56 protein-coding genes (2 of these 56 cut by a window edge) are annotated in these 56,131 nt (G+C 73.5%); 16 read left to right on the forward strand and 40 right to left on the reverse strand.

What is annotated here, in order from left to right; genetic code table 11:
• Positions 1 to 985: the 5' portion of an RNA ligase RtcB family protein gene (locus tag PVK37_RS24730; protein WP_423791110.1), read on the reverse strand. 218 nt of this gene lie to the left of the window's left edge; only the first 985 of its 1,203 coding nucleotides appear in the window; its start codon is at positions 983 to 985; its stop codon lies beyond the left edge, outside the window.
• A 189-nt stretch (positions 986 to 1,174) separates the two neighbouring features.
• A complete protein-coding gene (locus tag PVK37_RS24735; protein WP_275030201.1) occupies positions 1,175 to 1,708 on the reverse strand; it encodes a P-loop NTPase family protein in 534 nt (177 codons plus the stop codon).
• A gap of 394 nt (positions 1,709 to 2,102) precedes the next feature.
• Between PVK37_RS24735 and PVK37_RS24740 the strand changes: the two genes are divergently transcribed.
• The 7 genes from PVK37_RS24740 (at position 2,103) to PVK37_RS24770 (ending at position 5,574) form a co-directional block, all read left to right on the forward strand.
• A complete protein-coding gene (locus tag PVK37_RS24740) occupies positions 2,103 to 2,729 on the forward strand; it encodes an RICIN domain-containing protein (protein WP_275030202.1) in 627 nt (208 codons plus the stop codon).
• Positions 2,730 to 2,761: 32 nt separating this feature from the next.
• A complete protein-coding gene (locus tag PVK37_RS24745; protein WP_275030203.1) occupies positions 2,762 to 3,874 on the forward strand; it encodes a PLL family lectin in 1,113 nt (370 codons plus the stop codon).
• Positions 3,875 to 4,134: 260 nt separating this feature from the next.
• On the forward strand, positions 4,135 to 4,596 hold the full coding sequence (locus tag PVK37_RS24750; RefSeq protein WP_275030204.1) for a radical SAM protein: 462 nt from the start codon (positions 4,135 to 4,137) through the stop codon (positions 4,594 to 4,596).
• Positions 4,597 to 4,604: 8 nt separating this feature from the next.
• On the forward strand, positions 4,605 to 4,907 hold the full coding sequence (locus tag PVK37_RS24755; protein ID WP_275030205.1) for a hypothetical protein: 303 nt from the start codon (positions 4,605 to 4,607) through the stop codon (positions 4,905 to 4,907).
• Positions 4,908 to 4,952: 45 nt separating this feature from the next.
• Positions 4,953 to 5,090: a hypothetical protein gene (locus PVK37_RS24760; protein ID WP_423790837.1), complete on the forward strand. Its 138-nt coding sequence runs from the start codon at positions 4,953 to 4,955 to the stop codon at positions 5,088 to 5,090.
• A 109-nt stretch (positions 5,091 to 5,199) separates the two neighbouring features.
• On the forward strand, positions 5,200 to 5,343 hold the full coding sequence (locus PVK37_RS24765) for a hypothetical protein (protein WP_275030207.1): 144 nt from the start codon (positions 5,200 to 5,202) through the stop codon (positions 5,341 to 5,343).
• Positions 5,344 to 5,574: an SH3 domain-containing protein gene (locus PVK37_RS24770; protein WP_275030208.1), complete on the forward strand. Its 231-nt coding sequence runs from the start codon at positions 5,344 to 5,346 to the stop codon at positions 5,572 to 5,574.
• A gap of 48 nt (positions 5,575 to 5,622) precedes the next feature.
• Here the strand turns inward: PVK37_RS24770 and PVK37_RS24775 are convergent, their stop codons facing one another.
• Both PVK37_RS24775 and PVK37_RS24780 read right to left on the reverse strand, forming a co-directional pair.
• On the reverse strand, positions 5,623 to 8,277 hold the full coding sequence (locus PVK37_RS24775) for a polynucleotide kinase-phosphatase (protein WP_275030209.1): 2,655 nt from the start codon (positions 8,275 to 8,277) through the stop codon (positions 5,623 to 5,625).
• Entirely contained in the window at positions 8,274 to 9,704 is a 1,431-nt protein-coding gene (locus tag PVK37_RS24780) for a 3' terminal RNA ribose 2'-O-methyltransferase Hen1 (RefSeq protein WP_275030210.1), read from the reverse strand. Before PVK37_RS24780 ends, PVK37_RS24775 begins: the two co-directional genes overlap by 4 nt.
• A gap of 163 nt (positions 9,705 to 9,867) precedes the next feature.
• On the opposite strand from PVK37_RS24780, the gene PVK37_RS24785 reads away from it, so the two are divergent.
• Complete coding sequence (locus PVK37_RS24785; protein ID WP_275030211.1) at positions 9,868 to 10,659, forward strand: phosphotransferase family protein; 792 nt, start codon at positions 9,868 to 9,870, stop codon at positions 10,657 to 10,659.
• A gap of 65 nt (positions 10,660 to 10,724) precedes the next feature.
• On the opposite strand, the gene PVK37_RS24790 is transcribed toward PVK37_RS24785, so the two are convergent.
• Both PVK37_RS24790 and PVK37_RS24795 read right to left on the reverse strand, forming a co-directional pair.
• Positions 10,725 to 11,876 carry a CaiB/BaiF CoA transferase family protein gene (locus PVK37_RS24790; protein ID WP_275030212.1) on the reverse strand — a complete coding sequence of 384 codons (1,152 nt, stop codon included), beginning with the start codon at positions 11,874 to 11,876 and terminating at the stop codon, positions 10,725 to 10,727.
• Positions 11,877 to 11,955: 79 nt separating this feature from the next.
• A complete protein-coding gene (locus tag PVK37_RS24795) occupies positions 11,956 to 12,450 on the reverse strand; it encodes a GyrI-like domain-containing protein (RefSeq protein WP_275030213.1) in 495 nt (164 codons plus the stop codon).
• A 154-nt stretch (positions 12,451 to 12,604) separates the two neighbouring features.
• On the opposite strand from PVK37_RS24795, the gene PVK37_RS24800 reads away from it, so the two are divergent.
• From PVK37_RS24800 to PVK37_RS24810, 3 genes are all read left to right on the forward strand, one after another.
• The gene (locus tag PVK37_RS24800; protein WP_275030214.1) at positions 12,605 to 13,414 is read left to right on the forward strand and encodes a phytanoyl-CoA dioxygenase family protein; all 810 of its coding nucleotides are present in this window, start codon (positions 12,605 to 12,607) and stop codon (positions 13,412 to 13,414) included.
• Entirely contained in the window at positions 13,411 to 14,241 is an 831-nt protein-coding gene (locus PVK37_RS24805) for a TrmH family RNA methyltransferase (RefSeq protein ID WP_275030215.1), read from the forward strand. Before PVK37_RS24800 ends, PVK37_RS24805 begins: the two co-directional genes overlap by 4 nt.
• A gap of 114 nt (positions 14,242 to 14,355) precedes the next feature.
• Positions 14,356 to 15,747, forward strand: coding sequence for a cellulase family glycosylhydrolase (locus tag PVK37_RS24810; protein ID WP_423791111.1), 1,392 nt, complete (start codon positions 14,356 to 14,358; stop codon positions 15,745 to 15,747).
• Between the two features lie 55 nt (positions 15,748 to 15,802).
• On the opposite strand, the gene PVK37_RS24815 is transcribed toward PVK37_RS24810, so the two are convergent.
• From PVK37_RS24815 to PVK37_RS24875, 13 genes are all read right to left on the reverse strand, one after another.
• A complete protein-coding gene (locus PVK37_RS24815; RefSeq protein WP_275030217.1) occupies positions 15,803 to 16,564 on the reverse strand; it encodes an SDR family NAD(P)-dependent oxidoreductase in 762 nt (253 codons plus the stop codon).
• 28 nt (positions 16,565 to 16,592) lie between these two features.
• Positions 16,593 to 17,255: an NADPH-dependent F420 reductase gene (npdG, locus tag PVK37_RS24820; RefSeq protein WP_275030218.1), complete on the reverse strand. Its 663-nt coding sequence runs from the start codon at positions 17,253 to 17,255 to the stop codon at positions 16,593 to 16,595.
• 155 nt (positions 17,256 to 17,410) lie between these two features.
• Positions 17,411 to 18,196 carry an enoyl-CoA hydratase/isomerase family protein gene (locus PVK37_RS24825; protein ID WP_275030219.1) on the reverse strand — a complete coding sequence of 262 codons (786 nt, stop codon included), beginning with the start codon at positions 18,194 to 18,196 and terminating at the stop codon, positions 17,411 to 17,413.
• Positions 18,193 to 18,528, reverse strand: a complete 336-nt coding sequence (locus tag PVK37_RS24830) for a VOC family protein (protein ID WP_275030220.1) — start codon at positions 18,526 to 18,528, stop codon at positions 18,193 to 18,195. Before PVK37_RS24830 ends, PVK37_RS24825 begins: the two co-directional genes overlap by 4 nt.
• Positions 18,525 to 19,508, reverse strand: a complete 984-nt coding sequence (locus PVK37_RS24835; RefSeq protein ID WP_275030221.1) for an LLM class flavin-dependent oxidoreductase — start codon at positions 19,506 to 19,508, stop codon at positions 18,525 to 18,527. Before PVK37_RS24835 ends, PVK37_RS24830 begins: the two co-directional genes overlap by 4 nt.
• 8 nt (positions 19,509 to 19,516) lie before the next feature.
• Positions 19,517 to 20,488, reverse strand: coding sequence for an enoyl-CoA hydratase/isomerase family protein (locus PVK37_RS24840; RefSeq protein WP_275030222.1), 972 nt, complete (start codon positions 20,486 to 20,488; stop codon positions 19,517 to 19,519).
• A 17-nt stretch (positions 20,489 to 20,505) separates the two neighbouring features.
• Positions 20,506 to 21,498, reverse strand: a complete 993-nt coding sequence (locus PVK37_RS24845; protein ID WP_275030223.1) for an LLM class flavin-dependent oxidoreductase — start codon at positions 21,496 to 21,498, stop codon at positions 20,506 to 20,508.
• A complete protein-coding gene (locus PVK37_RS24850; protein WP_275030224.1) occupies positions 21,495 to 23,147 on the reverse strand; it encodes a class I adenylate-forming enzyme family protein in 1,653 nt (550 codons plus the stop codon). The genes PVK37_RS24845 and PVK37_RS24850 overlap by 4 nt, the downstream gene beginning before the upstream one ends.
• Entirely contained in the window at positions 23,144 to 24,151 is a 1,008-nt protein-coding gene (locus PVK37_RS24855) for an LLM class flavin-dependent oxidoreductase (RefSeq protein ID WP_275030225.1), read from the reverse strand. Before PVK37_RS24855 ends, PVK37_RS24850 begins: the two co-directional genes overlap by 4 nt.
• On the reverse strand, positions 24,148 to 25,269 hold the full coding sequence (locus PVK37_RS24860; protein ID WP_275030226.1) for an LLM class flavin-dependent oxidoreductase: 1,122 nt from the start codon (positions 25,267 to 25,269) through the stop codon (positions 24,148 to 24,150). The genes PVK37_RS24855 and PVK37_RS24860 overlap by 4 nt, the downstream gene beginning before the upstream one ends.
• Before the next feature lie 80 nt (positions 25,270 to 25,349).
• The gene (locus PVK37_RS24865; RefSeq protein ID WP_275030227.1) at positions 25,350 to 26,372 is read right to left on the reverse strand and encodes an acyl-CoA dehydrogenase family protein; all 1,023 of its coding nucleotides are present in this window, start codon (positions 26,370 to 26,372) and stop codon (positions 25,350 to 25,352) included.
• A gap of 13 nt (positions 26,373 to 26,385) precedes the next feature.
• Positions 26,386 to 27,537, reverse strand: a complete 1,152-nt coding sequence (locus tag PVK37_RS24870; RefSeq protein ID WP_275030228.1) for an acyl-CoA dehydrogenase family protein — start codon at positions 27,535 to 27,537, stop codon at positions 26,386 to 26,388.
• Positions 27,524 to 29,095, reverse strand: coding sequence for an AMP-binding protein (locus PVK37_RS24875; protein ID WP_275030229.1), 1,572 nt, complete (start codon positions 29,093 to 29,095; stop codon positions 27,524 to 27,526). Before PVK37_RS24875 ends, PVK37_RS24870 begins: the two co-directional genes overlap by 14 nt.
• Before the next feature lie 69 nt (positions 29,096 to 29,164).
• Between PVK37_RS24875 and PVK37_RS24880 the strand changes: the two genes are divergently transcribed.
• Positions 29,165 to 30,220 carry an MBL fold metallo-hydrolase gene (locus PVK37_RS24880; RefSeq protein ID WP_275030230.1) on the forward strand — a complete coding sequence of 352 codons (1,056 nt, stop codon included), beginning with the start codon at positions 29,165 to 29,167 and terminating at the stop codon, positions 30,218 to 30,220.
• Between the two features lie 108 nt (positions 30,221 to 30,328).
• Here the strand turns inward: PVK37_RS24880 and PVK37_RS24885 are convergent, their stop codons facing one another.
• The 11 genes from PVK37_RS24885 to PVK37_RS24935 are packed head-to-tail and all read right to left on the reverse strand — an operon-like array spanning position 30,329 to position 42,571.
• Positions 30,329 to 31,891: a class I adenylate-forming enzyme family protein gene (locus PVK37_RS24885; RefSeq protein WP_275030231.1), complete on the reverse strand. Its 1,563-nt coding sequence runs from the start codon at positions 31,889 to 31,891 to the stop codon at positions 30,329 to 30,331.
• A complete protein-coding gene (locus tag PVK37_RS24890; RefSeq protein ID WP_275030232.1) occupies positions 31,888 to 33,492 on the reverse strand; it encodes a class I adenylate-forming enzyme family protein in 1,605 nt (534 codons plus the stop codon). The genes PVK37_RS24885 and PVK37_RS24890 overlap by 4 nt, the downstream gene beginning before the upstream one ends.
• Positions 33,492 to 33,986 carry a VOC family protein gene (locus PVK37_RS24895; RefSeq protein WP_275030233.1) on the reverse strand — a complete coding sequence of 165 codons (495 nt, stop codon included), beginning with the start codon at positions 33,984 to 33,986 and terminating at the stop codon, positions 33,492 to 33,494. Before PVK37_RS24895 ends, PVK37_RS24890 begins: the two co-directional genes overlap by 1 nt.
• 32 nt (positions 33,987 to 34,018) lie before the next feature.
• Entirely contained in the window at positions 34,019 to 34,996 is a 978-nt protein-coding gene (locus tag PVK37_RS24900) for an SDR family NAD(P)-dependent oxidoreductase (protein ID WP_275030234.1), read from the reverse strand.
• Positions 34,993 to 36,177 (reverse strand): acetyl-CoA acetyltransferase, encoded by a 1,185-nt coding sequence (locus PVK37_RS24905; protein ID WP_275030235.1) that lies wholly within the window; start codon positions 36,175 to 36,177, stop codon positions 34,993 to 34,995. Before PVK37_RS24905 ends, PVK37_RS24900 begins: the two co-directional genes overlap by 4 nt.
• Positions 36,167 to 37,606, reverse strand: a complete 1,440-nt coding sequence (locus PVK37_RS24910; protein ID WP_275030236.1) for a zinc ribbon domain-containing protein — start codon at positions 37,604 to 37,606, stop codon at positions 36,167 to 36,169. The genes PVK37_RS24905 and PVK37_RS24910 overlap by 11 nt, the downstream gene beginning before the upstream one ends.
• A complete protein-coding gene (locus tag PVK37_RS24915; protein ID WP_275030237.1) occupies positions 37,597 to 38,388 on the reverse strand; it encodes an ABC transporter ATP-binding protein in 792 nt (263 codons plus the stop codon). Before PVK37_RS24915 ends, PVK37_RS24910 begins: the two co-directional genes overlap by 10 nt.
• Positions 38,385 to 39,278, reverse strand: a complete 894-nt coding sequence (locus PVK37_RS24920; protein WP_275030238.1) for an ABC transporter permease — start codon at positions 39,276 to 39,278, stop codon at positions 38,385 to 38,387. The genes PVK37_RS24915 and PVK37_RS24920 overlap by 4 nt, the downstream gene beginning before the upstream one ends.
• Before the next feature lie 2 nt (positions 39,279 to 39,280).
• Positions 39,281 to 40,204 carry an ABC transporter permease gene (locus PVK37_RS24925; protein WP_275030239.1) on the reverse strand — a complete coding sequence of 308 codons (924 nt, stop codon included), beginning with the start codon at positions 40,202 to 40,204 and terminating at the stop codon, positions 39,281 to 39,283.
• The gene (locus tag PVK37_RS24930; protein ID WP_275030240.1) at positions 40,201 to 41,022 is read right to left on the reverse strand and encodes an ABC transporter ATP-binding protein; all 822 of its coding nucleotides are present in this window, start codon (positions 41,020 to 41,022) and stop codon (positions 40,201 to 40,203) included. Before PVK37_RS24930 ends, PVK37_RS24925 begins: the two co-directional genes overlap by 4 nt.
• Before the next feature lie 25 nt (positions 41,023 to 41,047).
• Positions 41,048 to 42,571, reverse strand: a complete 1,524-nt coding sequence (locus PVK37_RS24935; RefSeq protein WP_275030241.1) for an ABC transporter substrate-binding protein — start codon at positions 42,569 to 42,571, stop codon at positions 41,048 to 41,050.
• Between the two features lie 191 nt (positions 42,572 to 42,762).
• On the opposite strand from PVK37_RS24935, the gene PVK37_RS24940 reads away from it, so the two are divergent.
• Genes PVK37_RS24940 through PVK37_RS24950 form a run of 3 tightly spaced genes read left to right on the forward strand, consistent with a single transcriptional unit; the run spans position 42,763 to position 44,824 of the window.
• The gene (locus PVK37_RS24940) at positions 42,763 to 43,500 is read left to right on the forward strand and encodes an enoyl-CoA hydratase/isomerase family protein (RefSeq protein ID WP_275030242.1); all 738 of its coding nucleotides are present in this window, start codon (positions 42,763 to 42,765) and stop codon (positions 43,498 to 43,500) included.
• A complete protein-coding gene (locus PVK37_RS24945) occupies positions 43,497 to 44,312 on the forward strand; it encodes a VOC family protein (RefSeq protein WP_275030243.1) in 816 nt (271 codons plus the stop codon). Before PVK37_RS24940 ends, PVK37_RS24945 begins: the two co-directional genes overlap by 4 nt.
• The gene (locus tag PVK37_RS24950; RefSeq protein WP_275030244.1) at positions 44,309 to 44,824 is read left to right on the forward strand and encodes a flavin reductase family protein; all 516 of its coding nucleotides are present in this window, start codon (positions 44,309 to 44,311) and stop codon (positions 44,822 to 44,824) included. Before PVK37_RS24945 ends, PVK37_RS24950 begins: the two co-directional genes overlap by 4 nt.
• Positions 44,825 to 44,904: 80 nt before the next feature.
• Here PVK37_RS24950 and PVK37_RS24955 read toward each other — a convergent pair whose 3' ends face one another.
• Genes PVK37_RS24955 through PVK37_RS24980 form a run of 6 tightly spaced genes read right to left on the reverse strand, consistent with a single transcriptional unit; the run spans position 44,905 to position 49,592 of the window.
• Entirely contained in the window at positions 44,905 to 45,390 is a 486-nt protein-coding gene (locus PVK37_RS24955; RefSeq protein ID WP_275030245.1) for a MaoC family dehydratase, read from the reverse strand.
• Between the two features lie 9 nt (positions 45,391 to 45,399).
• The gene (locus PVK37_RS24960) at positions 45,400 to 46,146 is read right to left on the reverse strand and encodes an enoyl-CoA hydratase/isomerase family protein (protein ID WP_275030246.1); all 747 of its coding nucleotides are present in this window, start codon (positions 46,144 to 46,146) and stop codon (positions 45,400 to 45,402) included.
• Positions 46,143 to 47,099, reverse strand: a complete 957-nt coding sequence (locus PVK37_RS24965) for a zinc-binding dehydrogenase (RefSeq protein WP_275030247.1) — start codon at positions 47,097 to 47,099, stop codon at positions 46,143 to 46,145. Before PVK37_RS24965 ends, PVK37_RS24960 begins: the two co-directional genes overlap by 4 nt.
• On the reverse strand, positions 47,096 to 47,839 hold the full coding sequence (locus PVK37_RS24970) for a nitroreductase family protein (protein WP_275030248.1): 744 nt from the start codon (positions 47,837 to 47,839) through the stop codon (positions 47,096 to 47,098). The genes PVK37_RS24965 and PVK37_RS24970 overlap by 4 nt, the downstream gene beginning before the upstream one ends.
• On the reverse strand, positions 47,836 to 48,585 hold the full coding sequence (locus PVK37_RS24975) for a nitroreductase family protein (protein WP_275030249.1): 750 nt from the start codon (positions 48,583 to 48,585) through the stop codon (positions 47,836 to 47,838). Before PVK37_RS24975 ends, PVK37_RS24970 begins: the two co-directional genes overlap by 4 nt.
• Positions 48,582 to 49,592 (reverse strand): nuclear transport factor 2 family protein, encoded by a 1,011-nt coding sequence (locus tag PVK37_RS24980; protein ID WP_275030250.1) that lies wholly within the window; start codon positions 49,590 to 49,592, stop codon positions 48,582 to 48,584. The genes PVK37_RS24975 and PVK37_RS24980 overlap by 4 nt, the downstream gene beginning before the upstream one ends.
• A gap of 125 nt (positions 49,593 to 49,717) precedes the next feature.
• On the opposite strand from PVK37_RS24980, the gene PVK37_RS24985 reads away from it, so the two are divergent.
• A complete protein-coding gene (locus tag PVK37_RS24985; RefSeq protein ID WP_275035225.1) occupies positions 49,718 to 50,866 on the forward strand; it encodes an acyl-CoA dehydrogenase family protein in 1,149 nt (382 codons plus the stop codon).
• A 122-nt stretch (positions 50,867 to 50,988) separates the two neighbouring features.
• On the opposite strand, the gene PVK37_RS24990 is transcribed toward PVK37_RS24985, so the two are convergent.
• The 4 genes from PVK37_RS24990 to PVK37_RS25005 form a co-directional block, all read right to left on the reverse strand.
• On the reverse strand, positions 50,989 to 51,627 hold the full coding sequence (locus PVK37_RS24990; RefSeq protein WP_275030251.1) for a TetR/AcrR family transcriptional regulator: 639 nt from the start codon (positions 51,625 to 51,627) through the stop codon (positions 50,989 to 50,991).
• Between the two features lie 85 nt (positions 51,628 to 51,712).
• Entirely contained in the window at positions 51,713 to 52,447 is a 735-nt protein-coding gene (locus PVK37_RS24995) for an SDR family oxidoreductase (protein ID WP_275030252.1), read from the reverse strand.
• A gap of 294 nt (positions 52,448 to 52,741) precedes the next feature.
• Positions 52,742 to 54,718, reverse strand: a complete 1,977-nt coding sequence (locus PVK37_RS25000) for an SWIM zinc finger family protein (protein ID WP_275030253.1) — start codon at positions 54,716 to 54,718, stop codon at positions 52,742 to 52,744.
• On the reverse strand, positions 54,715 to 56,131 hold the final stretch of the coding sequence (locus PVK37_RS25005; protein WP_275030254.1) for a vWA domain-containing protein. It continues 2,390 nt past the right edge of the window; the window shows 1,417 of its 3,807 coding nt (coding positions 2,391–3,807); its start codon lies off the right edge, out of view — the gene reads right to left on this strand; its stop codon occupies positions 54,715 to 54,717. The genes PVK37_RS25000 and PVK37_RS25005 overlap by 4 nt, the downstream gene beginning before the upstream one ends.

Raw genomic sequence — 56,131 nt, forward strand, 5'->3', positions numbered from 1 at the left:
TCGACCCGACCGGCGTACGGCGCAGCTCGGCGACCGTGTGCTTGGCCCGTCCCCGGCGTAGCGCGTCGGCGCGGGACATCTTGCGGCCCGCGCCGTGCGCCACCGACCAGTTGGCGTCCGCCCCGGCGTGCCCGGCCACCAGGTAGGAGCAGGTGCCCCGGGTCCCGGCGACGAGCACGTCCCGGCCGTCCCCGGGTGCCGCGCCCTTGCGGTGCAGGTACGTCCCGTCGCGGACCTCGACCAGGTTGTGGCACTGGTCGACGACCGGATCGGTGACCCGGGCACCGAGGGCGTGCGCGACCCGGGCCGCGATGAGTCGCCGGTTCAGTGCGCCCCAGCGCACCGCGGCGTCATGCCGGGCCAGGTAGCCGGCGGGATCGGCGGCGGGGCCCGCGCCGTGCCGCTCGGTGTGCGCCCGCAGGATCCGCTCGCCCAGCCCCCGTGACCCGCTGTGCACGACCAGGACGAGATCGCCGGCGGCGAGCCCGAGCCGGGCCGCGTGTCCCGGGTCGGTGACGTCCCGGATCCGCGCCAACTCCACGAAGTGGTTGCCCCGGCCCACCGTCCCCAGTCCTTCGTGGTGAGCGGCCGGGATGTCGGAGCCGACGGCCGTCCAGGCCGGATCGTCGGCGTCCCGCCCGGGGTCCAACGCACGGTCGAGGTCGGGGAAGCGTCGGGCGAGCTGTTCGGGTACGGCCCGCTTCAGGTCGATCGGGAACACGGCGATGCCGCAGCCGATGTCCGACCCGACCAGGTGCGGGTAGAGCACGGTGGACGCCATGGCGGCACCGATCGGGGCGCCCTTGCCGGGGTGCAGGTCCGGCATGGCGGCGACGTGGACCATCCCGTCGAGGGCGGCCACCTGGTGGCACTGCCTGACGGCGTCCGACTCGATCCAGCTGCCGGCGGAGGCGAAGACGGTGACGGTGGCGGATCCGGGACCCGGGGCGGGCTCCGGCAGACACTCCTGCCCGGACTGCGGCAGAGGTTCCGGAAGGTACTGGGGCTGAGACAAGGCGACGTTCTTTCTGGCGCGGGACAGGAGACAGGACGGCGGCACCACGGCCCGCCCGAGGCGCCTCCGGCGCGTCGGGACCACGGCTCGACAGGGGGTGCGGTCGCTCAGAACGTCATGCGGTCAGCCTGCCCGGACCCGCCGGGCCGGGCAACGGGTTTATCGCCGCCCGGGCAGGTCGGCGAGCCAGCGGTCCAGGGCCGCCGGGGACCGGAACAGCAGCACCGGCGGGCCGGACGGATCGGCCTGCCAGACCCGCATCCGTCGCCGGGCCCGGCCGAACGCGGCGACGTGCCACACCAGGACAGAGTCGCGGGACAGCACACTCCCCCACGACTCACGGTTGCCGTTGCAGATCTCCTCCCGGGTGGACAGCCGACGGAGCGTCCGGCGCAGCAACCGCCAGAAGGAACACCACCGGGGATAGTCCAACCCGACGACCAGGTCCGCCCGGTTCAGCGGCACGTCCCGCCACCCGTGGTACGCGCCGTCGAGGATCCACCGGTCGCGGCGGCAGATCGCCTCGATGCGGCGGCGCTGCTCGGCGACCGGCACCTCGACCCAGCCGGGCTGCCAGAGCTGGTCGTCGACCGGGTACCACGGCAGGTCGAGCCGCCGCGCCAGCCGTGCCGCGCAGGTGGACTTGCCCGCGCCGTACACCCCGTAGACCAGGATCCGGGACGGTGCGTTCATCGCGGCAGCGTACGTCGTCGGAGCCGGCCGCGCCCCGGTCGGTCCCGACGGCCGGTCCCGACGGCCGGTCCCGACGGCCGGTCCTGTTCGCCGGGGACGGGCCTGGTGGTCGCGACTGTCCCGCCGGACGTGGGCCCGGTGCCGGGCACCCGCGTCCGGCAATGCGCGTCCGGGCACCCGCGTCGGGCGATCCGCGTCCGGGCACCCACGTCGGGCGATCGGCGTCCGGGAATCCGCCGGACAGGGCCGGCAGCCGCCAGGCTGAGCCGTAGCCGGTGGGCGCGGCCCGCCCCGGTCGGGCGCGATCGCCCGGGCTGCCTGGCGGGTGGGAACCGCCCACCGCCGGCCGGGTTCGTGGTGGGCCCGGCCCGCACCGGCGGAGAGGAGCATCCCGGTGGAGAGAACAGCGTCGTCCCGGTTCGTGGGGCTCGCGAGGATCAGCGTCGCCGTCGTGGCGGTGCTGGTCACGGTGGCCGCGACGGTCACCGTGGTCACGCCGGCCCCGGCCCGCGCGGACACCCTCGGCGTCGAGATCGTGAGCGGCCAGACGTGGGGGACCTACCGGGCCGACGTGATGTCGGCCAGCACCGAGCCGATGAAGGGGGTCTTCCTCTGGCCGGACAACGCCAGCCTGTCCCAGGAGTTCGACCTGCTCGACAGCGGCAACGGCTTCTTCCGGATCAGGGCCCGCCACTCCGGACAGTGCCTGATGCTGGACTGGCGCTCGGGCACGTACACCAACGGCACCCCGGTGGTGCAGTACCCGCACTGCTCGGCCGGGTACGCCCCGGGTGAGTGGTCCTCGGAGTGGATCTGGTACCCGGGAAACGGCTGCACCGGCTGCCTGTTCGACGGGCGGGGCTGGCTCCGGCTGGTCAAGAACCGGGCCACCGGCATGTGCCTGGACACGGCCAACCCGGCCGGCGGCAGCCCCGGACAGGGCGCGGTGCTCCAGCAGTGGCAGTGCATCACCTCGTCCACCCAGTGGAACTCCTGGAACCAGATGTGGTCGTTCGTCTAGCACTCCGACCTCACCACCCGAAGGGGGCATCCATGATCCAGATCCGCGCCCGGTACCGGCGCGCCGCAGTCGCGGCGGGCGCCGCGCTGATCCTCACGGCCGCGCCGATCGGCACCCCACCGGCGTACGCGGACCAGCAGGTCGAGGCGTACACGATCAGCACGACCTACGGCCTCTACCGGTCCACCGGCGGTGCTCCCGTCATGGTGCACCCCGAACGGGTCGCGCCACCCGGGGCCGGCATCGCCGTGCTCCGGTCCGGATCCAGCAGCGTCACCGCGTTCGCGGTCGGCCTGAGCGGCGGTCTCGTCGTGTCGCGGACCGAGTCGTCCGGCGCCGGCCCCGCCGTCACCGTCGACGGCCCCTACGACCTGGCCCCACCCGGCGCACCGGTAACGGCTGCCGGCTCGGACGTGTTCTTCGTCGGCCGCAGCGGCGCTGTCTTCCACCGGTCGTACCTGAGCGGCGCGCCGGTCGGGCCGCGGCCGGTCACCGGGGCCGGCGTCGCCCCGCCCGGCGCGGTCGTCGCCGCCATCCCCGGCACCACCCCCGGCGTGGCATTCGTCGGCACCGACGGCGCGCTCCGCGTGGTCCGGCGGACCAGCAGCGGCACCTGGACGAGCACCCCGGCCAGCCCACCGAACTTCGCCACGCCCGGTGGCGGGCTGGCCGCCGTCTCCGCCGTGGCCGGGTTCGTCACCGGGCTGGACGGGCGGATCTGGCAGCTGGGGCTGACCGGCGGCCCGCTGCCGGACCCGTGGCAGCCGGTCCCCGTCGCCGGGGCCGGGGCCGCGCCGGCCGGGGCGCACCTCACCGCCGTCCAGTTCGCCGACGGCACGAAGGTCGTCGTGTTCGCCGGTCCCGACGGCGCCGTCCGGGCCACCTCGAACGTCGCCGGAACGTGGCACGAACCGACCGCGGCCACCGCGTCCGGCGTGGCCCTCCCCGGGAAGCCGGTCGCCGTCACCGTCCACGGCGACCACCTCGACGGGGACTGGTGCGGCAACGGCCGGGCGTGGCAGATCCGCATCCCCAAGCCGCGCCCGCCGGCAGGCCCCCACCCCGAGCCGTGGGACGCTGTCACCTCCTCGTTCCAGGCCCCCGCCATCCAGCCCGGCGGACACGTCACCAACGTGCTGCGCTAGCGTCACGCCCCCGGTCGTCCGTCCGCCCCGTGTTCCCGGACGACCGGGGACCGGTTTGGCACAATCGCCGCCATGGACGCTCCCGAACTGGTACTCGTGCTGCGCTACCGCAAGGCGGTGACGTACGGGTTCCACGTCCTGCTCGGCGTGCTCGAACAACACGACACCAGCACCCGGTACGAGGTCCGGTTCGGCGAGACCCCGGAGGCGACGGCCGGACACGTCCGGTCGGCGAGGGCGAGACGACGCTGCTGCGGCTGGTGGACGCGGCCGGCGATCCGACCGGGATCCCCGGTCTCGCCTACCGGGACGCCACCGGCACCGTGGTCCGTACCGGGCGGCCGGAGCGCCGGCCGCTCGACGAGTTCCGGGGTTTCTCGCTGCGCTGGCACCGGTTCAACGCGTTGGAGATCACCCGCGGCTGTGTGTTCTCCTGCCGGTTCTGCCAGACCCCGTTCATGTTCTCGGCCCGGTTCCGGCACCGCAGTGTGGCGAACGTCCGCTGGCACGTCGACGCGATGCGGGAGCGGGGCATGCGGGACGTCCGGTTCGTCACGCCGACCGCGCTGTCGTACGGCAGCCAGACCGACGAGGCGAACCTGGACGCGGTCGAGGAGCTGCTGGCCTCCTGCCGGGAGGGCATCGGCCCGGACGGGCGGGTGTTCTTCGGCTCGTTCCCCAGCGAGATGTCGAGGAGGGCTTCCGGATCAACGTCGACATGATCTTCGGCATGCCCGGTGAGGACCGGTCCGACGTGGACGCCTCGCTGCGGCTGGCGCAGGAACTGGCCGACCTCGGGGCCCGGATCCACGCGCACACCTCCATGCCGCTGCCCGGCACCCCGTGGCGCGAGGCACCACCCGGGGACGTGGCACCGGAGACCATCCGGGAGGTCGCCCGGCTCTCCCGGCGGGGTGCCCTCTACGGGCACTGGCAGAAGCAGCGCGACCACGCGGCCCGGCTGGCCGCCGCCGCCGACGCGTACCCGAGGCCGGGCCGCAGCCGCACCATCCTGCCCGTCGTGGAGCGCTGATCCTTTCGCCGACCCGGCCCTCTCCCCCGGCACCGGGACCAGCCGGTGCACGTGATCGCCCGTCGGTACGGCTTCACCAGTCCGGCCCACTTCAGCCGGTTGTTCGCCCGCACGTACGGTCAGCCGCCCCACGACGACCGCCGGACCGGCCAGGAACGGGCCATCGTGCACGGAATGCAATGAGCGTGCGCTGACGGTCATCGCGGGCCGACCGCCCGGCGGGGCAGGCTGACGACAGGACGACAGCCGGCCCGTACGTGGCACGGGCCCGACATCCGCAGGAGGATCCGACATGCTCCGACGTACGAGAGTCGCCGCGCTCGGCGCGGCCACGGCAGCGGCCCTGACCGCGACCCTCGCCGTCGCCACCCCGGCGCACGCCGACGCGTTCCGGTGCGGTGACTGGGGCAGCGACCCGCGCGCCTGGTGCGCCTAAGTGAAGAACGCGCCGAGCGGGCTGACCGTCCGCTCCGGACCCGGCACCGGCTACTCGGCGGTCGGCACCCTGGCCAACGGGCAGAAGGTCGAGGTGGACTGCTGGGGGTACGGCACCTCGGTCAACGGCTACAACATCTGGAGCCGGCTGTACTCGCCGGCCGGACAGCGCTGGGTCAGCGACTACTACCTGACCACCGGACGGGTACAGGACTACGTGCCCAAGTGCTGAGCGGTCCGGCGGCCGGCCGGGGGACACTCCCCGGCCGGTCGCGGACCGTCACAGCCGTGGGTCGACGGGTTCCGACTCCAGCGCGAGCACCGCGAAGACCGCCTCGTGGACCCGCCACCGGGGTTCCCCCCGGGCGACCCGTTCGAGCGCCTCCAGGCCGAGGGCGTACTCGCGCAGGGCCAGCGACCGTTTGTGCCCGAGACCGCGCTGACGCAGCCGGTCCAGGTTGGCCGGCTCGGTGTAGTCCGGGCCGTAGACGATGCGCAGGTACTCCCGGCCGCGCACCTTGACGCCGGGCTGGAGCAGGCCGCGCCGGCCCCGGGTCAGGTTGGCGTACGGCTTCACCACCATGCCCTCGCCGCCGGCGGCGGTCAGCTCCTCCCACCAGGCGGTCCCGGCCGCCGTGGACGCCGCATCACCGGTGTCGACGAGCACCCGCCGGGTGGCCTGGACCAGGTCGGGCGCGGCGTCGGCGAGCCGGTCGGCGAGCGCCAGGTGCCAGCCGTGGTCCCGGTCGTGGTAGGTCGCGCCCCGGGAGGCGAGCAGCTGGAACGGGGCCAGCCGCACCCCGGCCAGCCCGTCGGTGGGCCAGCAGTACCGGCGGTACGCCGCGGTGAACGCCTCGGCGTTGCCGGCCCGCGCGGCGGTACGGTCGTGCAGTTCCCCGACGTCGAGTCCCGCCGCCCGCGCCGCGTCCAACGCGTCGAGGGCGGCCGGCAGCGCCGACCGGGCGGCGGCACCGACCGCGGCGTACTGGTTGCGGAGCAGGTCCTCGGCCTTGGCGGACCACGGCAGCAGCTCCGCGTCGAGCAGCAGCCAGTCGGTGTCGAGGTCCGCCCACAGCCCGGCCGCGTTGAGCGCGCCGCGCAGCCGGTCCAGCAGCTGCTCGGTCACCTCCGGCCGGAAGAACGACCGGCCGGTGCGGGTGTGCACGGCCCCGGTCGTACCGTCGTCCGCCCCGAACCTGGTCCGCGCGGTGGCCTCGTCCCGGCAGACCAGGACCACGGCCCGCGACCCCATGTGCTTCTCCTCGCAGACGACCTGTCCGACCCCGTCGGACCGGTACGCGTCGAACGCTTCGGCGGGGTGTTCGAGCAGGTCGGTGCGGGTCGAGGTGGCGCAGGGCGCCATCGTCGGCGGCAGGTAGCACAGCCATCGCGGATCGATCGCGAACCGGCTCATCACCTCCAGCGCGCCGGCGGCCTGGTCCTCCCGGACGGTGACCCGCCCGTGGTGCCGGGTCTCCACGACGCGTCTGCCGAGGACGTCGGTGATGTCGAGCAGGTCCGGTTCCCGCGCGCCCCCGGTGACGCCGTCGGCCGACCCCGGCCCGGCGGACCCCGACGCGGCGGGCCCGGCGTCGGTGGGCCCCGGCCAGGTGGGCGTGACGGCGGTGGAGGTGCCCGGGGGGACGGCCGGCGGGAACGGCCGGGCCGGTTCGTACCAGACCCGCTCGGCGGGAACCGCGACGAGCTGCTTCTCCGGGTACCGCAGGGCGGTCAGCCGGCCGCCGAACACGCACCCGGTGTCCAGGCACAGGGTGTTGTTCACCCAGCGCGGCTCCGGGACGGGCGTGTGCCCGTACAGCACCATCGCCCGCCCCCGGTAGTCGTCGGCCCACGGGTAACGCACCGGCAGGCCGAACTCGTCGGTCTCCCCGGTGGTCTCCCCGTAGAGGGCGAAGGACCGCACCCGCCCCGACGCCCGCCCGTGGTACGCCTCCTTCAGGCCGGCGTGCGCGACGACCAGCCGACCGTCGTCGAGAACCAGATGCGAGACGAGGTCCCGGCAGAACACCTCGACCTGCCGGCGGAACTCCTCGGGCTCGGCGGCGAGCTGCTCCAGCGTCTCGGCCAGCCCGTGGGTGACCTGCACGCTACGGCCGGACAGGGCCCGGACCAGCTTGTTCTCGTGGTTGCCGGGCACCGCGAAGGCGTGCCCGGCGGCGACCATGCCCATCACCAGGCGCAGCACCCCGGGCGCGTCCGGCCCCCGGTCGACCAGGTCACCGACGAACACCGCGCGACGGCCCTCGGGGTGCGCCGCGTCGACCGCCCGCCCGGCGTCGTCCCGGACCAGCGCGTAGCCCAGCCGACCGAGCAGGGACTCCAGTTCGCTGCGGCAGCCGTGCACGTCCCCGATGACGTCGAACGGCCCGGTCTCGTGCCGGAAGTCGTTGCGCAGCGGCTCGCGGACGATCGTGGCGGCCTGCACCTCCGCCACCCCGCGCAGCACGTGCACCTTCCGGAAGCCCTCCCGGGCCAGGCCGCGCAGCGACCGGCGCAGCTGGTCGTGCTGGCGGCGTACCACGGGCGCGCCGAAATCCCGGTCGGCCCGCCGGCTGTTGCGGTCGACGCAGACCTTCTCCGGTACGTCCAGCACGATCGCCACCGGCAGCACGTCGTGCGCGCGGGCCAACGCGACGAGCTTCCGGCGGGCGTCGGGCTGCACGTTGGTGGCGTCCACGACCGTCAGGTGCCCGGCGGCCAGCCGCTTGGCGGCGATGTAGTAGAGCACATCGAACGCGTCCGCGCTGGCCGCCTGGTCGTTCTCGTCGCCGCTGACCAGGCCCCGGCAGAAGTCGCTGGAGAGCACCTCGAAGGGCGCGAAGTGGGTGGCGGCGAAGGTCGACTTGCCGGAGCCGGAGACCCCGACCAGTGCCACCAGGCACAGCCGGGGTACGGCGAGCTGCAGTGCGGTCATCGGGTGCCTCCGGTGCTGTCCCGGCGGGTGAACACCGCCAGTTGGGTGGGCGGGCCGACCTCCGGATCGTCCGGACCGACCGGCAGGTGGCGCACCTCGTAGCCGTACTCGGCGGCGACCGCCGCCGCCCAGGCGCGGAACTCGGCGCGGGTCCACTCGAACCGGTGGTCGCGGTGCCGCAGCCGGCCCGCCGGCAGGTCCGGGTAGCGGACGTTGTACTCGACGTTCGGGGTGGTCACCACGACCGTGCCGGGCCGGGCGTGACCGAACACCGTCCGTTCCAGCGCGCCGAGCCGGGGCGGGTCGACGTGCTCGATCACCTCCATCAGCACCACCGCGTCGAACCCGGCGAGCCGGCCGTCCCGGTAGGTCAGCGAGGACTGGACCAGCCGTACCCGGTCGAGCTGCCGTTCGGGGAGCTGGTCCAGGCGTAGCCGGCGGGCGGCCACGTCGAGCGCGCGGGCCGACACGTCCACCCCGACGATTTCGGTGAAGACCGGGTCGGTCAGCAACGCCCGCAGCAGGGCACCGTCGCCGCAGCCCAGGTCGGCGACCCGGGTCGCGCCGGCGGCCCGGAGCGCGGCGAGCACCGCGTCCCGGCGCTGCTCGGCCAGGTTGGGCGTCCGCGGGGGCGACCCGTCGGCCGTCCCGTCCGGTACGGCGTCGTCCAGTGCCTGCGGCTCGGTGTCGTCCACCTCGGCCAGCCGGCCCACGGCGGTGCCGACCAGGGTGCGCTGGTGCGCCAGGTAGCGCCGGACGATCAGGTCCCGCTCCGGGTGCCCGCGCAGCCAGCCGGCCCCGGCCCGGACCAGTTTGTCCACCTCGTCGGTGGTGACCCAGTAGTGTTTGCCGTTGTCCAGCACCGGCAGCAGCACGTACAGGTGGTTCAACGCCTCGGCCAGCCGCAGCCGGCCGGTCAGGCGGACGTCCAGGTAGCGTGACGCGCCCCAGTGCGGCACCGCCGGGTCCAGCGGCACCGGTTCCGCCTCGACGGACCAGCCGAGCGGGGCGAACAGCCGGTGCGCCACGGTGGGCCCGCCCACGCACGGCAGGGCCGGCACGCGCACCGTCAGCGGCAGCGGCTGCCCCGGCAGTTCCGGGCGGGCGTCGCACCGGCCCGCCATCGCGGTACGGAACACCTTGCCCAGCGCCACCGCGAGCATCGACGACGCCGCGTACGGCCGGTCGTTGACGTACTGCGCCAGGGAGAACGCGTCCGGGCCGCCGGTGCCGCGCCCCCGGACCAGCGCGACCGGGTCGACCTCGAGCAGCAGCGCCGCCGTGCACCGCTGGTCCGTCGCCTCCGGGTAGAACACGTGCGCCTGCCCCGCCGACACCGCGAAGCTCTGCACCCGGCCCGGATGCTTGTGCAGCAGGAAACCCAGGTCGGTCGCGGACGGCGCGGTCGAGGTGATCGTCAGGAACACCGGCACAGTGTGCCGACCGGACATGCGGCCGGCCACCCGATTCCGGTCCACCGCCGTGCCGGGTGTCCGTGCGCGAGCAGAAAACCGGCAGCCGGGCCAGGGAATCCTGGACTACGGTGCCCCGATGCGGGCGGACGAGACTCGGCAGGCGACACAGGCAGCCATGGGGAGCGCCGCACGGCTCGGACTGACCGTCCACGACGCCGCCGTCCTGCACGACTCGAACACGCTGACCCTGCGTCTGCGGCCCTGCGACGTGCTCGCCCGGGTGGCGCCGGCCGCGCACCAGTGCGCCCGGCTCGAGGTGGCCGTCGCTGCGCGGTTGGCCGAGGTCGGGAGTCCGGTGGCCGTGCTGGAATCACCCGAGGTCTTTGCCCGGGACGGCTACGTGACCACCTTCTGGACCTACTACGCACCGGTGACCACCCACCCGGTCCCCGACGCCGAGTACGTCGACGCGCTCGAACGTCTGCACGCCGGAATGCGCCGGGTCGACCTGCCCACCCCGCACGTCACGGACCGGGTTTCCGAGGCCCGGTCGCTCGTGGCGGACCACGACCGGACGCCGGAGCTGGCCGACGCGGACCGGGCCTTCCTGGCCGGCACGTTGGACCGGATGTGCCGAGCGGTCAGCGAGAGCGGCCGGCCCGAGCAGCTCCTGCACGGCGAACCCCACCCGGGCAACCTGCTCCCGACCCGGGCCGGCCCGCTCTTCATCGACTTCGAGACCTGCTGCCGGGGGCCGGTCGAGTTCGACCTGGCGCACACCCCCGACGGGGTCGGCGACCACTACCCGGGCGTCGACCACCGGCTGCTCCGGGACTGCCGGATTCTCGTGCTGGCGATGATCACAGCGTGGCGCTGGGACCGCGACGACCAGTTCCCCGACGGCCACCGGCTCGGCATCGAATGGCTGGGCGCACTCCGGAAGGCGACGGCAGAGCTGGACAGGTGAGCCGACCCACCTCAGGCGGCGCGGTGCCCGGGTCAGGGCGGGGCGGGTCAGGTGGGCGCGGCGGTTCAGGTACCGGTGTCGAGCCGGTCGGCGAGGGCTTCGGCGGAGAGTTCCCCCAGCCGGGGTGGCGGGTTCCGGTAGCGCGGCGGTGACGTGCTCAACCGGACGGGGTGGGCCACCTGACGGGACGCCGGGCCGTGTTCCGGGTCGGGGATCTCCACGACCGGGTCGAGTCCGAGCCGGTCGGCCAACGCGAAGGCGTCGGCGACGTCGTTGACCGGGCCGCACGGCACCCCGACGGCGGTCAGCGACCCGAACCACTCGTCGGCGGTACGGGTGGCGAGGTGCCGGCCCAGCTCCGCGCCGAGCGTCTCCCGGTGGGCGACCCGGGCGGTGTTCGTCCGGAACCGTGGGTCGTCGGCCAGCGACGGCGCGCCCAGGGCGGTGCACAGGGCCTGGAACTGGCGGTCGTTGCCCACCGCCACGACCAGCGGACGGTCGGCGGTCGGGAACACCTCGTACGGCGCGATGCTCGGGTGCCGGTTGCCGAGGGCCCGGGGCACCACGCCCCCGTCGAGGTAGCCGGACGCCTGGTTGACCAGCGCCGACAGCAGCGAGGACAGCAGGTTGACCTCGACCCGTTGGCCCTGGCCGGTGCGGTCGCGGTGGCGCAGGGCGGCCAGGATGCCGACGGTCGCGTGCAGGCCGGTGACCACGTCGACGAGCGCGACGCCGGCCTTGACCGGCTGGGTGGGGTCGGTGCCGGTGACGCTCATCAGCCCGCCGACGGCCTGGATCAGCAGGTCGTAGCCGGGCAGGCTGCTGTCCCGGCCGAAGCCGGTGACCGAGCAGTACACCACGGCGGGGTTGGTACGCCGGACCTGCTCGTAGCCGAGTCCCAGCCGGTCCATGGTGCCGGGCAGGAAGTTCTCCACCACCACGTCGGCCCGTTCGACGAGGCGGCGGGCCACCGCGTGGTCCCGCGCGTCGCGCAGGTCCAGGGCGACGGACCGCTTGTTCCGGTTGACCGACCGGAAGTACGTGGCGTCGCCGGCCGCGGTCCACGGTGGGCCCCAGGCGCGGGTGTCGTCGCCGTGTTCCGGCCGCTCGACCTTGACGACCTCGGCGCCGAGGTCGGCCAGCAGCATCGTCGCGTACGGTCCGGCGAGCACCCGGCCGAAGTCGGCGACGAGGAGTCCGCCGAGCGCATCTGTCATGTCGACCAGTGTGAACCAGGCCGTGTTCCGGAAGCGGGGTAGCCACCCGGACCGGGGCACCCGGAAGTTCACCCGGTCGCTACGCCGGCTCGACGGGCAGCCACAGCTCGCGGGTCGCGGTGCTGAGGTCGTCCGTCGGCTCGGGCACCGCGACGATCTCCGGGCCCGGCCGCAGCCGCCACGGGTTGAAGGGAAACCATTCGGCTGCGGCCGCGGCCCAGGTCTTCTGCAGGGTCTGCGGATACGGCCCCACGGACCGGATCACCACCCAGTGGCCCGCCGGGACCTCGATGACGTCGAGGTCGCCCGGGACCGGCGTGCCCGGTGACACGGCGACCCCGTGCAGGTAGGTCAGCTCGCTGCCTTCGGCGTAGTCCGCGTCGAGGTCGTCGCAGACCGCGAGCAGGCCACCCGGCTCAGCGTCACCGAGCGTCTTCAGGCGCAGGTGCTCCGCTGCCGGCAGCGCGGCGATGTGCCGCTGGATGTAGGGGTTGATGCCTCGGTGGATCAGTGGAACCCGGGCAGCGTGCCCCACGAGCCGGAACGCGGGACGGTCGACGATGCGGGTTTCCATGCGTTCACTCCCTTCGACGGTTGGGCGGAACCTGAGCTGTAGTGCTGTACGACCGGGCCTCCGTATCGTGACCGGCGCTGTTGCGGGCACACCCGACGGAAGCGGAGCGGGAAGTGTCGGGTGATCGGGGTCGGTGCCGCCCCACGATGGGGGCATGGACGACACGACACTGGTATCCCGGTTCCTCCGCGACGGCTTCGTGAAGTTGGCGGGCGCCGTCGCACCGCGGGTGGCCGCAGACTGCGCGCGGCTGCTGTGGCGGGAGACCGGCTGCGACCCGGACGACCCGGCCACCTGGACGCAGCCCGTGCACTGGGTGCCCGGCCTGGCACAGGGGCCGTTCGCCGCCGCACCCAACTCGCCGTTCCTCCATCACGCGTACGACCTGCTCGTCGGCGCGGGACGCTGGGAGCCGCGCTACTCACTGGGCACGTTCCCGTTGCGCTTCCCGCACGAGGATGAGCCGGACGACGCGGGCTGGCACATCGAGGGCAGCTACCTGCCGGAGGGTGCGAACTGGTACTTCACGAATGTTCGCTCCCGGGGCCGGGCGCTGCTGATGCTGTTCCTGTTCAGCGAGGTCGGTCCGGAGGACGCCCCGACCCGGATCCGGGTCGGCTCACACCTCGACGTGCCGAAGGTGCTGGAGAAGTACGGGGAGGACGGGGCGAGCGGGCTGGACCTCGCGCCCGAGTTGGTGGCGGCGTCCGACCACCGGCCACTCGCGCTGGCCACCGGGTCCCCGGGTGATGTCTTCCTCTGCCATCCGTTCTTGGTGCACGCGGCGCAACCGCACCACGGGACGCGGCCGCGCTTCATGGCCCAGCCGCCACTGATGCCGGCCGCGCCGTACGAACTGGAGCGGGCCGATGGTGCGTACTCTCCCGTGGAGGTCGCGATTCGCCGAGGACTCGGGCAGGACACCCCCGATCCTGCGGTACGAGGAAGGCGAGGACAACGGTGAGGGTGCGGGTGACCGGCCGCAACGCGCGATTCCAGCAGTGGGAGGCTCTGCTCCGCAATCGGACCAAGCGGCAGCGTCGCGGCGAGTTCCTCGTGCAGGGCGTGCGCCCGATCGCCATGGCCATCGAACACGGCTGGCAGGTCCGGGAGCTGCTCTACGCCGCCGACGTCCAGCTGTCCGGCTGGGCACGCGAAGCCCTGGACACCGTCCGGGCCGAGAGGTACGCCGTCTCCGGTGAACTGATGTGTGAGCTGGGCGGCAAGTCGGACACGGTGCCGGAGCTGCTGGCCGTGGTCGCGCTGCCGGAGGACGACCTGTGCCGCATCCCGGCCGGGCCGACCATGCTCACCGTCGTGTTCGACCGGCCCACCAGCCCTGGCAACATCGGGACGCTCATCCGGTCCGCAGACGCCTTCGGCGCGTCCGGTGTCATCGTCACCGGCCATGCTGCCGACGTGTACGACCCGAAGGCGGTGCGGGCGAGCACCGGCTCGCTGTTCGCTCTGCCCGTGGTCCGGGCGCCCTCACACCAGGCCGTGCTGTCCTGGGTAGCCGACGTGCGCGCCGACGGCGTCGGCATCGCCATCGTCGGTGCCGACGAGCAGGGCGCACTGGATGCCGCCGAGTACGACTTCACGCAACCCACACTGACCCTGATCGGCAACGAGACCACCGGTCTCAGCGTCGGCTGGCGTGCGGCCTGCGACCAGCTCGTCCGGGTTCCGATGTCCGGGGCCGCCAGCTCCCTGAACGCGGCGGCCGCCGCGACCGTCGTGCTCTACGAATCAGCCCGCCAGCGCCGCGCAGCCGCACAGCCGCCAACCTGAACACGGCTGGTCCCGGTTCCCGTTGCCCCGATACTTAACTTTGTTTATGGTTCGATGAACGTAGATTTACTTCCTCGTCCCCCGGAGGTACCCGTGCGGCTTCGCGGCAGACCGATCCTGTTGGCCGGCCTCATCGCGGCGGCGGCACTGGTGCCGTTCGCCCCGTCCCGCACCGCCGAGGCGGCGGCCACCCCGACCGCGAGCTTCAGCAAGGTCAACGACTGGGGTTCCGGCTGGGAGGGCAGCTACACCATCACCAACTCCGGCACCACCACGATCAGCTCCTGGCGGCTGGAGTTCGACCTGCCCACCGGCACCACCGTCGGCTCCTACTGGGACGCGCTGCTGACCAGCAGCGGACAGCACCACACCTTCACCAACCGGTCCTGGAACGGCACGGTCGCCCCGGGCACCTCGGTGACCTTCGGTTTCATCGGCAACGGCTCCGGCACGCCGACCGGCTGCACCCTCAACGGCCAGCCCTGCGGCGGCGGCACCCCACCGACCACCCCACCGCCGACCACCACCCCACCGCCGACCACGCCGCCACCCACCACGCCGCCGCCGACCGCCAGCACGCCGGTCGCGGCCAACGGCCAGCTCCGGGTGTGCGGCCGGCAGCTCTGCAACCGCGACGGCAAGGCGGTCCAGTTGCGCGGCATGAGCACGCACGGTCTCCAGTGGTACGCCAACTGCGCCACCCCGGCCTCGCTGGACGTGCTCGCCCGGGAGTGGAACGCGGACGTGCTGCGCATCTCGATGTACGTCCAGGAGGGCGGCTACGAGACCGACCCGCGCCGCTTCACCGACCTGGTGCACAACTACATCGAGCTGGCCACCGCCCGGGGCATGTACGCCATCGTCGACTGGCACATGCTCAGCCCCGGCGACCCGAACCACAACCTGACCCGGGCGCGTACCTTCTTCGCCGAGATCGCCGACCGGCACAAGGACAAGGTCAACGTGCTGTACGAGATCGCCAACGAACCCAACGGGGTCGCCTGGGGAACCATCAAGAGCTACGCCGACCAGGTGATCCCGGTGATCCGCAGCCGGGACCCGGAGGCCGTCGTGCTGGTCGGTACGCCGGACTGGTCCTCGCTCGGGGTCTCCGGCAGCGGCGGCGGGGTCGACACGATCGTCGCGAACCCGGTCACCGGCGGCAACCTGATGTACGTCTTCCACTTCTACGCCGCCTCGCACGGCAGCCTGTACTACGACACCTTCGCCCGGGCCGCCGACCGGCTGCCGCTGTTCGTCACCGAGTTCGGCACCCAGGACTACTCCGGCGACGGCGCGAACGACTTCACCATGGCCCAGCGGTACCTCGACCTGATGGCCGCCAAGAGGATCAGCTGGGTGAACTGGAACTTCTCCGACGACTTCCGTTCCGGCGCGGTCTTCACCACCGGCACCTGCGGCACCGGCCAGTTCGGCGGCACCACCCGCCTCAAGCCGGCCGGCGTCTGGGTCCGCGACCGCATCCGCACCCCCGACGACTTCTGAGGAACGCGGGGACCGGTGCCCCTCCAATGGGCGGGAGGGGCACCGGGCGGGCGGTTCAGCGGGGCGGCATCCGCAGCGCGCCGTCGAGGCGGACGACCTCACCGTTGAGGTAGTCGTTGTCCACGATGGCCAGCACCAGCCGGGCGTACTCCCCCGGCTCGCCGAACCGGCTGGGGAACGGCACCCCGGCGGCCAGGCCGGCCCGGTACTCCTCCGACACGGTCTGCATCATCGGCGTGCCCATGATGCCCGGCGCGACCGCCATCACCCGGATGCCGTACTGGGCGAGGTCCCGGGCGGCGGGCAGGGTGAGCGCGACGATCCCGCCCTTGGACGACGCGTAGGCCGCCTGACCGACCTGGCCCTCGTAGGCGGCGACCGAGGCGGTGTTCACGATCACGCCCCGCTGGCCCTGGCCGTCCGGGGCGGTCTCCGCGATCCGTTCGGCGGCCAACGACAGCACGGTGAACGTGCCGACCAGGTTGACCTGCACGACCTTGGCGTACAGGTCGAGGTCGTGGCCGCCGCGCCGGCCCAGGACGCGCTGCGACGGCGCGATCCCGGCGCAGTTCACCACGGTCCGCAGCGGTTCCGCGCCACCGGCCGCGCGGGCGACCGCCGTCCGGACCGCGGCCGGGTCGGTGACGTCGACCTCGACGTACTCCACCCCGGCCGGTGGGTCGCCGGCGGCGTCGATGGCGGGCCGCAGGTCGAATCCGTACACGGTGGCCCCCCGGTCGGCGAGCGCGGTGGCGGTGGCCGCGCCGAGGCCGGAGGCGGCACCGGTGACGATGGCGGCGGTACGGGCGAGGTCCATGCTGATGCTCCTTCGTGCCGGGAACGGGTCACACGTCGGTGATCCGCAGGCCGGCGTGGGCCTTGTAGCGGCGGTTGACCGAGATGAGGTTGGCGGTGAACGCCTCGACCTGGTGGGCGTTGCGCAGCCGCCCGCCGTAGATGCCCCGGACCCCGGGGATGGCGGCGGCGAGGTCCTGGACCAGGTCGGTGGCCGTACGGTCGTCCCCGAGCACCAGCACGTCGGTGTCGACGGTGTCCAGGTCCGGGTCCTCCAGCAGGACGGCGGAGACGTTGTGGAACGCGCCGACCACCGTCGAGCCGGTCAGGATGGCGGCGGCCTGCTGGGCGGCGGAGCCCTCGGCCACGGTGAGCGCGTACGCGCCCTGCTTGTCGAAGCCCAGCGGGTTCACGCAGTCCACCACGATCTTCCCGGCCAGCGCCGGGGCGAGTTCGGTGAGCAGTTCGGCGTGGCCGTCCCAGGGGACGGCGACCACCACGATGTCGCCGGCCGCGGCGGCCTCGGCGTTGGTCGCGCCGCGGACCCGGCCGGGCAGGGCCTCGGCTGTCCGGGCGGCCCGGTCGGCGTCCCGGGAGCCGAGCACGACGTCGAGTCCGGCCGCCGCGAAGCGCCGGGCCAGTCCCCGGCCCTGCGGGCCGGTTCCACCGAGTACGGCGACGGTCCGGCCCCGCAGGGCCTCGCTGATGGGCATGCTGGTGTGTCCTCTCTCGGCCCGGCCGACTCGCGGGACGGGCTGCTCTGGGCCCGGCCGGCACCCGGTCCGGGCGACGTCCGACCCGGCCGGGGTCCGGAACCTGCCGGCAGCCGGCCGGGGGTCCGGCACCGGCCACGGTCAGTGGTCAGTGGTCAGTGGCCGGTGAAGGTGGGGGTCTCGCGGGCCAGGAACGCCGCCACCCCGGCCGGGTGGTCGCGGCTCACGGCCAGCGCGGCCTGCTCGGTGGCCTCGGCCCGCAGCGTGTCCACCAGCGGACGCCAGGCCGACTCGGCCAGCAGCCGCTTCGACGCCGCGTACGCCCGGGTCGGTCCGGCGGCGAGCCGGTCGGCCAGCGCGCGGGCGGTGGGTTCGACGTCCGCCGGGGCGACCACCTCACCGGCGAAGCCCCAGCCGACCGCCTGTTCGACGGTGAACGGCTCGGCGAGCAGCACCAGCGCCGCCGCGCGGGCCGGACCGACCGCCCGGACCAGGGTGGCCGACAGACCCGAGTCACAGGTCAGGCCGACCCGGGTGAACGCGGTGGACAGGGTCGCCGTGGCCGACCAGACCTGGAGGTCGCAGGCGAGCGCGAAGCCGAGACCGGCCCCGACGCAGGTGCCGTTGACCGCCGCGACGACCGGTTTGGGCATCGTCGCCAGCAGCACCGTGATCGGGTTGTAGTGCGCCTCGACGGTGTCCGCCGCGCCGGCCGGGTCGGTCCGCAGGGCCGCGTCGAGTTCCCGCAGGTCCTGGCCGACGCAGAAGGCCGGGCCGCTGCCGGTGAGCAGCACGGCCCGGACCGCGTCGTCGGCGGCGACCTCGCGCAGCGCGTCCAGCAGCGCCGACTTCACCGCCAGGTCGAGGGCGTTGCCGGCGTCGGGGCGGTGCAGCCGTACGGTCGCGGTGGCCCCGTCCCGCTCCACCCGGACGGCGGTCACGGCAGCCGCTCGTACACGACGAGGGGGTTGCCGCCCGGGTCGACGACCACGACGCGCCGCTCGTGCGGCCCGGTGGTCGGCGGGCCGGCGGTGGCCCCGGCCGCGACCAGCCCGGCGACGCAGGCGTCCAGGTCGTCCACCTGGACGCTGAGCAGGGTCCGGCCGGCGACGGGCTGCTGGCTGCCGTCGGCGAGGCCGACGGTGACCGTGCCGTCGGTGAGCGCGGCGTACCGGTCCCCGTCGCGGAACCGCACGGTCAGCCCGAGGGCGGTGTAGAAGGCGAGCTGGGCGTCCAGGTCGTCGGCCGGGACGATGACGTGTCCGATCCTCATCGGCGGAACCTCGGCATGACCTCGCGGGCGAACCGCTCGACGATCTCGATGGACCGTTCGATCGGCAGGCCCAGCCACTGGGCCCGGAAGACGAAGTGGTTGTAGCCGGCGTCGGCGAAGTCCTGGATCTTCGCGGCGATGTCGTCGGGTGAGCCGAAGAACAGCGCCTTCTCCTTGATGGCGTCCCACTGCGACTCGAAGAAGTCCATGCCGTACTGCACGTACTCGCCGTAGGAGCGGCGGACCGCGTCCCCGGCGATGGCGTGGGCGTCCTCGGCCGAGTCGGCGACGCACAGGTCCCGGTGGATCGGGAAGACCGCGTCCTGCTCGTCGAAACCGGCCGCCCGGCGCTGCTCGCGGTAGTCGGCCAGGTTGCCGACCGCCCAGTTGCGGCGCACGTTCGACGGGGCCAGCCAGGGCAGCCCCTGCCGGGCGATCCGGGCGATGCCGGTCGGGCCGTTCGCGCCGACCCAGACCGGCGGGTGCGGACGCTGCACCGGCAGCACGCTGCACCGCACCCCGTCCAGGGCGAAGTGTTTCCCCTCGTGGTGCACGGTCTCGCCGGTCCAGAGCCGCTGCATCACCGCCAGCGCCTCGTTCATCCGGGACACCCGGGTCCGCCGGTCGATGCCGAACGAGGCGAACTCGACGTCCCGGTAGCCGGAGCCGATGCCGAGCACGAACCGGCCGCCGGACATCTGGTCGATGGTGGCGATCTCCTCGGCCCAGTGCACCGGGTGCCCGAGCGGCAGGATCAGGATGCCGGTGCCCAGTTGCATGGTGCCGGAGTGGTCGACCAGCCGGCTCAGCAGCGGCAGCGGCTGCGGGGTGCTCAGCGACGACAGGTAGTGGTGGATGCCGAACACCGAGTCGTAGCCCAGGTCCCGGACGTGCTGCACGTACTCGACCGTCTCGTCGAGGCGTCGCCGCAGGTCGTCGCCGGGCGGGTACTGGTGGTCGAGGAGGATGCCGAACCGCACCGCGGGGCCTACTCTTCCCGCGAGCGGGTGTCGCTGAGCCGGAAGTACGGCGCGACCAGCCGGTCCCGGTCCTCCAGGGCCTGCCGGATGCCCTTCTCCCGGCGCTCCTTGAGGAAGTTCCAGTCGCCCTCGTCGAAGCTGACGTTGGTGGCCCAGCCGTGCCCGACCCAGCCGGTCATCGCGCCCAGGCCCTTGCCCCGGGCCTCCATCACGATCTGCATCATCGACTTGCCCATCATCAGCGAGTCCAGCGGCATGACCGCGATCGCGTCGGCGTAGTCGTCCACCCAACGCTGGAGTTCCTCGCGCGGGACGACCTTGGTGACCAGGCCCTTGCGCTCGCCCTCCTCCGCGCCGATCGCCCGCATGGTCAGCATGACGTCCTTCATGGTGGTCAGGCCGACCTTCTCGATCCAGTGGTACATGTCCTGCGGGGCGGGGCCGAGGTACCGGAACGCCGGGTGGGTGAACCGGGCGTCCGGGCTGGCGATGACGATGTCCGCCGACAGGGCGATCTGGAAGTGGCCGCCGTAGCAGTAGCCCTGCACCTGGCAGATGGTCGCCTTCAGCGACTCGATGATCGGGCGGGTGAAGCCGGAGCTGAGCACGTTGCGGTCGGGCAGGATGCGCTGCCGCTGCGCCGGCCGCCGCCGGGACGCCTTGTCCGTACCGGTCTTGTAGCCGATGTAGTGGCCGAGTTCGGCGGCGTCCGCGCCGGTGCCGAAGTGCTCGCCCTCCCCCTTGAACACGATGACCTTGACCCGGTCGTCGGCCTCGGCCTCCCGGACCAGGTCACCGACCCGTTCGAAGGCGGCCACCGGGATGGCGTTGAGCCGGTCCGGGCGGTCGAAGGTGATGGTGGCGACGGCCCGGTCCTCGTCGACGTCGTACCGGACGTACCTGGCGAGGGCCTCGGGGTCGACCTCCATGTTCTCGACGTCCCACTGGTCGGCCAGCAGCTCGGCTTCGGTCTTCTTCACGGCGGATCCTTAGGTGGTCAGGTGGTGCGGAAGGCGGGGATCACTTCGGTGGCGAACAGGCGGAGCGAGGCGCGGACCTGCTCGGTGGGCATGCCCAACCACCCGGGACGGAAGATGAGGTGGTCGAAGCCGAGGTCACGTAGGGCGGAGATCCGTTCGATCAGGAACTCCGGCGAGCCCAGCAGCAGGGTGTTGCGGACCAGTTCGTCGAACCGGTCCCGTTGCCAGCGCAGCGCCGGGTACTCGGCGTAGGTGGAGTACTCGCGTCGGGCGTGCGGCAGCGCCTCGTCCACGGCCCGTTCGGTGGTCGGCGCGCAGTACAGCTCCACCCCGACGGGGCGCTGCACCGACGCCGGGTCGCGGCCGTACTCGGCCAGCGCGTCGTTGTAGACGGCCAGGTGCTCGGGCAGGAACCGGCGGCTCGGCGAGTTGCCCGGCGCGTACCAGGCGTCGCCGAGCCGGGCCGCCCGACGGACCGCCTTCTTGCCGCCGGCGCCGATCCAGATCGGCGGGCCGCCCGGGGTCAACGGCCGGACCCCGATGGTGGCGTCGGTCTGCGGGTAGAACTCGCCGTGGTGGGTGACCGGTTCGCCGCTCCACAGCGCCCGGATCAGCCGCAGGCTCTCGTCGAAGCGACGGAACCGGGCCTCCGGGTCGATACCGAAGGCGGCGAACTCGTTGTCCCGGTAGCCGGCGCCGACCCCGAGCACCACCCGCCCGCCGGAGAGGTGGTCCAGGGTGGCGAACTCCTCGGCGACGTGCACCGGGTGGAACATCGGCAGCAGCAGGATGCCGGTGCCGAGCAGCATGTCGCCGGAGCGCGGGATCAGGCTGGCCAGCATCGAGATCGGCTGCGGGGTGGCCAGGTTCGACTGGAAGTGGTTGATCGTCCACACCGAGTCGTAGCCCAGCTCGGCGGCGAGTTCGACGGTGCCGAACAGGTCGTTCAGGTGCCGGCCGAGGTCGTCGCCGTGCGGGTACTGGTGGGACGCCATGATGCCGAACTTCATGACCGCTCCCCTCCCTCCGATGACAGCGCCGCCACGCGGCTGGTCCCGTCGGCCTCCGGCCCGGGGGCCGCGACGCGGCTGGTCTTGCCCGCCTCCGGCAGGGGTGCCGCCACGCGGCTGATCTTGCCGGTGCTGCTGCGTTCCAGGGCGGGCACGAACTCGATCCGCCGGGGTGTCTTGAAGTGCGCGAGCCGGTCCCGGGCGTACGCGACGATCCGGTCGGCCAGGTCGGCGTCGGTGACCGCGTCGTCGGTCTCCCGGACGACCAGCGCCACCGGGATCTCGCCCAGCCGCTCGTCGGGTCGGCCGAGCACCCGGACGTCCCGGACCAGCGGGTGGGCGCGCAGCTCGTCCTCGATCTCCTCCGGCCACACCTGGAAACCACCGCACTTGATCATGTCGCGTTTGCGGCCGACCAGGAACAGCACGCCGTCGGCGTCGACGTACCCGATGTCGCCGGTGTGCACCCAGCCGTCGCGGACCAGGTCCCGGGACGCCTCGGCGTCGTCGACGTACCCCCGGGTCAGCGCGGAGCGGACCACCACCTCGCCCTCCGCGCCGGTGGGCAGGGCGGTGCCGGCGTCGTCCCGGATCTCCAGTTCCACGCCCGGGTAGACCCGACCGGCCGACCCTGGCTTCCAGCGGCCGGCCTTCATGTCCCGGCCGGTCCAGCCGGCGATGTGGCCGGCCTCGGTGGAGCCGTAGTTGACCAGGATGGGGACCCGGTACCGCTCTTCGAAGGCGCGGCGTACCGGCCAGGAGATCGCCTGCCCGGCCACCAGCACCGACTTGACCCGCTCGAACGGGAGGTCCCGTTCGGCGTGCACGATGTCGAAGACCATCGTCGGCAGCAGGAACAGGTTGTCGAAGGCGAACCGGTCCATCAGGTCGGCGAGCCGGTCCACCCCGAAGCGTTCCCACACCACCGCGGCCCGGCCGACGAAGAACGCGAACAGCAGCGAGTGCTGACCGCCGCTGTGGAACAGCGGCAGGGCGATCAGGTTCGGGGCGGCGTCGGGTGCGGCGGTGCCCTCGGCGTCGGTGCCGGTGCTGACCCGGGCCAGCCGCATCAGCGACTCGCGGGTCCCGCCGTGGGTGACGCTGACCGCCTTCGGTCGTCCGGTGGTGCCGCCGGTGAACAGGATGCACGCCTCGGCCTCCGGCGCGACGTCGACCGCCGGCACCCGGACCTCGCGCTGCCAGGGCAGCGACGGCACCCCGGGGACCGTGCCCAGCACGGACCGGACCGCGACCGGACCGGCGGCGGACCCGGCGGCGGAGGAGGAGGTGAGGAACTCGGTGACCACGTCGGGGCGGCGGCCGTCGACCAGCAGCAGCCGGGGATTGGTCTTCGCCACCGACTCGGCGAGTTCGGCGGCGTTGTAGAGGCTGCTGACGGTGACCGGCACCGCCCCGACCTTCCACGCGCCGAACAGGAAGAACACGATCTCGGGGCCGTTGGTCAGGTAGCAGGCGACCCGGTCACCGGCGCCGACGCCCTCGGCACGCAGCGCGGCGGCGACCCCACCGGCCAGCAGGTCGATCTGGTCGAAGGTCCACGACCGGCCGTCCTCGCCGTACAGGCCCGGTACGGCAGGGCGGTCGGCGCACCGGCCCTGGAGGATGCGGGCCAGGTTGTCGGCGGTCATCGGGACACCTCGCCGACGGTCGCCGGGGCACTGACCCGGGGGATGACCTCCGCGCCGAAGCGGGCGAGCTGTTCCATGGCCTCGTCCTGTCCCGCGCCGACGAACTGGTGCCGCAGCGAGACCTCGGTGATGCCGAGTTCGGTCTCCCAGCGGCGGAGCTTGGCGACGATCTCGTCCGCCGAGCCGACCAGGCAGTCCTCGGCCAGGTACCGGTCCAGGTCCAGGGACTGGGCGTCGTCCCACGACTTGTAGCCCGCGTACTGGCGTTGCAGGTGCGGGCGGACGGCCGCGACGGCCGCCGGGTAGCTGTCGCCCAGGTACGCCTCGCGGCTCATCGGGTACTCCCGGTCCAGGTCGAAGCCGTGCTCGGCCAGCACCGCGCGGTAGACACCGAGCAGCCGGGCGAGTTCCTCGTCGTTGCCCTTGGGGCCGATCAGCCACGGGGCGTCCAGCCGGGCGGCCCGGCGGATGGCGGGTTCGGCGAACGCGCCGATCCACAGCGGCGGGCCGCCGGGTTGCACCGGGCGCAGCGCCAGCGAGGCGTTCGGGACCTCGCCCCAGGTGCCGGCCAGGTCGACCGTCTCGCCGTTCCACAGCGCCCGCAGCGTCGGCACGTACTCACGCAGCCGGCGCAGCCGGTCGTCCCAGGCGACCCCGAAGGCGGCGGTCTCGCGTTTGCGGTAGCCGGCGCCGATGCCCACGGTCAGCCGGCCGCGCGACAGCACGTCGAGGGCGGCGAGGTCCTCGGCGAGGGCGATCGGGTTCAGCAGCGGGGCGAGCAGGACGCCGAAGCCGATGCGGACCCGCGAGGTGGCGTGGGCGAGGTACCCGGCCAGCGGGACCGGTTGGACGAACGCCGACCGGGCCAGGTAGTGGTGTCCGAGGTAGACGGCGTGGAAGCCGGCCGCCTCGGCGGCGACCGCCTGCGCCAGCACACCGTCGATGCCGTCGACGGCGGAGGCCGACGGGTCGAACTGGGCGCTCAGGAAGCAGCTGATCCTCACCCGACGACCGCCTCGGCGGGCGGCACGGTCACCCGGTCGCCGGTGCCGTCGCCGGCCGGACCGGCGGCGCTGTCCTGGGCGCGGAAGTGCGGGATGACCTTGGTGGCGAACTCCTCCATCGACTTCAGCGCGGCCCGGCGGTCCAGTGACGGGATCCGCAGCCAGCCGATGTAGTGGTTGATGCCGAGCTGTTCACGCAGCATCTCGATGGTCTCGATGACCCGTTGCGCGGAGCCGAAGTTCCCGCCGTGGGTGAGGGTCTGTTCGAGGGTGAGCAGTTCGATGTTCTTCGCCACCGCCGCGTAGTAGGCCCGCTCCTGTTCCATGGCCTCTTCCGAGCCGGGGATGACCTTGCCGACCGACTTGTAGTAGTTCAGCGCGGCCTGGGCTGCCGTGCGGAGGCCCTCGTCGCCGTCGCCGCACCAGACCTGCTGCATGAACGGCAGGTCGTAGGTGGTGATGTCGAACCCGTTGTCCCGCATGCTCTGCCGGTAGAGGCTGAAGTTCTTCTGCATGATGCCCAACGGCGTGAAGTTCGGCGAGGTGATGATCGACTCGCCGCGCGCGCCGCGTTCCCGGAAGCTGTCCGGGCTGACGGTGCCCTGCAGGATCGGCGGGCCACCGGGGGTGAACGGCCGGGGGTAGGTCGTGACGTTGTCGTACTGGAAGATCTGCCCGTGGTAGGAGAAGTTCTCCTGGGACAGCGCCAGCCGCAGGATGTCCAGGGTCTCCTGGTAGCGGACCTTGGACTCGGCGAGCGGTACGCCGAAGCCGGCGAACTCGGCGGGCTGGTAGCCGCGCCCGACACCGATGGTGGCCCGGCCGCCGCTGAGCACGTCGAGGGCGGCGATGTCCTCGGCCAGCCGCAGCGGGTGGTGCAGCGGCAGCACCAGGACGGCGGTGCCGATGGTGATCCGGGTGGTGCGCTCGGCGACGGCCATGCCGAAGTTCAGCGGGCTACCCAGGATGCCGTACTTCGAGAAGTGGTGTTCGGCCAGCCAGATCGAGTCGAAGCCGAGTTCGTCGGCCAGTTGGATCTCGTCGAGAGTCTCGCGGAGCACCTGGTGGTCCGATGCGCCGTCGGCCACCGGGAACAGGTTCATGATTCCGAACTTCACGGCCTCTCCTCATTATTCCGACCAGCCGGTATGTTACTGCCCTGGCTGGTACCACGCAAGGTTTTCGCAGCTCAGGACGGTTAGGACCGGCGTGCCCGCACCCGCAGCTCGCCGGTCCGGCGACGGTGCCACGAGCCCCGCCCGCACCGGGCGTCCAGCACGAACGCCCGCCGCAGGAACAGGTGCGGGTCCGCCTCCATGGTGATACCCATCCCGCCGTGGATCTGGATGCACCGCTCGGCGGCAAAGATGGCCGCCCGGCCGGCAGCCGCCTTGGCGGCGTGCACCTGGATCTCGGCGTCCGGACGGTCGTTGTCGACCGCCCACGCGGCGTACAGGGTCAGGTCCCAGGCGGCCTTGCGGGCCGTGACGGCCTCGGCGAGCGGGAACGCCACCCCCTGGAACGAGCCGATCACCCGGTCGAACTGCCGGCGGGTGCGGGCCTGCTCGGCGGCCAGGTCGATCGCCCCCTGCGCGACGCCGCACAGCTCGGCGGCGACCACCAGGGTGGCGCGCTGCGGCCCGCTACCCGCCGGGGCGACCCCGTCCGGGGTGGACAGCACGACGTCGGCCAGCGGGACCGACGGGTCGAACGAGCGACGCGCGGTGACCTGCGCCGGCGCGGCGGTCCAGACCCCGGCCGGCCCGAGCACGACCAGGCCGTCCGCCTGCTCCGCGTACGGCACCAGCGTCCGGGCCAGCGGGTCGGTCGGCACCCGGTCGGCCCAGCCGGCGGCCCCCGGTACGTCGACCGCCGGGGTGAGCACCCGCCGGCCGTCGAGCAGGTCGTCGGGGAGCGGCGCGGCGCGCCCGCCGTCGCCGCAGAGCAGCTGGACGGCGGCGGCGTGCGCCGGGAAGCGGCTCGGGACCAGCCGCGCGCCGAGCGCCTCGACGGCGACCAGCAGGTCGATCAGACCCGACCCCACTCCCCCGGCCGCCTCGGGCACGCCGAGCAGCCCGAAGTCGCGCAGCAGCGGCCCGTCGCAGGCCGGGGCCTGCCACCGGCCGGACAGGACGGTCCGGGCCGTGACGCCCTCGGCCGCCGCGAGGGCGCCGACGGTCTTGCCGATCTCCAGTTGCTCCTGGGTGAAGGTTGCCCGCATGCGGTCACTCCGCTCAGCGTGAGCGGGGCAGGTTCAGCACCCGCTCCGCGAGAATCGACTTCTGGACTTCCTCCGTGCCGCCCTCGATGGTGTGGGCGCGGGCACGCAGGTAGCGACGCATCCGGGCGGCGGCCCCGTCGCCGTCGAGCAGCACCCCGCCGGCCTCGTCCAACTGCACCGCCAGCCGGTTGGCGTTCTGCACCACGCCGGCCCAGAGGCTCTTGAGCGCCGAGGTCTCCGGGCCCGGCACCCCACCGGCCCGGCTCTCCCCGAGCATCCGCATCGAGCCGATCCGGACCGCCTCGGCGTCGCACTGCAACGCGCCCACCGTGTCGACGAAGGCGCTGTCGTCGGCCATGCCCCGCTCGACCGCCAGGTCGATCACCCGGTCCACCGCCTGCCGGGCCCACACCCACAGGTTCAGCGCCATGCTGCCGCGTTCGAACGCCAGGGTGGTGAGCGCGACCCGCCAGCCGTTGCCGACCCCGCCGAGCACGTCGGCGTCGGGGACGAACACGTCGTCGAGGAACATCTCGTTGAACTCGGTGTCCCCGTTGATCATCTCCAGCGGGCGGACGGTGAACCCGTCCATCGGCGCGAGGAAGTAGGTGATGCCCTGGTGCTTCGGCGCGTCCGGGTCGGTACGGGCCAGCAGCAGACAGCGGTCGGCGTTGTGCGCGTTGGAGGTCCAGATCTTCGCGCCGTTGATCAGCCAGCCGCCGTCCACCCGGGTCGCCGCGGTACGCAGGCTGGCCAGGTCGGACCCGGAGCCGGGCTCGCTGAAGCCCTGGCACCAGTACTCCTCGCCGCGCAGGATCCCGGGCAGGTGCCGGGCCTGCTGCTCCTGCGTGCCGTGCGCGATGATGGTCGGCCCGGCCAGCATCATGCCGACCCCGTTGAGCGGGTAGGGCGCACCGCGTACCGCGGCCTCCTCGTTGAAGACGGCCTGCGCCAGCGCGTCCATCCCCCGGCCGCCGTGCGCGACCGGCCAGGACAGGCCGGCCCAACCGCCGGCGCACAGCCGGTCCTGCCACACCCGGGACCAGTGCTCGCGCTCGTCCTGGGACAGCTCCTCCTGGTCGGGCACATCGTGCAGCGCCCCGTCGAGCCAGTCGCCGACCTCACGGCGGAACGCCAGGTCGTCGACGCTGTCAGCGAAGTCCATGTCCGCCTCCCACCAGGTCGGTCCGGTCGGGGGTCCCGGTACCCCGGGTCAGTCGGGCCTTGTAGAGCTTGCCGTTCGGGTCGCGGGGCAGCGCGTCGCGCACCACGTAGGACGCCGGGCGTTTCGGCTTCGCCAGCCGGTCGGCGAGGTAACGGCGCAGCTCCGCGACGGCGGTGTCGGGGTCCGGGGCGGCTTCCCCGAGCACCACGTGCGCCTGGGGCACCTCGCCGAACTCCGGGTCGGGCACGCCGACCACGCCGACGTCGGCGACCCAGTCGTGGCCGATCAGCGCCGCCTCGATCTCGGCCGGGTAGACGTTGACCCCGCCGACCAGGATCAGCTCGGCGGCCCGGCCGGTGATGTACAGGAAACCGTCGGCGTCGACGTGGCCGACGTCCCAGACGGTCATCAGGCCGTCGCGGCGCGCGCCGTCGGTCTTGTCCGGGTCGTTGTGGTACTCGACCCGGTCGTTGCCCTGCCGCATGTACACGATGCCGGTCTGCCCGACCGGCACCTCGTTGCCCAGTTCGTCGAGGATGCGCAGGGTGGAGATGGAGGCCGGCCGGCCGACCGTGCCGGGGTGGGCGAGCCACTCGTGCGGACGGGCGATGGTGGTGCCGACCTCGGTCGAGCCGTAGTACTCGTAGACGACCGGGCCGAACCAGTCGAGGATCCGCTGCTTGACGTCGCGGGGGCAGGGCGCGGCACCGTGCAGCACGTACCGCAGCGACGAGACGTCGTAGCCGGCGCGCACCTCGGCGGGGAGTTGCAGCAGCCGGTAGAAGTGGGTCGGCACCATGCTGGTCCCGGTGACCCGCTGGTCCTGGACCCGGCGCAGGAAGCCCTCCGGCGTCCAGCCGTCCATCAGCACCATCGTGCCGCCGGCGTGCAGCGCGCCCATCGCCGGGGTGATGTTGGCCGAGTGGTACATCGGGGCGGAGACCAGCCACGACCCGAAGGCCGGGCGCTCCATCCCGAACTCTTGAAACAGCCACCGGTAGGTGAGCGCGCCGGCGTCGGCGTCGATGCCGCTCAGCGGCCGTTTGACGCCCTTGGGCCGGCCGGTGGTGCCGGAGGTGTACATCATCAGCGAGCCGGCCGGCGTCTCCGCCGGGCTCGTGGCGGGCATCCCGGCGGTGAGGTCGGACAGCGGCCGGGCCCGCTGGGGCGTGCCGTCGACGAAGACGTGTACGCCGGGCTGCGCGGCGGCGACGACGATGTCCTCGACGCGTTCCGAGCCGACGACCACCTTCGCCCCGCTGTCGGCGAGGATGTAGGCGACCTCGGGTTCGGTGAGGTGGTAGTTGAGGGTCACCAGGTAGAGCCCGGACTGCATGGCGGCGAGGTACAGCGCGACCAGACCGGCGCTGTTCGTCATCACCGCCGCCACCGTGTCGCCGACCTGGAGGCCCGTGTGCTGGCGCAGACCGTGGGAGATCCGGTTCACCTCGGCGAACAGGTCACCGTAGGAGATCCGCCGATCGTCGGCGGTCACGATCGCGCACAGGTCCGGCTCCGCGGCAGCCCACAGCCGAAAGCCGGTCCGCTCCTCGCTCATCGGACTCCTTGAGTTAGATTCCGACCATCCGGTATGTTGTTGGAGTCACACTAAGGGAGCCGCCCGACGATGTCCAGACCCGTGAGCGACGCACACGCCGCCAGCTACCGCGCCCGTCAGGTACCGGCCCCCACCGAGGTCGTCGACGGGGTGTGGGCCATCCCCGTCCCGCTGCACGGCAGCGCCCTGCGGTACGTCACCGTCTTCCTGATCGCCACCAGCGACGGCCCGGTCCTCGTCGACGCCGGCTACGACCACCCGAGCTGCTGGACGTCGTTCCAGCGGTCGGTGGCGTCCGTCGGCCACCGGGTCGAGGCGATCACCACCGTCCTGCTCACCCACAACCACCCCGACCACGTCGGCTTCGCCGCCCGCCTCCGGGAGGTCTCCGGCGCGCGGATCGTGATGGGGGCCGCCGACGACTTCGCCACCCTGCACCGCACCCGGGGCGGGTTCCTCACCCAGTTGCGCGCCGCGCTGGACCTGACCGGGGCGCCACCCGAGGTGGTCGCCGCCATGTACGCCGACGCCGTCGCGGTCGCCGTGCACCACGAGGACCTGCGCCTCGACGTGGCGCTGACCGGCGACACCGCGTTCCGCTTCGGCGACGTCACCATCCACGCCGTGCCGACCCCCGGGCACACCTACGGGCACACCGTCTACCTCGACAGCCGGGGTCTGGTCTTCACCGGCGACACCATGATGCCCGAGGGACCCACCCAGCTCGCCATCGTCAGCCGGCCCGACGACGACCCCGCCGGGGACCTGTTCCGGTCCCTGGCGCGCATCGCCGACCTCGGGGCCACCGTCGCCTGCCCGGCCCACCAGTACCCGTACGGCGACGTCGCCGGCCGCGCGCGCGAGCTGGCGGCCTTCCACCGGGGCGAGGTCGACCGGGTCCGGGAACTGGCAGCCTTGCACCAGGGCGGAGTCGAGCGGGAGCTGGCGGCCTTGCACCAGGGCGAGGTCGACCGGGAGCTGGCCGACGGTGCCGCCACCGCGTGGCAGCTCGCCCAACGGCTGACCTGGAAGAAGCCGTGGGGCGAACTGGGTCGCGGCACCCGGCGGTTCTCGCTGGTGCACACCCTGGCCCTGCTCCGCAACGCCACCCGCCCCGACCGGTAGCGCGGGCCGCAGAACGCCACCCGCGCCGACCGGTAGCGCGGGCCGCAGAACGCCACCCGCCCCGACCGGTAGCGCGGGCCGGTGCCGGCCGGCCCGCACCACCGCGGCTCAGCCCGCCGGACGGTCGGCGCGGTCGGTCTCGTACGTCCAGTCCGGTCGCAGCGACGGGCGCAGCTGCCGCAGGTCCCGCTTGAGCACCTTGCCCGACGGGTTGGTGGGGAACTCCGGCACCAGGTAGACCTCCTTCGGCACCTTGAACCGGCCCAGCCGCTGCCGGGCGTGCGCGATCAGCTCCTCCGGTGCCAGCCCCGGCCGGGCCACCACGAACGCCACCGGTACCTCCTGCCACACCGGGTGCGGCGCGGCCACCACCGACGCGGCCAGCACCAGCGGGTGGTCGGCGAGCACGTTCTCGATCTCGGCGCTGGACATGTTCTCCCCGCCGCTGCGGATCATGTCCTTCAACCGGTCCCGGATGTAGAGGTAGCCGTCGGCGTCGAACCGGCCCACGTCGCCGGTGTGGAACCAGCCGTCCCGGAACGCGGCCCGGGTCGCCTCCGGGTCGTCCAGGTACCCGGGGCTGACCTTCGGTCCCCGGGCCACCACCTCGCCGTCGGTGCCGACCGGCACGTCGTCGCCGGCCGGGTCGACCACCCGGACCTGCACCCAGGGCACCGGAATGCCCACCGAGCCCTGCTTGGACTCCTGGTGGGCCCGGTCCAGGTAGGTCAACGCGCTGCACGTCTCGGTCAGGCCGTAACCCTCGATCAGCCGGGCGTTCGGGAAGAGCCCCCGGGCCACCGCGAACAACGCCGACGTCACCTGCGAATAGATCAGCCAGCGCACCGACGACAGGTCCGCCCCGGCACCCGCCTCCCGGCGGACCATGTCGAGCATCGTCGCCGCCAGCACCATGCCGGTGATCCGCTCGGTCCCGATGGCCCGCAGCACCGCCGCCGGTTCGAACCGCCGTTGCAGCACCATGCACCCGCCGACGTGCCAGATGCCGTACCCGGGCAGGTCGGTGCCGCCGACGTGGTACAGCGGCGCGACGTTCAGGATCCGGTCGTCCGGGCGCAGCCCCAGCTCGACGACCTGGGCGTGCATGTTCATGTTTACGTTGCCGTGGGTGAGCAGCACCCCCTTGGGCAGGCTGGTCGTGCCGGAGGTGTAGACGATCCGTTGCAGGGCGTCGCCGTCCAGGTCGGCGTCCGGCACCCGGGCGCCCCGGTACGCCTCGACCATGGCCCGCAGGTCCACCCAGCGGTCGTCGACCGGTTCCAGCGCGAACCGGCGTACGCCGGGCAGGCCGGCGAGCGCGGCGTCGGTGAGCGCGGCGAACTCCGGTACGGTCGCCACCGCCTCGACCCGGGCGTGCCCGAGCAGCTGGGCCAGTTCCCCGGCCGTCAGCCGGTAGTTCAACGGCACGAAGACCGCCCCGAGCTTCGCCAGCGCCAGGGACAGGATGAGGAACTCCGGCACGTTGTTCGCCACGATCGCCACCCGGCTGTCCCGGCGTACCCCCTCGGCAGCCAGCCCGGCGGCCAGCGCGTTGACGTCCACGTCGAGCTGGTGGTGGGTCCACCGGCGGTCCTCGAAGACCAGCGCGTCGGCGTCGGCGAACCGCCGGGCGTTGCCGGCCAGCATCGCGGCGATGTTCGCCGTGCTCACCCGGCCACCGCCGGAGCCGGCGCGTCAGCCGCGCCAGGAGAACCGGCCGGGGAGCCGGTCGAGGCGTCGGCCGGGCCCGGGGCAGCGGGCGGGGCGTCCCGCAGGCTGCGCTTGAGTACCTTGCCGGAGTCGTTGCGGGGCAGCGACGACACGATCTGCACGTACTTCGGCACCTTGTACCGGGCCAGCTCGGCCCGGCAGTGCTCGCGCAGACCCTCGGCGGTGACGGTCGCGCCGTCGCGGAGGATGACGTACGCCTTCGGCACCTCGTCCCAGGTCGGGTCCGGCACGCCGACCACGGCGACCTCGGCGACGTCCGGATGCCGGGCGATCACCCGCTCGATCTCGGCGCTGGCGATGTTCTCCCCACCGGACTTGATCAGGTCGGTGCGGCGGTCCACGAACCACAGGTAGCCGTCGGCGTCGATCCGGCCGACGTCACCGGTGAGGAACCAGCCGTCCCGGCGGGTCCGCCGGTTGGCCTCGTCGTCGCGCCAGTAGCCGGGCGACACCTTCTCGCCCCGGACCACGATCTCCCCCGCCTCCCCGGGCGGGACCGGCCGGAAGTGCTCGTCGACGATCCGGACGTGCACCCCGGGGAACGGTGCGCCGAGCGCGCCCAGCTTGCTCTGCTCGTGCGCGGCGTCCAGGTAGCAGATCCCGTTGCACAGCTCGGTCATCCCGAACGTGTCGACCAGTCGGACGTGCGGCAGCCGCCGCTTCACCTCCTGCCGTACGCTCGGCGCGACCCCGGCGAACAGCAGGTACCGCAGCGTGCCGAGGTCCGGTGGCGGGTCCAGGTCGAGCAGCCCGAACAGGATCTGCGCGGCCAGCACCATGCCGGTGATCCGCTCCTCGGCGGCGATCCGGGCGATGTCGGCGGCCTTGAACGTCGGCGTCAGCACCATCGTCGCGCCGGCCACGAAGATCGCCAGCCCGGGGGCCTCCAGCCCGCTGACGTGGAACAGCGGGGCGGAGACCAGGATCCGGTCGGCGGCGGTCAGCTCCAGTTCCAGCACCTGCGCCAGGTGGTTGGCGGTCAGGTTGCCGTAGGTGTGCACCACGCCCTTGGGTCGGGCGGTGGTGCCCGAGGTGTAGAGCAGCCGGTGCACGTCGTCCGGCCCCTTCTCGGCGTCGGCGACCCGCACGCCCGACGGCTGCCCGTCGAGGAGGGCGGCCAGCCGCCCGGCCCCGGCCACCACCCGGTCGCCGTTGGCGACCACGGTCCGGACCCCGGTGGCGGCGACCAGCCGGGCGGCGTCGTCGGCGAAGTCGTCGTCGTAGAGCAGCCCGGTGATGCCGGCCTGGTCGATGACGTACGCCTGCTCGTTCGGGTGCAGCCGCCAGTTCAGCGGCACCGAGATCGCGCCGAGCCGGGCCAGCGCCAGCAGTTCGACCACGTAGGTGCCGGTGTTGCGGCCGAGCACCCCGACCAGCTCCCCGGCCGCGATGCCCCCGTCGCGCAGGGCCGCGGCGTGCCGGTCGACGTCGGCGTCCAGTTCGGCGTACGTCCAGCGCCGGTCGCCGTCGACCAGGGCTTCCCGGTCGGCGCGGCGCAGCGCCTGCCGGCGCAGGTGCTCGGTGACGTTGCTGGTGGCCATCACGCGCCGCCGTTCCGCCGGTACTCCAGGATCTCCTCCCGGCTGGGCAGCGCCACGAACTCCAGCAGGTTGCCGTCGAGGTCGCGGGCGGCGAACGCGGTGAGGTACCCGTAGTTGTCGAGCAGCACCCGGTTCGGGGTGGTCAGACACTCCGCCCCGAGGTCCGTCAACCGCTGGTGCAGCTCGTCCATCTCGTCGACCGGCACCTCGAAGCTGAGCAGGAAGGTGCCCAGCTCCAGGTGGCCGCCGGTGGCGGTACGGGTCGGGGTGCCGTTCCACTCGATGAGTTCGAGCTGGCCGATCCGGCTGGGCCCCTGGAGGTACTGGACCCGGCCGGTGGTGCCGGCGGGCAGCCCCAGCGACACCTCGATACCGGGTCCGCCGACGTCGGTACGCAGCGTCTTGCGGTAGCCGAGCGCCTGCTCGTAGAAGTCGGCGGCCCGGTCCACGTCGGAGACGGTCATCGCCACGTGGTGCACTTCGCTGACCGGCATGGTGCCTCGCTTTCGGTGTGGTCCGCGCCGGTTCAGGCGGCGGGTCCGGCCGGGCTGGAGCCGCCGGCCGTCGGTCCGGTTCCTCCGGAGAGGACCCGCTGGATCAGGGTGACCTCGTCGGCCCCGCTGTCCGGAACGACGAAGTCGTCGAGCCGGCAGATCTCGTCGACGGCGGCGTGGATGTCGTCGGGCGTGGCCGGTTCGGGCCCGCCGTACCAGCCGGGGGTGACGCCGAGGAAGACCCGGCCGACCCGCCCGCCGCCGACGGTGAGGATGTGCCGGTTGAGCTGGCACTGCTCGGAGGCGAGGAAGGTGGCCACCGCGGCGACGTGCCGGGGGTCGAACCGGTCGGTGAGGTCACCGAGCAGGTTCTCGGTCATCCGGGTGGCCGCGGTGGGGGCGATCGCGTTGACCAGGATGCCGTGCCGGGCCCCCTCCAGGGCGAGCACGTTCATCAGGCCGACCAGCCCGGTCTTGGCCGCCCCGTAGTTGGCCTGGCCGAAGTTGCCGAACAGCCCGGACGACGAGCTGGTCAGCACGATCCGGCCGTACCCGCGCTCGACCAGGTGCGGCCAGGCCGGGCGGAGCACGTGGAACGCCCCGGCCAGGTGCACGTCCAGCACGGCGGTGACGTCGGTGTCGGACATCTTCGCCAGGGTGCGGTCGCGCAGGATGCCGGCGTTGTGGATGACCGCGTCGAGCCGGCCGTACTCGTCGACGGCCCGGCGGACCAGGTTCGCGCCGCCCTCGGCGGTGGCGACCGAGTCGGTGGACGCGACGGCGGTGCCGCCGGCCGCGCGGATCTCGGCGACCACCCGCTCGGCCGCGCCGGAGGACCCGGAGCCGTCGACCGCGCCGCCGAGGTCGTTGACCACCACCCGCGCGCCCCGTTCGGCCAGCGACAGGGCGTGGGCCCGGCCGATGCCGTTGCCGGCCCCGGTGACGATCACGACCCGGTCGTCCAGGCTGACCCGGGCGGTCACCGCCCCTTCCCCGGCACCGGCGCTCATCGCTCGTTCCCCAGGACCGCCACGAACGCCACGCAGGAACCCGGCTGGCCGCCGAGGTTCTGGGCGACCGCCAGCCGGGCGTCGGGCACCTGCCGTGGGCCGGCCTCCCCGCGCAGCTGGGTGAAGCACTCGAACATCATCCGCAGCCCGGTCGCGCCGATCGGGTGGCCGAACGACTTGAGGCCACCGTCGGTGTTGACCGGCAGCGCGCCGTCCAGGTCGTACCGGCCGTCGAGAATGTCCCGCCAGGCCTTCCCTCGCTCGGAGAACCCGAGATCCTCCATCAGAACCACCTCCGTCGGGGTGAAGCAGTCGTGTACCTCGGCCAGTGAGATCTGGGTGGCCGGGTCGGTGACGCCGGCCTGCTCGTACGCCTGCCGGGCGGCCGCCACCACCTCGGGGAAGGTGGTGAAGTCGTACCCGTCGGCGGCCAGCCCGGCCCCCGACCCGGCGACGAAGCCCATGCCGCGCAGGTACACCGGCCGGTCGGTGTACCGGTGGGCGTCCTCGGCGCGGACCAGGATCGCCGCGGCGGCCCCGTCGGAGACGCCGGAGCAGTCCATCACCCCGAGCGGGCCGGCGATCCGGGGCGACCGTTCCACGGTCTCGGCGGAGACCGCCTTGCGGAACTGGGCCCGTTCGTTCAACGCGCCGTTGGCGTGGTTCTTGGTGGCGACCTTCGTCAACGCGCTGCGCAGGTCCCCCTCGGTCAGCCCGTGCGCCCGCTGGTAGGCCGGGGCGAGCAGCGAGAACCCGGCCGGGGCGGTCCAGTCGACGTCGGTGCCGTCGGCGGGCGGGAAGACGGCGGACAGCCCGGAGTACGAGGAGTCCTTCAGCTTCTCCACCCCGGTCGCCATCACCATGTCGTACGCGCCGGACGCGACCGCGAACGCGGCGTTGCGGAACGCCTCCGAGCCGGTGGCGCAGTAGTTCTCCACCCGGGTGACCGGCTTGCCGACCAGCCGCAGCGGTCGGGCCAGGGTCTGCCCGGACATGCCCGAGCCCTGGGTGCCGACCCAGAACGCGTCGACGTCGTCGAGGGTGACGCCGGGCAGCGACCCCACGCACTCCTGCACCGCGTCGACCAGCAGGTCGTCGGCGGAGGAGTGCCAGTGGTCCCGGAACGGGGTGCAGCCCATCGCGACGATCGCGACGTCGTGGGCCATGCGCCTACTCGCCATCGGTGTCCCTCCACGGCCGGAGCTTCCAGAAGTAGTTGTGGATCGAGTCGGTGGTCCACAGCCGGCGGAACGTCGGCGTCATCGCCATCCCGACCGTGACGTCGGCGGGCGGCACGTCGGTGACGTAGGCGCTGAGCCGGCCGCCGCCGTCGACGTCGGCGACCACGATCGCCACGTCCGGCTCGGGCATGGTGGTCAGGTGGTCCCGGGTCACCGAGACCACCCGGGCGGTGCGGTCCCGCAGCGACACCTTCGCGGCCGGGTCGTCCGCGCCGACGATGCCGCAGGCCGCGCAGACCCGGCCGGGTGGGGTGGTGACCGCGCCGCACGCGCCGCACCGGCTGCCCTCCAGCCGGTACTTCCAGCCGGCCCGCCGGTACATCGGCGGGGACGCCGGGGCCGGGGCCGCCGGTCGGGCCGGGCCCTGCACGTCCAGCAGGCCCCGCCAGCGCAGGTACCGGCCGTAGCCGAGGGGCTGCCGGGCGGCGAGCTGGTCGTGGACCGACGGGCCGCGACGGGCCGCGCGTACCCCGTCGCCGACCCGGAGGACGAACGCGTCCGCGCCCTCGGTGGCCGACAGCAGCAGGATGGTCTCGCCGGGTTCGGCGGTGTCGAGGGCGGCGGCGAGCAGCAGCCCCGGGTGGGCGGTACCGGTGAACCCGGTGGCCCGTTCGAGGGCGGCGTCCTCGCCCGAGCCGCCCAGGGCGCGACGCAGCGCCGCCGCGGCGCGGGCGTTGGACGAGGAGACGACGACCCGGTCGACGGTGTCCAGGGACGCCTCGGCCAGGGCGCGGCGGGCCGCGTCGAGGCCGGCGGTGGCGAGGATCTCGGCGGTGAAGCGTTCGTCCCAGACCCGGTCGTGGCGTTCCCCGGGCAGCCGCCAGCGTTCCAGTACCTCGCTGGTGTGCCCGGCCCGCCCGAGCAGCACGGCGGCCCGGTCGCCGCCGCCGGCGAACGCGGCGGCGGCGTCGCCCTGGGCCAGCTCGTCGGGGGCCCCGGGGCGGGTGGTGCGCAGGTCGGCCAGGGCCGCCACGGCACCGGACCGGATGGCGAGGTCCAGGGCGGTCGCGCCGGAGCGGTGTCCGCGCAGGTCGACCGCGACCACGTCCGGGGCGAGCCCGAGGGCGGCGTGCACCACCGCGGCGGAGGTCTTCGCCTCGTACGGGGCGCTGGTGGTGGCGAGCAGCAGCTGCCGGCCGGGCGGGTCGACCGCGGCGACGTGCCGGAGCGCCTCGACGGCCAGGGTGATGGTGTCCTCGTCGAAGCCGGCGACGCTGCGGGCCGGGCCGCCGGGCCGGGGTGGCCCGGTGGCGTCGAGCCGGTTGTCGTGCAGCGCGTACGCCGGGAGGTGGGCCGCGTAGGCGTCGATGCCGGGTTGGTCGGGCATGGGGCGCGGGTTCTCCTTCAGCTCCACCGGGTTCAGTTCCACGAGGGAATGGCGGCGAGCAGTCGTCGGGTGTAGTCCTGCTGCGGTCGGTCCAGGACCTGCGTGACGTCGCCCTCCTCGACGACCCGTCCGGCGCTCATCACCGCGATCCGGTCGCAGAGGTCGCTGGCGAGCATCAGGTCGTGGGTGACGAACAGCAGGCCGATGCCGAGTTCGTCGACCAGGGTGCGGAACAGGGCCACCACCTTGGTCTGGGTGGTGACGTCGAGGGCGGTGGTGCACTCGTCGGCGATCACCAGGGCGGGCCGGGTGACGACGGCCAGGCCGATGGCGACCCGCTGGCGGAGGCCGCCGGAGAGTTGGTGCGGGTAGCTGTCCAGGACGCGGGCGGGGTCGCTGATCCGCATCTGTTCCAGCACCTCCACCGAGCGTCGTTCGACCTCGGGGCGGGTGATGTCGCGGACGTGGCGGCGCAGCACCTCGGCGAGCTGGGTGCGGACCTTCATCAGCGGGTTCAGGGACCGCGACGCGTCCTGGAAGACCATCCCGACGGCACTGCCCCGGACCCGGTCGGTGCGGTCGACGCCGGGGGCCACCACCGGGTCGCCGGCGAGCGTGACGGAGCCGCTCGCGACGCGGACGTTGCGGTCGAGCAGTCCGACGACGGAGCGGGCCAGGGTGGTCTTGCCGCTGCCGGACTCGCCGACCACGCCGACGATCTGGCCGCGCCGGATCTCCAGGTCGACGTCGTCGAGCAGGGGCAGGTCGCCGGTGGCGAGGCGGGCGGTGATGGACAGGCCCGAGATGGTCAGCAGTGCGCTCATCGCCGTCTCTTCCGCGGGTCGTGGTGGGTGAGCAGCGCGTCCCCGAGCAGGTTGACCAGGAGCACCAGCAGGGTGATGGCCAGGCCGGGGAAGAACGCGATCCACCAGGCCTGGCTGAGTTCGTCCTGGCCGGAGGCCAGCATCGAGCCCCAGCTGTTCATCGGCGGTACCACGCCGAGGCCGAGGAAGCTCAGCGCGCTCTCGACCAGGATGGCGGTGCCGACCTGGAGGGTGCCGAGCGCGACGATCGTGCCGGCGAGGTTGGGCAGGATGTGCCGGAAGACGATCCGGGTCTCCGACGCGCCGGCCGCCCGCAACCCGATCACGAACTGGCGTTCCCGGATGGCGAGGGTGGCCGAGCGGGTGACCCGGGCGCAGACGGCCCAGCCGGTGAGCGCCAGCACCAGGAACAGCACCGGCAGCGAGCTGCCCCGGTTCGAGATGATCGCCAGGGCGACCAGGATGAACGGCAGGGCCAGCTGGGCGTCGATGAGGATCGAGATGACCCGGTCCACCGTGCCCCGGAAGTAGCCGGCGAGCACCCCGAGCAGGGTGCCGGGGCCGATGGCGACGACCGCGCCGACCAGGCCGATCATGATGGTGAGGCGGCCGGCCGAGACGAACTGGGTGAGCAGGTCCTGGCCGAGCTTGTCGGTGCCCAGCGGGTGCGCCCAGGTGCCGCCGGGCAGGAAGCCGGGCGGCTGCCGGGTGGCGTCGAGGTTCTGGCCGGTCTCCGGGAGCAGCCCGGTCAGCGGCAGCACGAACACCGCGACCGCGACCACCGCCAGCGGCAGGGACAGCCAGAACACCGAGGTGCGGGCACGTCTACCGGTACGTTGCGGCGGGGTCGTCGCCACGGTGGCGACGGGGTCGACGTCGAGGCGGCTCATGGTCACCTCACCCTCGGGTCGACGATCGAGTGGATGACGTCGACGAGCAGGTTGAGCAGGACGAAGACCAGCGCGCCGAAGACGACGATCGCCTGCACGAGCGGGAAGTCACGGAACTGGATGGCCTGGAGGGCGAGCTGTCCGAGGCCGGGCCAGGAGTAGACGTACTCGACGGCGACCGCGCCGGAGAGCAGGATGCCGGTCTGGAGCACCACGATGGTGAGGATCGGCATCATGGCGTTCTTGAAGGCGTGCCGCCAGACCACCCGGGGTCGGCTGATGCCCCGGGCGCGGGCGGAGTCGATGTACGGCTCGGCGAGGGCCTCGCTCATCGACGCCCGGGTGAGCCGGGCGATGTGCGCCATCGGGTACACCGACATGGTCAGGGCGGGCAGGATCAGGTGCTTCGGGCTGCCGGACTGGCCGGCGGGCAGCCAGCCGAGCTTCACGGCGAACAGCACCACCAGCATCATGCCGAACCAGAAGACCGGCACCGACTGCCCGAGCAGGGCCAGGGTGGACGCGCCCCGGTCCCACCAGGTGCCCTCCCGGGTGGCCGCGAGCACCCCCAGCGGTACGCCGACCAGCAGGGCGAGGGCCATGCCGGCGGCGACCAGTTGCAGGGTGTACGGCAGCCGGTCGGCGATCATCGACGTGTTCGACTGGTAGAACTGCAACGACTGGCCGAGGTCGCCGGTGAAGACGCCCCGCAGGTAGTCGAGGTACTGCACGATCAGCGGCAGGTCGAGGCCGAGTTCCTGGCGCAGCGCCTCGCGCTGCTCGGGCGGGGCCATCGGGCCGAGGATGGTGGCGGTCGGGTCGCCGGAGAGGCGACCGAGCAGGAACGCCAGGCTGAGCGCGATGAGCAGCGACGCGAACAGGGACGCGACCCGGCTGCCGACGCGGCGGACGGTGCTGGCCTTCATCGGCGGGACCTCCATCGCGCGCCGGGCATCGCGGCCAGCAGTTCGCGCGTGTAGTCGTTCTCGGGGGTGACGAACACCCGCTCGCAGGGGCCGGACTCGACGACCCGGCCCCGGTACATGACGTGCACGGTGTCGCAGAGCGAGCGGACCACGGCCAGGTCGTGGCTGATCATCAGCAGCGCCGCGCCGGTGGTGGCCCGGATCTCCCGCAGCAGGGCCAGCACGTCCGCCTGGACGGAGACGTCGAGGCCGGAGGTCGGCTCGTCGGCGACGATGAGCCGGGGCCGCATGAGCAGCGCGCGGGCGATGCAGACCCGTTGCGCCTGGCCGCCGGAGAGCTGGTGCGGGTACCGGTCGAGGATCTCCGGGGCGAGCCGGACCCGGGCGAGCAGGTCGGCGTCGCCGATCCAGGAGGTGCGGCGGGGTTGCAGGGTACGCAGCTCGCGCAGGCCGGACCGGACCGACTGCCGGGGGTCGAGCGAGCCGTGCGGGTCCTGGAAGACCACCTGCACCTCGGGCCGCAGCCGGCGCAGCCGGGTCCGGCTGATCGTCGACAGCGGGTGGCCGAGCAGCCGGATCTCGCCTTCGCCGCGGACGCCGAGCCCGGTGGCGGCCATGGCCAGCGTGGTCTTGCCCGAGCCGGACTCGCCGACGACGGCGACGCTCTCGCCGGCGTCGATCCGCAGGGACACGTGGTCGACGGCGCGGAAGACCTCGCCGGTGCTGCGGTTGCGGTGGTCGACGACGAGGTCGTCCACCACCAGCACCGGGGTGTCCGTCTCCGGGGTGCGGGGGTGCCCGGCGGCGACGCCGGGCACCCCGTCTCCACTGCTTCGGACATCGTCAGCGGGTCGTCTTCGTGAAGTCCACGGTGTTCAGCGGGCCGAACACCACGCCGGAGACGCCGGGGGCGGTGGCGTAGTTGAAGACCTGCCGGTACAGCGGCACGTAGCAGTGCTTCTCGACCACGCTCATGGTGTTGAGCTGCTCGTAGATCGGGGCGGCCTGCTCGGTGCCGTCCTGTTCGAGCGCCTGCTGGGCGAGTTCGTCGATCTTCGGGTCGGGGCAGTTACCGGTGATCGACTTGGTCTTCAGGAAGCCGCTGACGAAGTAGTCGGGCACCGCGACGTTCGGCACCCCGGCGAAGATCGAGATACCGGGGACCTGGCGACCGATGATCCGCTTGACCAGCGTGCCGTAGTCGACCGGCTGGTAGGTGACCTTGAAGCCGGCCTGTTCGAGGCTGCCGCCGACGGCCTGGGCGACCTCTTCGATGTTGGTGTACTGCGCTGCCGGGTAGTGGATCTGCACGGCCGGGGCCGCGCCGCCGACGAGTTCCTTGGCGCGGGCCGGGTCGGCCTTGACGCTCTGCGCGGGCTGCTGGCCGGGCTTGACGTTGAGCAGTCCGGCGTCGGCGACGGCCTGGCCGTCGAAGATGCCCTTGACGATGGCGTCCCGGTCGATGGCCAGGGCGGCGGCCTCGCGCAGCTTCGGGTCGTCGAAGGGTGCCTTGGTCGAGTCGAGGAAGGCGATGATCTTCATCGCGGTCTCGGTGCTGACCACCTCGACACCGGCCGCCTTGGCCGCGCTGGCCTGGGCGGGCGGCAGGTCGAAGGAGATGTCCACGCTCTTGCTCTGGATCAGGGCGAGCCGCTGGGCGGCCTCGTTGGCCCAGGTGAAGGTGATGCCGGCGTTGGTGGCCTCGGTGCCCCAGTAGTCGGGGTTCTTCTTGACCGAGATGTCGCGGCCGGCGTTCGCGCCCGCCCAGACGTACGGGCCGGTGCCCACGGGGGCGGCGGCGAAGCCCTCCGAGCCCTTCTCCTGGTAGTACTTCGGCGGCACCAGGTAGACGGTGGTGAGCAGGTCCGCGATGTTGTACTGCGGGGTCTTGGTCTTCACCACGACGGTGGTGGCGTCGGGCGCCTCGATCGAGGCGACGTTCCCGAAGTAGGACTTCAGCTGCGAGGCGGCGCTGTCCCGGGTGAGGGTGATGGTGTTCGCGACCGCGGCCGCGTCCGCCTTCTCGCCGTTGCTGAAGCTGATGTCGGGCCGGACCTTGAAGGTCCAGGTGGTGGGGTCGGTCCGGGTCCAGCTGGTGACCAGCCCGGTGTCGGTCGGCGCGAGGTTGCTGTCGATGGCGATCAGCGGTTCGAGCATGGTGGCCCAGACGATCTGGGCGGAGCGGGCCCCGACGATCGGGTCGAGGGTGGCCGGCTGGGCAGCGAGCAGCGCCCGGATGGTCGCCGAGCCGTTCGACCCGGTCTCCTCGGGGTCGGACCCCCCGCATCCGGTCAGGCTGACGCTGGCGATCACAAGGGCGGCGGCCAGTGCCAGGGGCCGCCGAGAGCGCAGAGATTTCAAGATCATCAGTGGCGTCCTTCGCGGTGATGGACCCGTCACGTCTCGGCGTGAGGCGACGGTGACGTTCGCCACAAAGTACCGACCAGCCGGTATCAAGTCAACGGGTCAAGCGGGTATCTCGCGGATGACATCCGGGTCACAAACGGCCACCCACCAGCGACGTTGTGTTCATACCGACCGGTATGTATGATACCGCGGTGACCATCACCCTCACCCATGGGCACGACGGCCGCGTCGCCCGCGTCCGCTTCGACAACGCGGCACGCGGCAACTGTCTCGACGACGCCACGCTCGGCGAACTCGTCGGAACCCTGGAAACCGCCGCCGCCGACGAGGACTGCGTGGTCGTCCACCTCGAGATGGCCGGCCGGCACTTCTGCGGCGGCTGGGACACCAGGTCCTTCGCCGCCCTGCGCGATGCCGGACAGGAGACGGTCGCGGCCGGGCTGCGCGCCAGCGACGCCGCGCTGCGCCGCATCCGGCAACTCCCGGTGCCCGTGGTCGCCGGTGTCCGGGGACAGGTCGTCGGGATCGGTGCCGGCCTGCTCAGCGCGGTGCACCTGCCGGTCGCCGGGGCGAACGCCCGACTGTCGCTGCCCGAGGCCCGCTACGGGTTCGCGCCCGCCGGGGTCGGCCACACCATCGCCCAGGCCCTTCCCCGGCCGCACGCCTACCACCTGCTCACCGGCGCGGCCAGCGCCACCGCCGCCGACCTGCTCGCCTGGGGGCTGGTCGCCCAGGTGGTCGCCGACGAGGACCTCGACCGCACGGTGGACGCCCTGGTCGACGCGCTGCTGGCGGTACCGGGGCGGACGCTGCGGGCGGTGGTCGAGGTGGTCGAGTCCAGCCTGGCCACCGGGACCGCCGACCAGGCGTACCAGATCTCGGCCCGCACGATCGTCGCGGGCCTGACCGCACCGGAGGTGTCCGGATGAGCCGACGATTCAGGCCCGGCGAGGCCGTCTGGGTGGAGCTGTGCACCCCGGACCCCGAGCAGGCCGTCACCTTCTACAGCGCGCTGCTCGGCTGGACGGTCCGCCCCGAACGGCTGGGCACCACCACCTACCGGATGTGCAGCGTCGACGGACACGACGTGGCCGGCATCTCCGACGCCACCGCGCTGCACGGCGGCCGGCCCCGGGGCTGGATCGCCTACTTCGCGGTCGACGACATCGCCCGGTCCGCGCAGCAGGCGGTCGCGCTCGGCGGTGAGCTGGTCACCCCGCCGCGCTACCTGCCCGCCGCCGGCACCGGCGCGGCGGTCATCGACCCGTTCGGCGCCGCCTTCGGGCTCTACCAGGGCGAGTCCCGCGCCGGGGTCCAGACGCTCAACTCGGTCGGCGCGCTGTGCTGGAACGAGCTGGACACCGGGGAACCCGCCCGGTCGGTGGCCTACTACCAGGCGCTGTTCGGCTACACCACCGAGCAGCGCGGCGACTCGCCGACGGCCCGGCCGTACACCCTGCTGATGCTCGACGACGTCCCGGTCGCCGGGGTCCTCGAACTGGACAACGAGTGGCCCAACCTCATCCCGTCGAAGTGGATCACCTACTTCGCCGTCGCGTCCCTGGACGACGCGCTGGCCCGGGTCACCGCGTTGGGCGGTACGCCCACCGTCGGGCCGGTCGACAGCCCGCACGGGCCGCTGCACCTGGTGAAGGACCCCGGCGGGCACACCCTGTGCCTCATCCAGCTCGAAGCCGGACTCCGCGAACACCCCTCCTCCCACCCGGCGGTGAACCGATGATGGCCGAGCCCCTGTTCGACACCACCGAGTTCCGTCAGGTGTGCGGGCACTTCCCCACCGGCGTGACCGCGGTGACCGCGGTGACCGCGGACGGTACGGTCGCCGCGCTGACCGTGAACTCGTTCACCTCGGTCTCGCTGCGCCCGGCGAAGGTGCTGTTCTGCGTCACCAGCCACTCGTCGAGCTTCCCGGTGCTGACCACGTCCGACCGGATCGCCATCCACATCCTGAGCCAGAACCAGGAGGACGTGGCCCGCCGGTTCGCCACCTCGGGCCTGTCCGGCGCGGAGAAGCTCGACGGGGTGTCCTGGGTGCCCGGCCCGGACGGGGTCCCGCTGCTGCCCGGCACACCGGCGATCCTCGCCGGACGGCGCGACGAGCTGATCACCAGCGGCGACCACGTGATCATCCTGCTGGACGTCGACCACGTGCACCTGAAGCCGACCACCGTGCCGGCGCTGTCGTTCTACCGGGGCCGGTTCGTCGCCCCGTCCGACGCGATCGCCGAGTAGGCACACAGCCGGGCGGGGTCACCGGAAGGTGACCCCGCCCGGCTGCTGCGCGTCCGGGCCGCCGGCGGCGGCGGGCGGTGTCAGTCGTGGTAGCGGAACAGGATCTCCGCCACGCAGCAGGGCTGCGACTCGTCGGCGAACTCCACGGCCACCGACGCCTTGGCCTGCACGCCCCCCGGACCGCCCCCGGCCGCGGCGAGCGGCTGGGCGGCGACGAGCGTCGCGGTGCCCTGGATCGCCACGCCCGGCGGCAGCGGGCGGATGAACCGGACCCGGTCCAGCCCGTAGTTGACCCCCATCGAGAAGGTCTCCACCTCCAGGATGTCCGCGAGCAGCCGGGGTACCAGGGCCAGGGTCAGGAAGCCGTGCACGATCGTCGTGCCGAACGGTCCGGAGCGGGCCCGCTCGACGTCGACGTGGATCCACTGGTGGTCCCCGGTGACGTCGGCGAACCGGTCGACCTGTTCCTGGGTCACCACCTGGGGTTCACTGGCCCCCAGGTACTGCCCCACCAGGTCCAACAGGTCGCTCGGGGTACGCACGGTGGTGCGCTGCGCGGTTCGCATGGTCGTGGATCACTTCCGTTCCAGGGGACGAGGGGTGGGTGGGGCTGCCGCCTGGGCCGCGACGTGGGCGGTGAGGGTCTGCCACTCGCGGTCCCAGGCCGTCTCGGCGACGGTCGGCCGGGCCAGGTGCACCATCCGGCGCACCGCCGCCGGGTCGAGGGCCGCGATGCGGTCGGTCAGCACGTCGACGTGCCCGACGAGTTCCGCGTCGGCGACCACCTCGCTGACCAGTCCCCGGTGGGCGGCCTCGCCGGCCGACCAGGTCTCGCCGGTGAGCAGCAGCCGGCGGGCCAGCGCCGGGCCGACGGCCAGCGGCAGCAGGACGCTGGAACCCCAGCCGGGGACCTGCCCGACGGCGATGTGCCGGTCGCCGAGGCGGGCGCTGTCGGCGGCGACGGCGATGTCGCAGGCGAGCAGCAGTTCGAGCCCGCCACCGAAGGCCGCCCCGTTGACCGCGGCGACGGTGGGCACCCCGGCCGCCAGGATGCCGCGCACCAGGCGGCGGCCCCGGTCCAGGAAGGCCCGCAACGCGGGCAGGTCGCCGAGCAGGGCGGTGGCCTCGGCCAGGTCCGCGCCGGCGCAGAAGCTCCGGCCGGTTCCGGTCAGCACGAGCACCCGTACGCCGGGGTCGGCGGCGTCGGCCAGCCACCGTTCGAGACCGGCCAGCACGGTGCTGTCGCAGGCGTTGGCGGCGCCGGGCCGGTCGATCCGGGCCCACAGGGCGGGTCCGCGCCGGGTGACCTCGACGGAGGTCACGTCAGGCTCACGCAGAGCTTGCCGAACCCGGTGCCGGCGAGCATCCGGTCGGCCTGGGTACGGACGTCGGCGAGGTCGACGGTGCTGTCGACGGTGGGCCGGACGAGGTGGGTGTCGACGAACGCGACCAGGGCGCGGAACTCGTCGAGGGTGCCCATGGTCGACCCGTGCACGGTGATCTCCCGGGCGAACAGCCGGGTCAGGTCCAGGTCGGCGGTGAAGCCGCTGGTGCCGCCGCACACCACGATGGTGCCGCCGGCCCTGGTGGAGCGCACCGAGTGCCCGAACGTCGCCGGGCCGACGGTCTCCACGACGACGTCGGCGAGTTCCGGCACCCGGTCGCCGCTGTCCAGGGCGGCGGCGGCACCGAGGGCGAGCGCCCGGTCCCGCTTGGCCGGGGACCTTGAGGTGACGAACACGGTGGCACCGGCCGCCGTGGCCAGGCCGATCGCGGCGGTGGCGACTCCCCCGCCCGCGCCCTGGACGAGCACCACCCGTCCCGGTCCGACCGTGGTCCGGGTGAACAGCATCCGGTACGCGGTCAGCCAGGCCGTCGGCAGGCAGGCGGCCTCCGCCCAGCTCAGGCCGGCCGGCTTCGGTACGAGGTGGTGCGCCGGGACGGCGATGCGCTCGGCGAGGACCCCGTGGCCGGCGTCGGGCAGCAGGGTGGCGTGGGGGACGGTCCGGCCGTTCGGCGCGGTGGGCAGCACGGGGTAGACGATCACCTCCCGCCCGTCGGCGACCCCGGCGGCGTCGCTGCCGATGACGTGCGGGCCGCCGTGCGGTCGGGGTCCGACACCGCGCAGCGTCCAGATGTCGTGCATGTTCAGCGCGCCGGCCCGGACGTCGACGTGCACCCAGCCGGGCGGTGCGGTCGGGGCGGGGAGGTCGCCGACCCGGATCGCCTCGACCGGGTGGTCGGCGGACGGCTCGACCAGGTAGGCGGCTCTCATGCCGACGCCGGCTGGCCGTCGGCGGGCGGACCTGGCCGGGTGGATCCGGCCGGTTCGGTGGGGCCGTTCCAGAACGCCACCTCCGCCAGGTCGGCCCGGGCGGCGGGGCGGAAGTCGACACCCCGGGTGTAGGCCACCGGGAGCAGGGTGATCGGCCGCCAGTCGGCGGGCAGGCCGAGCACCGCCTGGACCCGACTGGCCTTGTGGGCCAGGGCGGTGGCCATCACCGAGCCGAGGCCCCGGGAGCGCAGCGCGAGCTGGAAGGACCAGGCGAACGGGAAGATCGAGCCGTAGTAGCCGGACGCGGTGCCGCCGACCGGCTTCTCCGGCAACGGCTTGGTGCTGCACAGCACCACCAGGACGGGTACCTGTTCGAGGTGGTCGACCAGGTGTTTCACCGCGCGCAGGATGCGGGCCTGCCGGGCCTGGGACGCCGGGTCGGCGCGGACGGTCGGCGACAGCCGGGTGGTGGTCGCCGCCTCGCCGTCGGCCAGCGGCCGCTCCACGGTCTGGTACCAGATCTCGGTGTACAGCTCGGACAGCTTGCGTTTGAGGGTGGGGTCGTCGACCGCGACGATGCGCCAGTCCTCGAGGTTGGAGCCCATCGGCGCCTGCTGCGCGATCCGCAGGCACTCCTCGACGACGGCCCGGCCGACCGGCCGGTCGAAGTCCATCCGGTGCCGTACCGCGCGGGTGGTGGTCAGCACCTCGTCGATGTCGGTGATCACTCTGGTGCTCATCCGGGGTCCTCTCCCGTGAGGCGGTCGACGGGTTTGTCCTGGTACGGCAGCGGGGTTCCCCAGCGGTCGAGGTAGGCGACGGCGTTCACCGGGCGGCGGGCGGCGGGCCGGAAGTCGGTGCCGACGGTGTAGGCGACCGGGAGCATGGTGATCTGGAGCGCGTCGTCGGGGATGCCGAGCAGTTCGGCGGCGCGGGCGGCGTGGTGCAGGTGCAGGGTGGTGATGACGGTGCCGAGGCCCCGGGCCCGCAGCGCCAGGTTGAACTGCCAGATCGCCGGATACAGCGAGCCGTAGACGGCGGAGTTGGTGCCGGGGCCGCCGGTGGCCGGGTTGGGCCGGGTCGCGCACGGGATGACCAGGTACGGTGCCCGGCCGATGGTGTTCGCCAGGTGTTCCGCGCCCCGCAGGATCCGGGCGGTCCGGGGGCTGACCGCGCCGTCCGCGTCGACCCCGCCGAGGCGGCCCTTCACGGTGCTGCTCTCCGCGCCCGCCGCGCTGTGCAGCGGCGCGTGGACGTGCTCCAGGTAGGCGGCGTGGTAGAGCTTCCCGAGTTCGGCCCGCAGGGTCGGGTCGCCGACCACGACCCACCGCCAGTCCTCGGCGGCACCGCCGGTGGGCGCCTGGAGGGCGAGCTGGAGGCACTCGCCGACCACCCCGATCGGCACCGGGCGGTCGAGGTCGAGGCGGAGCCGGACCGACCGGGTGGTGGTCAGCACGTGGTTCAGGTCGGTGAACGGCAGGGTCATCGGCCGACCTCCGCGTGGTAGCCCATCAGGTCGGCGATGTGCAGGGTGTCGCAGTACTCGCGCACCCCGGCGATGCCGTCGGCCCGGACGTCGACCACCCAGAGGTACCGGTTCTGGTAGCGGGAGCCGTCGGCGAGGGTGGCGTCGCCGCTGGCCTCCACGGCGACCAGGGTGTCGTCGGCGATCCAGCGGTGCGGGGTCACCGTGACGGCCGCCGACCGGTAGCCGCCGGTGGCGAGCCGGGCCCGCATGGCGGCGAGTTTCGCGGTGATGGTGACGGTGCCGTGGAACGGGCCGTTGGCGTCGATGTCGCCCCGGCGGTGCGGCCGGCCGAGGTCGCGGTTCCGGCCGGTGTCGGTCCACCAGGTGGCGTCTTCGGTGAACAGGGCCCCGAAGGCGTCGAGGTCGCCGCCGGCCAGGGCCGGCCACATCGCCAGGGCCGTCGTCACCGCCGGGGGCGCGTCGCCGGGGTCGGGCGCGGGGCGGGCCGCCGGCTCGTCCGGCCCGGGGTAGCGGTCGGGGCGGGCCGCCGGGGCGTCCAGGCTGCTGCGGGGTACCGGCTCGCCACCGCCCACCACCTGCTGGGCGTGGATGGTGTCGAGGTACTCGCGGACGGAGACGACGGCACCGGACGGGTCGACGTCGAACACGAACCCGTACCGGTTGGCGTACTCGAGGCCGCTGGCGTGTACGCCGTACCCCTCGACCTCGATGACGCACCAGTCGTCACCGGCGACGATCCGGCGCGGGATCTGGCGGCAGCCGGTGGGGAACGCGGTCGGCCCGAGGTCGCGCATCAGGGCGAGCTTGTCGTCCATCCGCAGGACGCCGTGCAGCGGGAACCGGCCGCTGCCGGTCGGCGCGAGGTCCGGGTCGCCGCCACGGCGGTCCGGCCCGGTGTCGACCCACCAGGTCGCGCCGGGGGCGCACAGGCGGGCCAGGCCACCGAGGCTCCCCCGGTCGAGCGCGGAGACGAAGTCCATTCCCGCCCGGACAGCACGTGTCACCAGGGGCCCCCTACATACCGACTGGAAGGTATTTACCACGGCAGGGGCGACGAACTCAAGGGGAGCGTTTCATACCGACCGGATGGTATTCTCTCGCGGACAGGTCGTCGACGAGGGGGTTCGTGGTGTTCGAGGCGTACCAACTGCCCGAGGAGCACGCGGCGGTCCGGGAGGCCGTGCGCGCGGTGTGCGACGCCAAGGTCGCCCCGCACGCCGCCGCCGCCGACGAGACCGCCGAGTTCCCCCAGGCGTCCTACGACGCGCTGCGCGCCGCCGACTTCCACGCGCCGCACATCCCCGCCGCGTACGGCGGCGCCGGCGCGGACGCCCTCGCCACCGCGATCGTCATCGAGGAGGTCGCCCGCGCCTGCGCCTGCTCGTCGCTCGTCCCGGCCGGCAACAAGCTGGGCACCATGCCGCTGCTGCTGGCCGGCGACGAGCCGCTCCGGCAGCGGTACCTGCCACCGGTCGCCCGGGGCGAGGCGATGTTCTCGTACTGCCTCTCCGAGCCGGAGGCCGGCAGCGACGCCGCCGGCATGCGGACCCGGGCCGAACGCGACGGCGACACCTGGGTGCTCAACGGCGTCAAGCGCTGGATCACCAACGCCGGCCTGAGCGAGTACTACACCGTCTTCGCCGTCACCGACCCGTCCGCGCGGTCCCGGGGCATCTCCGCGTTCGTGGTGGAACGCTCCGACCCCGGGGTCAGCTTCGGCGCGCCCGAGAAGAAGCTGGGCATCAAGGGCTCTCCCACCCGCGAGGTGTACCTGGACAACGTCCGCATCCCGGCGGACCGGATCATCGGCGCGCCGGGCACCGGCTTCGCCACCGCGATGCGGACCCTGGACCACACCCGGGTCACCATCGCCGCGCAGGCGGTCGGCATCGCCCAGGGCGCGCTCGACCACGCGCTGGGCTACGTGCGGGAACGCCGCCAGTTCGGCCGCCCGATCGCCGACTTCCAGGGCATCCAGTTCATGCTCGCGGACATGGGCATGACCCTCGAGGCGGCCCGCCAGCTCACCTACGCCGCGGCCGGGAAGTCCGAGCGCGGCGAGCCGGACCTGACCTACTTCGGCGCGGCGGCGAAGTGCTTCGCCTCGGACGCGGCGATGCGGATCACCACCGACGCGGTACAACTGCTCGGCGGCTACGGCTACACCCGGGACTTCCCGCTGGAGCGGATGATGCGGGACGCGAAGATCACCCAGATCTACGAGGGCACCAACCAGGTGCAGCGGGTCGTGATGGCCCGCCAGCTCCTCGCCGACTGATTCCCGGCCGGTCAGCCGCCGGCGGTCAGCTCCGGGCGGTCAGCTCCGGGCGGTCAGCTCCGGGCGGAGCGTCGGGGCGGGTGGACCGGCCGGGGCTGGCGGACCGGCCGGGGCTGGCGGGCTCAGGCGGACAGCCCCTCCAGGACCATCGCGCTGAACTGACGCGCCACCTCGTCCACGCTGAGCGGACCGCCGACGTTGAGCCACTGGTACGCCCAGGCACACATGCCCACCAGCCCGAAGGTGGCGATACGCGGGTCGACGTCGGCGCGGAACACCCCCCGGGTGACACCGTCGGCGATCATCCCGGCGAACGCCGACTCCACCACCCCACGCTTGCGGGTCACCTCGGCGAACAGGTCCGCGGTGAGGTTCCGCCGCTCCTGGTAGAAGATCGTCACGTGCGCCCGGTACTCGGCCACGCTGGTCAGGCTGAACCGGATCAGCTCGGCCACCCGGACCTTCGGGTCGTCGCTGTCGGCCTCGATCTTCTGGATCGCGGCGAGCTGCGCCTCCAGGTACTCCTCCTGGATGTGCCGCAGCAGGTCGTCCTTGCTCTCGAAGTGGTGGTAGAAGGCGCCCTTGGTGAGCCGGGCCCGGTCTGCGATCTCCTGCACCGACGTACGGTCGAAGCCACGCTTCTCGAACAGCTCCAGCGCGCTGGCGATCAGCGACTTGCGGGTGTTCTCCGGGTCGTAGCCGTCCGGCCAACGTTGCCGACGCCGGGTCGACTCCGGCCGGGTGGACGTGGCACGCGCCATTGGTGGCCTCCTATCCCGTGCACAGCCCCACAATGCTACCGTCCGGTCGGAAGGAATGGGGAACGCCACCCGGAACCATCGACGATCAGGCGGCTCCCCCGTTGACGTACACCACCTGACCGTTGATCCAACGGGCCGGGCCGGCCAGGAAGGCCACCACCTCGGCGGTGTCGGCCGGATCCCCCAGCCGGTTCATCGGGGACGACGCCGCTATCCGGGCGATCGTCTGCTCGTCCTTGCCGGCCAGGAACAGCGCGGTCGCCGTGGCACCGGGCGCGACCGCGTTCACGGTGACGTCGCGTCCGGCCAGCTCCCGGGCCAGGATCAGGGTGATCGCGTCCACCGCGGCCTTGCTGGACGCGTAGGCGGCGTAGCCGGGCTGGGAGAGCCGGGGCGTCGTACTGGAGATGTTGACGATCGCCCCGCCGGACCGGACCCGACGCGCCGCCTGCTGGTCGACGACGAAGGTGCCGCGCACGTTGGTCCGGTGCACCCGGTCCAGTTCGGCCAGGTCCAGCTCGGTCAGCAGCGCGTGGGAGGCCACCCCGGCCGCGTGCACCACGACGTCGATCCCGCCGTACGTCCGCTCGGCGACGTCGAACAGCTCCGCCACCGCCACCTCGTCGGCGACGTCGGCCCGCACCGCGACGGCGTCTCCCCCGGCGGCGACGATCGTCGACACGATTCGCTCCGCGTCGTCCTTGCTGGTGACGTAGTTGAGCACCACCGAGAAACCGTCCGCCGCCAACCGTTCCACGATCCGCCGGCCGATACCGTGGGCACCACCGGTCACGATCGCGACACGCGGCGGGACAGTCATGGTGGCTCTCCTAGGGTTCGCGGATCCACGGCCGTGGGCCGTACCGGCGACCGGATTAGATCAAGGGCGATCGCCGGCCGTCCATGGTCCGAACTGGCGGGACCTGCGACGTCCCGGACAGGCCCCGGCAACCGATCCGGTGGCCCGCCCCCGCGCCACCCCACGGGTGTCCCGTCCGGACACCCGTGGAGCGTCGGGTGGGCCACCGCCCCGACCTGGCCGACGGGTGATCGGGACAGGTGCCATGGACGCGCCCGTCGGCGCGGGCTCCCCCGGCCCCGCCGCCCGGCCCGGTCAACCGACCGACGTGGCCGTCCAGGAGGACCGGATCAGCTCCCGCTCGGTGGCGGCGAGGTGGGCGGCAGCGGCGAGCCAGGCCCAGGCGTACCGGTCCGGGTCGGGGTCGGCGAGCCGGCCGAACGCGTCCCGGCCACGCCGGTCCGCCTCCGCCACCAGCGCCGACGCCAGCCCGGCGGCGGTGGTGAAGCCGGCCCCACGCAGCGGGCCGGTCAGCGCGGCGGTCTCGTCCCGGGTCGCCTCGGCGACCGCCCGCCGACCGCCGGAGACCGCCAACTCGACCAGCCGACGGACCCGCCACAGCGGCGACTCCGCGAGCAGGTCGGTGTCGTCGGCGGCCACCGGTCCGGGCGTCCCGGCCTCCTCGCGTGCCGGCAGGTGACCACCCTGGATCTGGTCGTAGCCCAGGTCCGCCCGGCCGTGCCACTGCGCCGGCAGCCGCAGCGTCACGGCGGCACCGGGCACCGCGCCGACGGCGAGCGGACGCAGCGTGCCGGCCCGGTCCGGGTCCAGCCGGCCGACCACCCGGATCCGCAGGCCCGGCCGGGAGGCCAGCCGCCGCAGGTTGGTCACGTGGGCCAGCGCCGGATGCGGGTCGGCCGGCACCAGGCGCAGCAGCGGCCCGTCCGGCACCGGCAGCCGGTCCGCCCCGACGCCGGGGGCAAGCTCGCGGGCCAGCACCCGGTCGCCCGCCGCGCCGAGCACGAGCAGGTCGGCACCGAGCAGCGCGGTACCGGCCCGGCCCGGATCCTCCGGGTCGTCGACGGTGAGCTGCGCGGCCACCACGTCGGCGAGCGGACGGGCGAACAGCTCCGCCAGTGGACCGGTGGACCAGTCCGTCCCGGCGAGCGGGGTGGCCCGGACCCGCGCGCCGGCACCCAGCCGGCCGTCCGGGGAGATGGTGGTACCGGTGACCCGCAGACCACCCCGGGCCAGCGCCGCGTGGTCGACCGCCACCGCGCCCATCTCGGTGACGGCCCGCGCGCAGTCCCGGGCGCGGGCCGGTCCGCCCGGTCGCACGTCCCCGAACGAGAGCCGACGCCCGTCGGCGGCGACCAGGTGGGTGACCACGCCGGCGTACCCGGTCGCGCTGATCACCGGTTCCCGGCAGACGCCGTACACCTCCAGCGTGCCGTCCGGCTGGTAGGCCCGGCGGAGCACGCCGACCAGCGCCGGGTCGGGATCGCCGGCAGCCAGCCGACCGGCCACGTACAGCAGGTCGTGCAACACCTCGACCAGGTCGGCGAGCCGGCGGCCGGCCTGCCGGTCCCGGTGCGCGCGCAGGCCACGGACCACACGCAGCGCGGCGCTCTCGGCCCGGGGCAGGCCGGCCAGCCGGGCACCGTGCGCGGCCCGGAGCAGGTCGGTCCGGGGCACCGCGCCGGCGGCCGGTACACCGCTGACGAGCACCACGGCGGCGGCCCGCCAGAGCGCGTCGGCGGCGGCCCGTTGTGCCTTCGTCGGCCCGCCACCGGGTCCGGTGCCGGCGGCGGCCGGACCGGCCGTGCCCGCCCGCGCGGTCCGCTCACCCGTGCCGACCCGCGCGGCCGATCCCGCCGGGCCGGTCCGACCGGCTCGGTCCGACCGCCCGGCGGCCGGCCCGAGACTGTCCGACGTGGACGGGTCGGCGAACGGTGGCCCGGGATGGTCGGCCGGGTCGGCGACCGGGCAGGCGACCAGGACCGCCGCCCGGTGCAGGCAGCGGGGGGCCAGCAGACAGCTGCACCGGGCCTGCTCCGGGTCGGTGACCACGCCGGTCGCCCCGGCGCTCAGGGTGACCCGGGCCTCCGGACCACAGTCGAGCGACAGCCCGCCGTCGACCCGCCCGACCGGCACCCCGGCCAGCCGTTCCACGGCCTCGTCCAGCCGCCGGCGCAGCCGGGACGGCAGGGCCGCCACCGCCGCCGTGGTCACTGCCGGTGACACCGGCGGCAACCGGTCGGTGTCCGGCACGACAGGGGTACGGTTCGTCAACGTGATCCTCCGCGGACACGGTCGCCCACCCAGCGGGCGAGTTCGAGCGGGCTGAGAGCGGCGACCGGCATCCCGGCCGCGACGAGCTGTTCGGCGACCGGTACCGAGTAGCAGGGCACCCCGCGGTCGTTCAGCGCGGCGCAGCCCAGCAGGTGCACCCCGGCCGACGCCAGCGCGCGGACCTCGCCGAGCAGCCCGGCCAGCGGGTAGCCCTCCTCGAAGTCGCTGACCACCGCGACGATGGTGCGGCTCGGCACCGTCACCAGCGAGCGGGCGTGGGCCAGTCCGGCGGCGATGTGCGTGCCGCCGCCGACCCGTACCTCCAGCAGCAGCGACAACGGATCGTCGACCCGGCCGGTCAGGTCGGCGACCTCGGTGGAGAAGGCGAGGAAGTGGGTGGACAGGCTGGGCACCCCGGCCAGCACGGCGGCGGTCAGCGCCGACCACACCACCGACGCCTCCATCGAGCCGGACACGTCGACCACCAGCACCAGCCGCCAGTCGGCCTCCCGACGGGTCCGGGTGTGGAAGACCGGGCGTTCCGGCACCACCACCGTCCGGCCGTCGCCGAGCCGACGGGTGTGCGCCAGGTTCGCCCGCAGCGTACGGTCCAGGTTGATCCGGCCGCCGGGCCGGCGGGACGGACGTGGGCTGGTCAGCCCGGTCAACGCCGGACGCGCCCGGTTCGCCAACTGGGCGGTCAGCTCCTCGACCAGCCGCCGGACCAGCGGGCGCAGTGCGGCCAGCTTCGCCTCGGGCAGGCCACCGGCCAGCGACAGCACCGAGGTCAGCAACTCCACCGAGGGGCGTACCGCGGCCGGGTCGAGTTCGGCCAGCACGTCGAGGCGACCGTGCTCGGCGGCCCGGGCGATCACCTCCTCGCGGACCGGTCTGCCGAACAGGGCCTCCAGTTCGTCGGCCCACTCCCGGGCGGTCGGGAAGGACGCCTCCTGGCCGCCGCCCGCCCCGGTACCGAGGTCGATGCCGCCCTCGCCCCGCCCCGCCCCGTACAGCTCGTCGAGGGCGCGGGCGTAGCGGCGGGCGTCGGCCGGCAGCCGGTCGGGCTGACGGCCGAGCAGCAGCCGCCACCGGTCCGCCGGTGCGAGCCCGGAGGCCGGCGGCGGGGCCGGGTCGGTGACCGCCGGAGTCGGCGGCGGGGCCGGGTCGGTGACGGCGGCGCGTACCTCGCTGACCGGGTCCGTGTCCGCTGCCGCCGACGGCCGGCGGGGCCGGTCGGTGGCGGCCCCGGCGGTCCGGGACGGTGGATCCGGGATCGGCAGTCCCCGGGCGAGCAGGGCGGCCCGGCCGGCCGCGTCGGCGGCGGCCCACCGGGCCAGCAGCTCGGGCGGGGCGGACAGGGTCACGTCGATCCGGTCGCCCAGCCGTTCGGCGACGGCGTCCAGCAGCCGGTCC

It is taken from the genome of Micromonospora cathayae (assembly GCF_028993575.1).
Lineage (GTDB): Bacteria > Actinomycetota > Actinomycetes > Mycobacteriales > Micromonosporaceae > Micromonospora > Micromonospora cathayae.

Bases quoted from the DNA above. Each gene is read 5' to 3' on its own strand.
- PVK37_RS24790 (WP_275030212.1), bottom strand. From the start codon at position 11,876: ATGACAGATGCGCTCGGCGGACTCCTCGTCGCCGACTTCGGCCGGGTG.
- PVK37_RS24785 (WP_275030211.1), top strand. From the start codon at position 9,868: ATGGGGAGCGCCGCACGGCTCGGACTGACCGTCCACGACGCCGCCGTC.
- PVK37_RS24925 (WP_275030239.1), bottom strand. From the start codon at position 40,204: ATGAAGGCCAGCACCGTCCGCCGCGTCGGCAGCCGGGTCGCGTCCCTG.
- PVK37_RS24880 (WP_275030230.1), top strand. From the start codon at position 29,165: ATGTCCAGACCCGTGAGCGACGCACACGCCGCCAGCTACCGCGCCCGT.
- PVK37_RS24865 (WP_275030227.1), bottom strand. From the start codon at position 26,372: ATGCGGGCAACCTTCACCCAGGAGCAACTGGAGATCGGCAAGACCGTC.
- PVK37_RS24870 (WP_275030228.1), bottom strand. From the start codon at position 27,537: ATGGACTTCGCTGACAGCGTCGACGACCTGGCGTTCCGCCGTGAGGTC.
- PVK37_RS24775 (WP_275030209.1), bottom strand. From the start codon at position 8,277: ATGACCGCACTGCAGCTCGCCGTACCCCGGCTGTGCCTGGTGGCACTG.
- PVK37_RS24895 (WP_275030233.1), bottom strand. From the start codon at position 33,986: ATGCCGGTCAGCGAAGTGCACCACGTGGCGATGACCGTCTCCGACGTG.
- PVK37_RS24815 (WP_275030217.1), bottom strand. From the start codon at position 16,564: ATGGACCTCGCCCGTACCGCCGCCATCGTCACCGGTGCCGCCTCCGGC.
- PVK37_RS24965 (WP_275030247.1), bottom strand. From the start codon at position 47,099: ATGAGAGCCGCCTACCTGGTCGAGCCGTCCGCCGACCACCCGGTCGAG.
- PVK37_RS24995 (WP_275030252.1), bottom strand. From the start codon at position 52,447: ATGACTGTCCCGCCGCGTGTCGCGATCGTGACCGGTGGTGCCCACGGT.
- PVK37_RS24800 (WP_275030214.1), top strand. From the start codon at position 12,605: ATGGACGACACGACACTGGTATCCCGGTTCCTCCGCGACGGCTTCGTG.
- PVK37_RS24975 (WP_275030249.1), bottom strand. From the start codon at position 48,585: ATGACCCTGCCGTTCACCGACCTGAACCACGTGCTGACCACCACCCGG.
- PVK37_RS24900 (WP_275030234.1), bottom strand. From the start codon at position 34,996: ATGAGCGCCGGTGCCGGGGAAGGGGCGGTGACCGCCCGGGTCAGCCTG.
- PVK37_RS24970 (WP_275030248.1), bottom strand. From the start codon at position 47,839: ATGAGCACCAGAGTGATCACCGACATCGACGAGGTGCTGACCACCACC.
- PVK37_RS24830 (WP_275030220.1), bottom strand. From the start codon at position 18,528: ATGAGGATCGGACACGTCATCGTCCCGGCCGACGACCTGGACGCCCAG.
- PVK37_RS24990 (WP_275030251.1), bottom strand. From the start codon at position 51,627: ATGGCGCGTGCCACGTCCACCCGGCCGGAGTCGACCCGGCGTCGGCAA.
- PVK37_RS24935 (WP_275030241.1), bottom strand. From the start codon at position 42,571: ATGATCTTGAAATCTCTGCGCTCTCGGCGGCCCCTGGCACTGGCCGCC.
- npdG (WP_275030218.1), bottom strand. From the start codon at position 17,255: ATGCCCATCAGCGAGGCCCTGCGGGGCCGGACCGTCGCCGTACTCGGT.
- PVK37_RS24890 (WP_275030232.1), bottom strand. From the start codon at position 33,492: ATGGCCACCAGCAACGTCACCGAGCACCTGCGCCGGCAGGCGCTGCGC.
- PVK37_RS24905 (WP_275030235.1), bottom strand. From the start codon at position 36,177: ATGGCGAGTAGGCGCATGGCCCACGACGTCGCGATCGTCGCGATGGGC.
- PVK37_RS24745 (WP_275030203.1), top strand. From the start codon at position 2,762: ATGATCCAGATCCGCGCCCGGTACCGGCGCGCCGCAGTCGCGGCGGGC.
- PVK37_RS24915 (WP_275030237.1), bottom strand. From the start codon at position 38,388: ATGAGCGCACTGCTGACCATCTCGGGCCTGTCCATCACCGCCCGCCTC.
- PVK37_RS24950 (WP_275030244.1), top strand. From the start codon at position 44,309: ATGATGGCCGAGCCCCTGTTCGACACCACCGAGTTCCGTCAGGTGTGC.
- PVK37_RS24755 (WP_275030205.1), top strand. From the start codon at position 4,605: ATGCCCGGTGAGGACCGGTCCGACGTGGACGCCTCGCTGCGGCTGGCG.
- PVK37_RS24955 (WP_275030245.1), bottom strand. From the start codon at position 45,390: ATGCGAACCGCGCAGCGCACCACCGTGCGTACCCCGAGCGACCTGTTG.
- PVK37_RS24850 (WP_275030224.1), bottom strand. From the start codon at position 23,147: ATGACCGCCGACAACCTGGCCCGCATCCTCCAGGGCCGGTGCGCCGAC.
- PVK37_RS24945 (WP_275030243.1), top strand. From the start codon at position 43,497: ATGAGCCGACGATTCAGGCCCGGCGAGGCCGTCTGGGTGGAGCTGTGC.
- PVK37_RS24920 (WP_275030238.1), bottom strand. From the start codon at position 39,278: ATGAGCCGCCTCGACGTCGACCCCGTCGCCACCGTGGCGACGACCCCG.
- PVK37_RS24875 (WP_275030229.1), bottom strand. From the start codon at position 29,095: ATGAGCGAGGAGCGGACCGGCTTTCGGCTGTGGGCTGCCGCGGAGCCG.
- PVK37_RS24765 (WP_275030207.1), top strand. From the start codon at position 5,200: ATGCTCCGACGTACGAGAGTCGCCGCGCTCGGCGCGGCCACGGCAGCG.
- PVK37_RS24735 (WP_275030201.1), bottom strand. From the start codon at position 1,708: ATGAACGCACCGTCCCGGATCCTGGTCTACGGGGTGTACGGCGCGGGC.
- PVK37_RS24795 (WP_275030213.1), bottom strand. From the start codon at position 12,450: ATGGAAACCCGCATCGTCGACCGTCCCGCGTTCCGGCTCGTGGGGCAC.
- PVK37_RS24845 (WP_275030223.1), bottom strand. From the start codon at position 21,498: ATGAAGTTCGGCATCATGGCGTCCCACCAGTACCCGCACGGCGACGAC.